Below are 52,185 nucleotides of genomic sequence, written 5' to 3'. Positions count from 1 at the left end.
CGACCCCCCCCCCCCGGTGAGTATGGGAGCGTCCGCCTGGGCGGATGCGACGCCCAGGCCTGCCAGCAGGCTGATCAGGACGGTCGTCATAGCCAACGTGCGACGCAGTTGGGAAACCACATGCATAACTTGTAAACCCCTTCACCAACACCAAGCGGTATCAACACCGCCTGCCTAATAAAGTTCTGCTGCCGGAAAGCCATGCTGCTTGCCACCGCCAACCCTGCATCGGATTGCAGGAACCGTGGCATAAGCCAGTAGTCTTCTCGACGTCCCCCGCTTTTCACCTTACCACCCAGTCCGCAGACAACACACAAGCCAGAACCAATCGCCCGACGACAATGAGCGCGGCAATTGGGGAAAAGCGATTGTTTACGAAATTATGAGGTTGTAGGGAATGAACGGCGACTTGCCTGACTGAGTGCTGTAAGCTTCATATGTCGGCCTGTCTGTGTTTCTTTGTTTCTCTCCTTTTTCTGAATGTGGGTGTGCAGCCTGCCCTGAACTCCAGCAGATAAAAGTGTGTTGGGGGCGCGGGAGGGGGTGTCGGCTCTCTTGAGGTTTAAGCCTTGATGGACACGTTCCTCCCTGTCCTTTCCCCCTGTGTAGGCCCGGGGCGGGGGGATTGATACACCGCCCCCGGCCTCTCTCTTACTCGTGCGAAGCTTGTGACAGTTGGCGTGTTTCCCTCCGATGGCGGCGGGATGCCAGGACCCCGCCCATACCGGTCATGCCGGTGGCCAGGGCGAGCAGGATTCCTTCCCCGCCTGCCTGGGGGAGTGCACCCAGGGGCGTATACGTGTATCTGAGGTAGGTGCTTGGGGATAAGACGCCGAGCTTGCAGATTACTCTGACTGTGACCGTTCCCGGCACGTGTGCAGGCGTGAGCACGGTCACGCTGCCTTTATCGCCGCGCGTCAGGTTCGGCGAGGACCTTGTGTCGAATACGACGTCGGTGATCACCGGTACCAGATTGAACACCACCAACGTAGGAGCCGACCTGAGGTATGTGGTCCCATCGCTGAGCTGACCATAGCTGTTTCTTCCCCAGCCGTAGGCGTTTCCATCGCTGCCCACGGCCAGCGAATGGTCCCATCCGCCGCTGATTTGTACGGCTTTTAGTCCTTTGCTCTCATCGGCGGGGCTGTTTGGATCGTGCACGCGCGCAGGAACAAGGTTCGCGTTAGTGCCGCTGGTGGTGTTGTTGCCGAGCTCGCCATACTCGTTGTACCCCCAGGCGTAGGCGTTCCCGTCGCTGCCCACGGCCAGCGAATGATCGCATCCTTCGCTGATCTGCACGTAGGTGAAATCCGGAGGCGTGTTTGCAGGCTTGCTCACCTTGACCGGCCTGGTCCTTTCAGTGGTCGTCCCGTCGCCCAGCTCGCCATAGCTGTTGAATCCCCAACCGTAGGCGTTTCCGTCGCTGCCCAAGGCCAGCGACTGCTGCCATCCGCCGCTGATCTGCACGAAGGTGAAATCCGGAGGCGTGTTTGCAGGCTTGTCCACCTTGATCGGCGTATGCCGGTCGGTTTCCGTCCCGTCGCCGAGCTCGCCATAGGGGTTGTGTCCCCAGGCGTAGGCGTTTCCGTCGCTGCCCAAGGCCAGCGAATGATATCGTCCGCTGCTGACCTGCACGTAGGTGAAATCCGGAGGCGTGTTTGCAGGCTTGTCCACCTTGATCGGCGTATGCCGGTCGGTTTCCGTCCCGTCGCCGAGCCGGCCATAGGTGTTGTCTCCCCAGGCGTAAGCGTTTCCGTCGCTGCCTACAGCCAGCGAATGATCGCCTCCTGCGCTGAACTGCACGTAGTTGAAATCCGGAGGTGTGTTTGCAGGCTTGCTCACCTTGACCGGTGCAGTCCTTTGAGTGGTTGTCCCGTCGCCGAGCCGGCCATTCTTGTTGCTTCCCCAGGCGTATGCGTTCCCATCGCTGCCCATAGCCAAGGAAAAACCTAGAGGAATAGACTCGGAGTTCTTTGATGCGCTGACCTGGCTGAATCTGAAGCCGCTGGTGCTGTCTGGCGGGGTGATGGTGGTGTATTCTTGGCCCGCCTGACTGCCCTTGTCGGGGCTGATTTTCCACGTGGTGTTCCGGTTTTCCGTCGTCCACTTGGCGGTCAGGGTTAGGTCTGTGGTGACGGGCTTGCTGAAATCGTAGGCGACCTGCCCGATGAACCATCCGTCGAACAGGTAGCCTTTACGCGTGGGGTTGGGGAAGGGCCGCTTCACCCTGTCGTTCGGGGTGGAGAAACTCTGGTCTGCTGGTTCGGGGCTTCCACCGGCCGCATTGAAAGTGATGGTGTGGGTCGTGCCCTGCTGGTCGTCTCTGGTCAGAAGCTGGTCGACCGTGTACTTCAGGCTTCTGGTGAAGGGCTGGCCGTCCTGGCTGCCAGCGATGAGGATGGCGGCTTGCCCGGGCTTGCGGGCGGGCATGTCAGTCTGCCACGAGTCGTTGTTCCTGCTGAGCGTCAATGCCTGGCTGTCCATGCTGGCTGATTCCAGGGTGGGCGCCTGGGTGGTGTCGACTTTGGTTGGCTTGCCTTGATTGCTTTGGGTGTCCGGATTCCACGCGAACAAGCCGCCCTGCCTGTTGATGGCGGTGATCCTGCCGCCGGCAGCGGTGGCCTGCATGTACTGCTGGCTTCCGTCGTCCGCGCGGGTGGGCGTTTCGCCGGGCTTCCAGGCCCATACGTGGCCGTCCTTGTCGATGATCGTGGCCTGGTCGCCGCTGCCGTTGATTCTGCTGATCTGCGTGCCGTCGGGCAGGCCGGCGGCTGTGGGGGTGTTCTCGCCTTCGGCCAGGTACCAGGCCTGCCCGTTCTCATTCAGGAGGAACCCTTGGTTGAGGGCTTGGGCTTGGACGGTGCGCGTGCCCGGCTTCTGCTTGACGCGTGCGGGCTTGATATTGCCGGTGCTGCTCGTGTCCCACGTCCAGGCATGCCCGTCCGCGTCCACGATGAGGATCCGTCTGCCGGAGGCGACGGCGGTCACGGCCTGCGCTTTCCCGGGCAGGCTGGTTGTGGCCTGCTGTATGAGTTTCGGGTTCGGGTCCTGGCTGTCGGCATCCCTGGCCTGATAGGCGCGGATTTGTCCCTGCCGGTCCACTGCCAGGAGCCGATTATCGGTGATGCTGATGCTGGTGAACCCGGCATCCTGGCCGGTGTCGAGGATCGTGGGCGTGGGTTGTTGGCTGTTCCAGGTGTAGATCCGCTGGTCGGATCCGAGGGCCGCCTGCCGGCGGCTGCCGGCTGCGGCCTGCAGGTAGCGGAACCCGTCGGGAGCCTGGGCGGGTGAGGGAACCTGCCTGGGTGTGCCGTCCTGCGTCCATGTGTGGATGCGGCCGTCCCCGGTCAGGCCGAGAGTCTGCTCTCCTGCAGTGTGGATGCTGGCGAATTGAGGTTCCTGCCTGTCGGGCGGGCTGATGGTCAGGACGGTTCCGGTGGCGGGCCCGTGGTCCGGGTTCAGCGTCCAGTCCGTGGTTTTTGTCCATTGCGCTTTCAAGGTCATGTCCTGGAGGACGGGGGTCCGGAAGTCAAAGGGCCGGCCGTCAAGCGTCCATCCGTCGAATCGGAAGCTTTCACGTTGGGGGTTCTGTTGCGGGGGAGTGGCGAGGGTGCCGGTTTTGACGGTCTCCTGTGTTGGCTTGCTGCCGTCGGCCGGGTCGAAGCGCACCGTATGCGAAGCCTGATCCTCTGTCTTGTCGGCCGATTTGGCCGGAGCGGGGTCTGTGCTGTCCGGCGTGCCCGTCGTCGATGGCTGGGCGCCTGGCGTGGGGCTTAGTGGCGTGGTGGCTTGTATGGGTGATGGCGAGGAAAGCGGCGTGTCTGTTGCGTTGCTGGGGCGCGTGGCGGAGGCTCCGTCAGCTACGCGAGGGGTCTGAAGACCCCCTGCCCCGGAGGGGATGGGAGCGTCCGACTGGGCGGATGCGACGCCCAGGCCTGCCAGCAGGCCCAGCAGGATGATCATCATCGCCATGATGCGACGCAGTTGGGAAACCAGGTGCATGACTTGTAAACCCCTTCACCAAACACCAAGCGAAGCCAACAGCTCGCTGATAAATGTCGTCTTTGCCGGAAAGCTGCCCTGTCTTTCAACGCCGAATCTGTACCGGATCGCAGGAACCATGGCGGAAGCCAGCCGTCTTTCCGTTACCCCTGTTTTTCACCATACCACCCATCCAGCAAACAATACACATAAGCTAGTTCAGCAGTCCCGTGACAATAATCATCCTCAGTTGGTGGAATGCTGTTGTTCAAAGCAATTATGCCAAGCCGTGAGGCAAGGATGTGAGCTGAGCTGGTTTGGAGTCATGTGACCTTAGTGAGACTGGCCACGTCAACATCTGTCTCAGGCGGGAACGAGAGCAGCTCGCCCGTATTATCGTCGATAGAAGTGTGGTGGGGGCGCGGGAGGAGTGTCGGCTCCTTGGGGATAGAGCCTTGTATGACACTTTCCTCCATGCGCCCTTGTTGAGGCGGGTGGACGGGGGTTGACCCATCTACCGGCCTTCTTACTCGTGTGAAGTATGTAGGAACCGTTGCGTTTCTCTCCGGTGTCGGCGTGAGGCCAGCACTGCGCCCATGCTGGTCATGCTGGCGGCCAGGGAGAGTATGACGCCTTCCCCACCAGCCCTGGGCAGCACGCCTGTAGGCGTGTACGTGTAACTGAGTGAGGTGACGGGACTTTGAGCCTTGCCACCCAGCGTGTAGTCGACGCTGACTGTGACCGGGCCCGGCTGGTGCGGGGGTGTGAGCACGGTGACGCTGTTGCTGTTGCTTACAGGATTCAGGTTCGTGCCGGGGCTGGTGTCGAATATGGCCCCGGTAATCACAGGCTGTAGGTTGAACGCCACCGGCACGGGGAATAGACTCTGACTTCCTGCGTCAGGATTGCCAAGCTGACCAGTGTTGTTGTTTCCCCATGCTCGGGCGATCCCGTCCGAGTCGATTGCCAGCGAATGGTAAAATGCGGCGTTCACCTGCACGGCGTGCAGCCAGGGTCCGGCCGAATTCGTGGACTTGGCAGAATCGACCACTTGAATGGGGGAATGCCGATCAGTCGTGGTGTTGTCGCCCAGCACACCGGGGCTGTTGAGTCCCCAAGCCCAGGCGTTCCCCTTTGAATCGACCGCCATCGAATGGCCGCCTCCAGCGCTGACCTGCACAGTTTTCAGTCCTGTGCCCGCGCTCTTGGGGTACTGCACCTGCAAGGGAACCGGATTTGCGGTAGTCGACCCTGTGTTGGTGCTGTTGCCGAGCTGTCCTACCTGGTTCAATCCCCATGCCCATACGTTCCCCCTCGAATCGACCGCCAGCGAATGCTCGTCTCCGGCGCTGACCTGTATGGCCTCTACTGCGCCCGCACTGTAGGGATAATCCACTTGCATGGGAGTGGGGTTCGGAGAGGTCTGCCCGCTGTTGGTGCTGTTGCCGAGCTGTCCATACTGATTCCATCCCCATGTCCAGATTCTTCCATTGGTGTCGACCGCCAGCGAGTGCCATGTTCCGGCACTGACTTGCATGATCTGTAGTGTGCCTGCGGCACTGGGGTACTGCACTTGCCGGGGAATGGGATTGGGGGCGTATGTGTTGATGTTGGCGCTTCTGCCGAGCTGGCCGTAGTAGTTGATTCCCCATGACCAGGTTTTGCCGTTCGCGTCGATTGCCAGCGAATGCTCGCCTCCTCCGCTGACCTGCAGGGCTGTCAGCCCCTTTCCGGCATTGTTGGGGTCCATTACGCGCACGGGAATGTTAGAGGAGCCGCCGCTGCTGCCGTTGCCGAGTTCCCCGTGGCTGTTGTTTCCCCAGGCGTATACGTATCCGTCGCTGCCCACTGCCAGTGAATGCGAGTTTCCGGCGTTGACCTGCACGTAGGTGAAACTGGCAGGCACACCTGTAGGCTTTTTCACCTTGACCGGCTTGGTCCGATTGGTGTTTGTCCCATCTCCGAGCTGACCAATCGTGTTGTTTCCCCAAGCGTAGGCGTTCCCGTCGCTGCCTACAGCCAGGGCGAAATCACCAAAGGCGTCCCTTGAGCTGCTGGTTTGGTTGAATCTGATCCCCTGGCTGGTTGGCGGGGTGATGGTGGTGGTTTCGTGGCCGAGTTGGCTGCCTGTGTCAGGGTTGATTCTCCAGGTGTTGTTGGGGTCTTTGTAGGTCCAGTGGGCGGTGAGGGTGAGGTTGTCGGTGATGGGCTTGCTGAAGTCGTAGGCGGCGTTGCCGATGAACCATCCGTCGAACTGGTAGCCGCTGCGGGTCGGATCGGGGTAGGGGCGCTGCACCCTTCCGAATGGATAGGTGACCTGCTGGGGTTGGGGTGCCTGGCTTCCACCTGCTGTGTTGAAGCTGACCTTGTAGGTGGAGCCAGACTGGACGGCCCTGGTCAGGGTCTGGTCGACCGTGTAGTCAAGGCTCCTGGTGAAGGGCTTATCGCCCTGCATGCCGGTGATGGTGATGACGGCCGGTCCGGGATTGCGGGCGGGGACATCTGCCTGCCAGGTGTCGCCGGTTTTGCTGAGCGTCAAGGCTTGGCCGTCCAGGCTGGCTGATTCTAGGGTGGGCGCCGTGGTGGAGTCGATTTTAGTCGGCTTGCTAGGCAGGCCTTGGGCATCGATGCTCCACTGGCATAGGCTGCCCCGCCTGTCTAGGGCGGCGATTTCGTTGCCGATGCGGACTGCTTGCATGTAGTGCTGCTTACCGTTGTCCGCACGTGCGTGGGTCTCGCCTGGCTTCCAGAACCAGAGGTGCCCGTCCTTGTCTGTGATGATGGCTTGGTCATTGCTGGCGCTGATCCGGCTGGCTTTCTTGCTGTCTGGCAGGTTGACGGCTTTGGCGCTGGTCGTGCTGTCGGCCAGGTACCGGGTATGCCCGTCAGCGTCCAGCAGGAGCAGCCCCTGGCTGAGGGCTGCAGTCTGGATGATGCGCACACCCTGATCCTGCATGATGGGTGACGGCTTCGTGTTTCCTGCCTGGCCTGGCTTCCATGACCATGCCTGCCCGTCCGCGTCCACGATGAGTGTCCGGCTGGGGGAGGCGACGGCGAGTATCGCCTGAGCTTGCCCGGACAGGCTGATCGTGGATTGCTCAGTGGGTTTCATGTTCCGGCTGTCGGCCTGGCTGGCCTGGAAATTGTGGACACGCCCCTGTTGGTCCACGGCCAGCAACCGGTCGTCGCTTGTGCTGATGCTGGTGAACCTGATGTTCCCATCAGTATCGAGGATGGTGGGCGTGGGCTGTTGGCTGGTCCAGGTGTAGATGTGTTGGTCGGATCCGAGGGCCGCCTGCCATTGGCTGCCGGCTGCGGCTTGCAGGTAGTAGAACCCTTCGGAAGCTTGGGCAGGGGGAGCAATCTGTTTTGATGTGCCGTCTTGTGCCCAAATGTAGATGTTGCCGTCGCCGGTCAGGCCGATAAACTGGCTGTCTGCCGTGTGGATGCTCGTGTAAGAGGGTTCCTGCTTGTCGGGCGGGCTGATGGTCGGGCGGGCGCCGGAGGAGGGCCCGTGGTTCGGGCTCAGCGTCCAGTCCGTGGCCTTGGTCCAACGGGCGGTCAGCGTCGTGTCTTGCAGGATAGGGGTCTGAAAATCGAATGGCTGGTCATCAAGCGTCCACCCGTCGAACCGGGAGCCCTCACGTTGCGGGTTCTTTTCCGGGGGAGCGGCGAGGGTGCCGGTTTTCACGGTCGCTTGGGTGGGTTTGCTCCCGTCGGCTGGGTCGAAGCGCACCGTGTGTGCGGCCTGATCATCCGTCTGCCGGGATGGCCTGGTTGAAGCGGAGTCTGCACTGCCTGGACTGTCTGTGGACGATGACGGGGTGTCTGGGCTTGGTGTCGTGGGGCTCAGGGGCGAGGCAGTTGTCAGAGGCGAGGGCGAGGGAAGTGGCGTGCCGGTTGTGCTGCTGGGAAGAGTGGCGGGGGTTTGCTTAGCTACGCGAGGGGTCTGACGACCCCCCCCCCCCCCGATAAACATAGATTCAGTACCAGCGTCGGTTTCAGCTTCGGCTTCGACCATGCCCAAGCCTGACAGGAGCAGCAGAAGAATAATCACGAACGTCAGTGAACGCAATCGGGAGCCTATACGCATGACTTACAAACCTCTTCCCCAACAACAGGCTTACCTGCCATCTGTTCTTCCCCAACGGCCGGCCAACACCACTGCTACGTCTTACTTTCAGAAGAGTCTCTCGAACGTTCAAAGCCGATCCGGCGCCAAATGCGCTGATGCAGTCAGAAGACGAAAGACCCCTCAACATCCCCACAAAAATCATACCATTGCAACATGCAGGCATCGGCCAAATCCCGTCCAGGCGGTTGAGGAAGAGCAGTTGCTTATAGTAATTATTTGAGATAGGGAGATAAACAGCGGCCAGGCTGGCTGGTGGCTGTTAAGCCTCTTGGCCGGCTTGGCTGTGTTTCCTCCTCTCCCGGGCGGGGACGGGGGCGTGCATGCCTGCCCTCGGCTTCCGCCTGCAGAAGTGTGGTGGGGGCGCGGGAGGGAAGTGTCGGCTCTCTTGGGGTGTGAGCCTTGATTGGCACATTTCCTCCCTGCTCCCCTAAATGGGCCGGGGGCGGGGGGATTGATACGCCGCCCGGCCGCTCTTACTCGAGCGAAGCGTGTGACAGTTGGTGTTGTTCCCTTCGGTGGCGGCGTGAGGCGAGGACCCCGCCCATGCCGGTCATGCCGGTGGCCAGGGCCAGCAGGATGCCTTCCCCTCCGGCCTGGGGGAGCACGCCTGCGGGCAGGTACGTGTACCTGAGGGAGGTGTCCGGCGTTTGGGGTGCACCGCCCAGCGTATAGTCCACGCTGACCGTGACCATGCCCGGCTGGTGTGCAGGCGTGAACACGGTCACGCTGCTACCATCGCCGCGCGTCAGGCCTGATACGGAGGTCTGGTCGAATCTGACGCCGGTGATCACCAGCTGCAGGTTGAACGACACCGGCACAGGAACAGGACTCTGGGAATTGCTGTTGTATTGCCCTGTGGGGATGCTGTCGTTGCCGAGCTGGCCATAGCTGTTCCATCCCCATGCGTAGGCGTTCCCGTTGCTGCCCACGGCCAGGGAATGATCGTATCCGCCGCTGACCTGTGTGGCTTGCAGTCCTTTGCTCGTGTCTGTGGGGTTGGCAGGGTTGCGCACGCGCACAGGAACAAACGAATAGCCGCTGCTGGTGTTGTTGCCGAGCTGGCCATAGTAGTTCCATCCCCAGGCGTAGGCGTATCCGTCGCTGCCAACGGCCAGGGAATGATCGTATCCGGCGCTGACCTGCATGTAGGTGAAGTCCTTGGGCAGGTCCGGGTATGTGTTGCGGTCGGGCGTCTTCACCCTGACCGGCGTAGTCTGGCTGGCGCTGGTCGTCCCGTCGCCGAGCTGGCCATTGTTGTTGTTTCCCCAGGCGTAGGCGTTACCGTCGCTGCCCAAGGCCAGCGAATAATCGTCTCCGGCGCTGACCTGCACGTAGGTGAAGTCCTTGGGCAGGTCCGGATAGGTCTTGCGGTCGGGCGTCTTCACCCTGACTGGCGTAGCCTGGCTGTAGCTGCTCGTCCCGTTGCCGAGCTGGCCATAGTAGTTGTATCCCCAGGCATAGGCGTTCCCGTCGCTGCCCATGGCCAGCGAATACCACTCTCCGGCGCTGACCTGCACGTAGGTGAAGTCCTTGGGCAGGTCCGGATAGGTCTTGCGGTCGGGCGTCTTCACCCTGACCGGCGCATGCCGGTCGGTGGTGCTCGTCCCGTCGCCGAGCTGGCCATAGTAGTTGTATCCCCAGGCATAGGCGTTCCCGTCGCTGCCCACGGCCAGCGAATGATTGGTTCCGGCGCTGACCTGCAGGTAGGTGAAATCCTTGGGCAGGTCCGGGTACGTGTTGCGGTCAGGCATCTTCACCATGACCGGCGTAGACCGATAGCCGCCGGTCGTCCCGTCGCCTAGCTGGCCATTGCTGTTGGCTCCCCATGCGTAGGCGTTGCCGTCGCTGCCCACCGCCAAGGAAAAAGAACCTCCAGAACCTCCTTCTTGTGATCCGCTGATCTGGCTGAACCTGATGCCCCGGCTGGCGCTGTCAGGCGGGGTGATGGTGGTGGATTCCCTGCCCAGCTGGCTGCCCTTATCAGGGCTGATGCTCCACGTGCTGTTCCGGCCTGCGGGCGACCAGTGGGCGGACAGGGTCAGGTCCTTGCTGACGGGCCTGCTGAAATCGTAGGCGACTTCGCCGGTGAACCACCCGTCGAACAGGAAACCGTCACGCGCCGGGTCGGGGGAGGGGCGCTTCACCCTCCCATACGGAGTAGTGAATTGCTGGTCTGCTGGTTCAGGTTTTCCTCCGCCCGTGTCGAAGCGGACCGTGAGCGTGGATCTTGGTTCGGCTCCTCGTGTCAGCGGCTGGTCGACCATGTACTTCAGGCTCCTGGTGAAGGGCTGCCCGTCTTGCCTGCCGGTGATGGTGATGACGGCTGATCCCGGTTTGCGGGCGGGAGTCTCAGTCTGCCATGAGCTGTTCTTTCTGCTGAGTTTGAGCGGCTGGCCGTCCAGATTGGCTGTTTCCAGGATGGGCGCTGTAGCGGTCTCGAGTTTTGTTGGCTTGCTGGGCTGGCCCTGCCCGTCCAGGCTCCAGGTGAACATGCTGCCCTGCCTGTTGATGGTGGTGATCCTGCTGCCGGTTTTGGTGGCCTGCATGTACTGCTGGCTTCCGTTGTCCGCCCGGGTGGTCTTGCTGCCTGGCTGCCAGGCCCAGATGCGGCCTTCCTCGCCGACGATCGTGGCCTGGTTCTTGTTGACGGTGATCCTGCTGGCTTTCATGCCTTCCGGCAGGCTGACGGCTGCAGAATCGGCTGTGCTGTCGGCCTGGTACCAGGCTTGTCCGTCCGCGTCCAGGAGGAGGGCTCCTTGGTTGAGGGCTTGGGCTTGGATGATGCGCGTGTGCGGATTCTGCGTAAGGCGTTCGGGTTTTGCGTTTCCGGTGTTGCTTGCGTCCCGGGTCCAGGCTTGCCCGTCGGAGTCCAGGGCGAGGATCCGGCCGCCGGAGGAGACGGCTGTGACGGCCTGCGCCTTCCCGGGCAGGCTGGTTGTGGCCTGCTCCGCGAGTTTCGGGTCTTGGCTGGCCTGGTAGTGGTGGATCTGTCCCTGCCGGTCCACGGCCAGGAGCCGATCATCGTTCATGCTGATGCTGGTGAATTGGGTGCTCCGGCCGGGGTCAAGAATTGTGGGTGTCGCTTGCCCCCAGGCCCAGGTGTAGATCTGCTGGTCGGATCCGAGGGCCGCCTGCCGGTGGCTGCCGGCTGCAACCTGCAGGTAGTGGAATCCGTCGGCAGCCTGGGCGGGGGAAAGGTCTTGCTTGGGTGCGGTGTCTTGTGTCCATGTGTAGATGCGCCCGTCGCCGGTCAGGCCCACAATCTGGTTTCCTGCGCTTTGGATGCTGGTGTAGTAGGGTTCCTGTCGGTCGGGTGGGCTGATGGTCAGGTGGGTGCCGGAGGCGGGCCCGTGGTTCGGGCTCAGCGTCCAGTCCGTGACCTTCGTCCACTGGGCTTTCAGGGTGGTGTCCTGGAGGATGGGGGTCTGGAAGTCAAAAGACTGGCCATCGTATGTCCACCCGTCGAATAGGAAGCCATCACGCACAGGGTTCTGTTGCGGGGTAGTGGCGAGGGTGCCGGTTTTCACGGTTGACTGTGTTGGCTTGCTGCCGTCGGCGGGGTCGAATCGCACTGTGTGTGAAGTTTGATTGTCTGCTTGTTCGGCTGATTGAGCCGGAGCGGAGTCTGCACTGTTAGGTGTTCCCGTCGGCGATGACGGGGTGCCCGGCTTAGATGATGCGGGGTTTAACGGTGTGGTGGCTTGTATCGGTGAGGGTGATGGTAGTGGTGTGCTGGTTGCGTTGCCGGAGGAAATGCCGGAGGTTCCGTCAGCAACGCGAGGGGTCTGACGACCCCCCCCCCCCGGTGAGTATGGGAGCGTCCGCCTGGGCGGATGCGACGCCCAGCCCTGCCAGCAGGCTGATCAGGACGACCATCATCACCATGATGCGACGCAGACGGGAAACCAGATGCATGAAACCAAAACCCCTTCACCAAACACCAAGCGGAATCAACACCGCCTGCCTAATAAAGTTCTTCCTGTCGGAAAGCCACTCATTGCTCAATGTCAGTCCGTGCAACAGATTGCACGAGCCGGGACAAAAGCCAGTCGTCTTCTCGACATCCCCCGCTTTTCACCCTACCACCCAGCCCGCCAACAACACACGAGCCAGGTCCAACCGCCCGGAGACAATGAACCCGACTGATCTCAAAGAAAGGAGCCAGCGCATGACCAACCAGGGATACTATCTGCCGGGACTCTACGTTCGGGAGGGGTCCATCCCCGTTCCCTTGGACTGGGCGGGCAGTGAACCTGGCGTCTGGCGAGCCGAAGATCACTCGGACCAGGCGGTCATCCGCTGCTTCTACCGCGTGGTCTGCGCCCCCGAGCACATCCACGACGACCTGCCGCTGCTGGTCTACCTGCAGGGCGGACCCGGCTCGGGCGCCCCACGGCCGTTGAACGCCACTGCCGACGGGTGGATGGCCGAGGCCCTGCGTCACTTCCGCATTGTCCTGCCCGACCAGCGGGGTACGGGTCGGTCCAGTGCCATCGACGGCTCCACCATGGTCTCCCTGGGCGAGCCCCGGGCCCAGGCCGACTATCTGAAGCATTTTCTGGCGGACTCCATCATCCGGGACTTCGAGCACCTGCGGCGCACGATCTTCGCTGGCCGTCCCTGGGTGACTCTTGGGCAGAGTTTCGGCGGCTTCCTGACCATGGCCTACCTGTCGAACTTCCCCCAGGGGCTGGCTGCGGCTTTCACTACCGGTGGTGTGCCGCATATCCCTGCTGATGCCTATGAGCTCTATTCCCATACCTTCACCAAGATGGCCCAGCGGTCCCAGACCTTCTATCAGCGCTATCCAGGGGACCAAGACCGTGTGGCGGCCATTGCCGACCGGCTGGCCCAGGGCGATGTGGTTCTGCCCGGAGGCGACCCCCTGAGCGTGGAGCGGCTGCAGACCCTGGGCGCCGACCTGGGCAAGAGCGGTGGGTTCGAGCGTCTCCACTGGCTGTTGGACACGGCCTTCCTGGACGGCGACGGCAGCCTGCCTGCTACCGGCGCTAGCAGCTCCCGGGCCACCCTCTCGCAGGCCTTCCTGGAGGGGGTGCGGGCGGCCACTACCGTTACACCGCTCTACTGGCCCCTGCAGGAGTTCATCTACGCCGATGGGGACTGCGAACCCCTGCGCTGGGCTGGGCAGCGGGTGCGCGATGCCCGTCCTGAATTCGACACTGCTGCCCGCCCGCTCATGTTCACCGGGGAGGCGATCTTCCCCTGGATGTTTGAGCAGGAGTCGGCCCTGCGCCCCTTCGGCCCGGCGGTCAGCCTGCTCATGGAGGAGGGCTCCTGGGGCCACCTGTACGACCCCGATCGTCTGGCCGACAATCAGGTTCCCCTGCAGGCCGCGGTCTATGCCGACGACCTCTACGTGCCCTCGGAGCTCCAGCTGGACACCCTCTCGCGCGTGGGTCACGCCCATGCCTGGGTGACCAACGAGTTCGAGCACGACGGCCTGCACGGGGATAGGGTCTTCGCCCACCTCTACCGGCTGGCCCTGGAGCGCGGCGATCTGGAGGGGCTCTTCCCGACGCGCGGCTAGACTTGAGGGCATGAACACGGACTCATTGACTCTCGGATTCATCGGATACGGCAACATGGCCCAGGCCATGGCCCAGGGGCTGGTCGACGCGGGGGTGCTGCCCGGCGGCCGGATTGTCGCCTGCGCAGCCCATTATGACCGGCTGGTGGAGCGGACGGCCCAGCTTGGGGTGCGGCCCATGCACTCGGGCACCGAGGTGGCTGCGGCCGCCGACCTGGTGATTCTGGCCGTCAAACCGGAGCAGGTGGCCCAGGTCTGCGAGCCCATCCGTCATGAGCTGGCTGACCCGGACCGCATGGTCCTCTCGGTGGTGGGCGGCATGACCCTTGAGGACTATGCCGACCTCCTGGAGGAGGGCACCCACCTGATCTGCGCCATCCCCAACACCCCCATTTCTGTAGGGCAGGGGGTTCTGGTCACCCAGGAGGACGATACCCTGACCGATCAGCAGCGGGAGCTCTTCACCCAGGTCTTCGACCCGGTGGCCATGATCGAGCGGCTGCCCCGGGAGCTGGTCTCGGTGGGCACGACCATCGCCGGATGCGCGCCCGCCTACACGGCCATGTACATGGAGGCCCTGGCCGACGCCGGGGTGGAGCATGGGCTGCCCAGGCAGGCGGCCTACCGGCTGGCGGCGCGAATGGTGGAGGGGACCGGAGCCCTCTACCTGGCCACCGGCACCAACCCCGGGGCCATGAAGGACGCGGTCTGCTCGCCGGGCGGAACCACCATCAAGGGGGTCGCCTCCCTGGAGAAGCACGGCTTCCGTGGAGCGGTCATCGAGGCCATCGATGCGGTGGAGCGCGGCGACTAGGGGGAGCCACGCCGGGGCAGTCCGGGCAATAGACTGGTGCATATGTCGTTAACCATAGGAATCGTCGGGCTGCCCAACGTTGGCAAGTCCACACTCTTCAACGCCCTCACCCGCAACAACGTTCTGGCGGAGAACTATCCCTTCGCCACCATCGAGCCCAACACCGGCATCGTGCCCCTGCCCGACGACCGGCTGCCCGTACTGGCCAAGCTGGTCCACACGGACAAGATCGTGCCCGCCACGGTCACCTTCGTGGACATCGCCGGCATCGTCAAGGGGGCCTCGGAGGGGGAGGGGCTGGGCAACCAATTCCTGGCCAACATCCGCGAGGCCGACGCCATCTGCGAGGTGGTTCGCGCCTTCAATGACGACGACATTGTTCACGTCAACGGCAAGGTGGATCCGGCCGACGACATCGACACCATCAATACCGAGCTGATCCTGGCCGACATGCAGACCATCGACAAGGCCCTGCCCAAGCTGGAGAAGGACCAGCGCGGCGGCAAGATTAAGCCCGCCTACCTGGACAACGTCCGTAAGGCCAAGGAGATTCTTGGCCAGGGCCAGACCATAGACCAGGCGGCCCAGGCCGGGGACATCGACAAGGACGAGCTCTACGACCTGCATCTGATGACCGCCAAGCCCTTCATCTACGTCTTCAACGTGGACGACGACGAGCTGCAGAACGAGGACATGAAGAAGCATCTGGCTGATTCCGTGGCTCCCGCGCCCGCCATTTTCTTGAATGCCCAGTTCGAGTCCGAACTGACCGAGTTGGACGAGGCCGACGCCCGCGAGATGCTGACCGATGCCGGGCTCAAGGAGTCCGGCCTGGACCAGCTGGCCCGGGTGGGCTTCGACATCCTCGGCCTGCAGACCTTCCTGACCGCCGGGGTCAAGGAGGTGCGCGCCTGGCAGATTCACAAGGGCTGGACCGCCCCCCAGGCCGCCGGCGTTATCCACACCGACTTCGAGAAGGGCTTCATCAAGGCCGAGGTGGTCTCCTACGACGACTTCGTGGCCGCCGACGGGTCCTACGCCAAGGTGCGCGAGGAGGGCAAGATGCGCCTTGAGGGCAAGGACTACGTCATGCAGGACGGCGACATCGTGGAGTTCAAGACCGGCATTCCCTCCGGTTCCAAGAAGTGAGCGCCAAGCCAGGGTTCGCCATTCGCCGTGGCCATGGGCTGCCGCTGATTTTCGTGCATGGGTCCGGCGTGGACCACCACATCTTCGACGACCTGGACCCTGTCTTCGAGCGGGTGGGCGGCTTCGAACGGATCTATCTGGACCAGCCCGGCTTCGGCCGCACGCCGCCCGACCCGTCCATCCTCGACCTGGACGGTCTGGCCCGGTGGCTGGATGACCAGGTGGACATTTTCAGCGGCGGCGGCCCCTTCGCCCTGGTGGGCAACTCCCTGGGTGGGCTGCTCAGCCGCCATGCCGCCGCCGGTCGACTGGACCGCTGCCGGGGGATGGCTCTGCTCTCCTCGGTGGTCGACCCGGTGACCGCCCACAGGCGCCTGCCCACGCGTCAGGTGCTGGTCCGGGACGATCAAGGCCTGGCCGACGTGGACGAGTTCACCAGACATGCCTACCGGCAGATGGCCGTGGTGGAGTCCCGGGAGCACCTGGAGGCCTACCAACGCACCATCATGCCCGGCATTCGTTCGGCCGATGCCGATACGGTGGCGCGAATGGAGGGGCACTACCAGCTGGATATGGACTTCGACCAGGTCTGGTCCGGGTTCATAGCCCCTGTGCTCTTCGTCTGCGGCCGCCAGGACGACCGTGTGGGCTACCTGGACCAGTTCGACCTGGCCTGCCGCTTCCCCCGGGCTTCCTACTCGGTGCTTGACCGGGCCGGCCACAATGTGCAGATCGAGCAGACCGCCCTGATTTGCGACCTGCTGGAGGATTGGGCCAGGCAGGTGCTGAAAGGCTGAGTCTCTCCCGCTTTCGTCTGCCATTACAATGAACTGTGCATACAGGTTCGTTCAATGGCGACGAAGGGGAAGGACATGGCTGTCTGGGGATTGGATAGCAGACGCCTTAAGCGGCGTGCGCTTGCCATGCTCCGTTGGCTGCTGGACCCTGTCCGCCGCACGCCTGTGGTAGTGACAAGCGCCCTGCTGACGCTGTTGCTGACAGTCCTGATCGTCAACCTGTTCCAGCCGGTGGATGCAGCCCATGCAGAACGAACCACAGCTGCGGGCGCTTCGAGCACATCCACCGTTTCGGTCAGACGATTCCCCAAGGCACATCATCCCAGTAAATCTGCCTCCTCCTCATCGGCCACAAAGAATCAGACAAAGCAGCAGAAGCCAGACCCTATTGCTACTTCCGCTCATCCTGTTGATTGGCTCAAGCCTTCCCAGCAGGTCGATTACCCGGATCCTGCGGCCCACCCTGGCCTCTCCCTGGAGGTCAGCCTTCAAGACCAGCGGGTCTATGTGCGCGACGGGTCTGAACTGCTCTACACCATGTACGCCTCGACGGGCATGGATGACTCCACGCCCAGGGGCAGCTTCCGCATCCAGAACGAGCGCGGCGACCACTTCTACAATCCCGGCGAGGGGATGGGCGCCCGCTACTACACCAGCTTTCTGAACCACGGGGTCTTCCTCTTCCATTCGGTCCCCACCGATTCCAAGGGCGGCTACATCAAGGAGGAGGCCGACATGCTGGGCATCCGCCCTGGCTCCCACGGCTGCATCCGACTGACGGTGCCCGACGCTCGATGGATCATGCAGTCCGTACCCGCCGGCACGCCCGTTCTTATTAAATAATGTACACATTTCGGCGCATTGATTAGCTGTACTAGCTTGGTGCATACTCAATGGAAGCTTATGTAAAGATCTTCTGTCTGCTTGTGTCGATTTCCTCAGATTTCGGGTGATTATCTATTGTTTTTAGGCAAGCTATTGGAATTGTTAATTATCATTCAACTATTATTCCGGTCCCTTCGCTTCTTTTTTGGTAATCTACCTTTATGATACTTATCATGAGTATTGAAGATCCCCCCGCCCAACTTAAACAAGATTCATTCTGTCGGGTAAGTGAATTCTACAAATAATAAGTTTCTAATTGATCTGTATCCGAATTGGTTTTCATTTGTTTTTTCCATTCTTTTAAGACTAAATCAACTTTCTTTGCAGAGACCGAGTTTGCTGGCGTGTCGCTTTTAAGTAAAATTCCATATGCAGCTATTGAGCCAATGTCGATTATGCTGATATCATTCCTCAAGGAAACATCGTAAATTAGCTTGGTAATAGCTACTTGGTATGCATCTGCACTGACTAATTGCTGTAAAAGCGGGAAATTCATAATATAATCACCATCAATTTTATGTACAAGTGCGTCAAGTGTGAACATAACAAAATGTGCTTTATCAACCACGTGCGAGAAAACAATAAAAGCCTTATACAGCTCATCATATTTACTGAATAAAGCTGGAATGCTGTTGGCGTAAATACTCACGACTTTGCCCGATAGTGGCTTTACTGAGGACTTAAACTTCCATATTTTAAGGCGATCTCTGAATTTACTGCAAAGTATGTTGAGATTATTTTTTGACTCCTTAGCTCTAACAGGAAAAGCTGGCGTAGAAATGTACTGTAATTTTGATGACAAATATTCAATTTGTTTATCAGTTTTCTTGTCGCTATTTTCTGTCCAAAGCTCAATACGAATTATACTTGCAAGGTATGCGCATAATAGCAATGACAGCGGCGATTCCGAATTTAAGATTTGCTGAGTAACAGTATCGAATAGAGCCTCGTAATCCGGATATTTATCACCCGCATTCAGAATCTTGAGAACCACTTTCAAAGTCATGTATCCTTGGTCTACATTGTTGTATTTTTCTTCGAGATCAAAGCAAAATTCAATCAATTTTGCAGCTCGATCATTATGACTATTACCAAGGTATTTGCCTGCTTTACCTGCAAATAAGGTATTGTGGAAGATGTTCCAGTGGTGGTTATCCAGATCCGCAGGGCTTAGTGCATCATATAGCAGGAATTGTTTGTATTCACTTTCATGGAGACTGTATTGTTCGATCGATAAGCGAAAATAGGCATCAAAATGTTCCGGTCTAAAGATATGACGATCTGCTCCATTCGGGTCGAGATACGATAAAGAAATATTGTTCTGACTACCGAAGCCCAATGTTGACGCTTTAGCAAAGGGGAATAGAGCTTTGACGGCTTCCATATCTTGTTTGCCTGCTTCTTGGTTGTCCGAAGCCATGTTATCCAATAGTTCTTTAAGTCTATCTGATAGATGTTCAATAGCGGTTTCTGTGGGAAGGCGGGGTGTTAATGTTGATGGTTCGTAATGACTGCATAAAAGGTTTTTGTGCTCGATGATCCATCTGTAAAGGCTGGGTCGAAAGATCTCAAGACTTGTAATTCCTAGCAGATCTCCTGGCTCGACATCGTCTTTCAAAACCTGATAGCGTATTTTGAATTCATTTGTTAGGCGGATTGCGTCGCGTAAATTATTAACATACGGAGCTATGCAGGTTTGGTTGATATCTATAAATGAGATTGAACTTGAATCCAAACTTTTCAGGGCCGTAGTCTCCCGTCTGTCTGATTGCATGATTCTGTGTATCTCCGACGTGAGCATTCTTTCTACGACCTCTTTGGGCGGTTCTGGTAAGCCAATAGGGACCTGAATTATCTTTTCCAGGTACTCATCACCCTTGTTATGGCATGTTTTGTCTAAAGATTTGGCGACAACATATCTATCGTATAGGAGTACATAGGTCACATAAGGAAGATCACCCACAGCCTTAACAGCCCGGAGCATAGCGGCTATTTCACTGTCTGTTAAACGATCTAGGTCATCAATAAATACAATAATTCTAGTTTTAGTTGCATTAAGTTTCCTCTTGAGTTTTCTGCGTTGTTCAGCAAGCACTTTTAGATCCTTGCTGTCGGGGGCCAAATAATTACCGATATTATTAAAGAATGACGCAATTAAATTAATGGAATAAGAATAGGCTGGTGAAAACGCTTTAAATAGTGTAGATATTAAGGGATTCCAAAAATCAGATATCGTTGCCAATCGTAAAACTGCTCGATATAAGAAATTGGTTTTCCCTGACAAGGTTTGTGCTATTTGCTTGAATAGAAGAGAAACTACCTGACCGCTGCCAGAGTACATCCAAGGTTCGAATTTAATAATATGGCATCCGTTTACGTTTTCAGATGCTTTTAGAGCGTTGATAAGCAAATTTTTCAACGACGTTTTTCCTGATCCCCATGGCCCATGAATACCAATAATGAGTCCATGTGAGTCCGTGTTATTAAGGAGGGCATCTGCGAGGTTTTGTGTATATTCTGCTCGTTGATATTCATCCTCGGACTTGTCTGTAATCGGTTCATCGAAAAGCCACGAAGAATACTGCACTGAATTCTCTCTCATGCTACAATGATACAATTCAAAAACGGTTACTCAATAAAGTTTTTAAATCGAGTAATGTTATTGTGGTATTGTTTCAATCTATGTTGATTTAAATATGAAAACTAATTTGCCTACGTGAATTCCTCATGGATCGATTTATCTGTGTTCGGACTGGTGTGCGAGTCTAGGCTTAACCGTTAATGTTTTCTTCGCTTCGAGTTTTGCTGTGCATATTTCAAATATTGAAAAGTCGCGAACAGTATTGACAATATTGACATTTGGCATCCGGAATAGTTAGGTCCAAAATGTGGCCATTCACCTGCGTATCGGCCTTGGGTTTCCTAACTTTGCTCTACCACAGAGAGAACTATCGAGAGGAAGTGGTCAGGAATCATGCAAAAGGTGCAGCGGTTCAGTGACTGGTTGACTAAGTGGTTCATTCTGGTGGTCCTAGCATGGGCCGCCATCAACTTCTTTGTCCCGCAGATTAGCATTTGGGCCCGTAGCTACACCAACTACTTCCTGAGTATTATTCTCTTCGGCATGGGGCTGACCCTGAGCCTGGACGACTTCAAGCGAATCCTCAAGATGCCGCTCATGGTCATCGTCGGCACCATAGCCCATTACCTGATCATGCCCCTGCTGGCCGTGCTGCTCTGCCGCATCTTCCGCCTGGACGGCATGATCGCCGTGGGAGTCATCCTGGTGGGCTGCTGCCCCTCGGGGACCTCCTCCAACGTCATGTCCTACCTGTCGCGAGGAGACGTGGCTCTGGATGTGTCCATAGGCCTGCTTTCCACGCTGTGCGCGCCCTTCATGATCCCCATGCTGATGAACCTGCTAGCCAGCCAGTATGTGGCCATCCCCACCAAGCAGCTCTTCCTGACCGCCCTTGAGGTGGTGCTGATCCCCATCGCCCTGGGCCTGGCCGTCCACGCCATATTCAAGGAGAAGGTTCAGAAGGTGACCGTGGCCCTGCCGGCAGTCTCGCAGATCGCCATACTGATCATCATCGGCGTGGTCGTCTCCGTCAACCATGCCAAGCTCTTCACCGCAGCCACCGCTCTGGTCCTGCCGGTGGTCATGCTTCACAACCTGTGCGGGTACGGGCTGGGCTTCCTCTTCAGCCGGCTCATGTACCGCCTCTACCCGAAGGGGTTCCGCTACGCCCAGCAGAAGGCCATCACCTTCGAGGTGGGCATGCAGGATTCCGGACTGGGGGCGACCCTGGCCCTGCAGGCCTTCGCCGCCGACCCGATTGTGGCCATCCCCTCCACCTTCTTCAGTGTCTGGCACAATATCTCCGGCTCGGTGCTGTCCGCCTGGTGGCGTCGGCATGACGACCGGCTGGGGATTGCCGCAGACTCTGCCCAGGGTCGTCCTGAACCGGCTCGCGCCTGATTCTGGAATGCCTTGATTGCTGGCTGGACCCGCTACATGCCCGGTCCAGCCAGCATGAAACCTAGGGCCGTCAGCAGTGGTGGCAGAAAGATCGAAGCTGCTAGATAGCTCAGGGCTGCCAGATGCCTTCTCTGCCGGGCCAGGGCCAGCACCTCGTTGACCGCCGTCGAGAAGGTGGAGAAGCCGCCCAGCAGTCCTGTGGCCAGCAGCAGGCGTCCCCAGTTAGGCAGTCCGTGAAAGGCGGCCAGAGCGGCCACCAGTCCTGCAGCCAATCCGGCCAGCAGGTTGATGATCATGGTCGACAGGGGGAGGTCCACCTGCCAGCGGGCCTTGACCAGGGTGTCCAGCAGATAGCGCAGTCCGGCCCCCAGGCCGCCGCACAGGCAGATCAGCAGTGTAAATGTAATGGTCATCGCGCACCTGCTTGGATGTGTGCGGACAGACGTGCTCCCAGCGCTGCCATGGCCCAGGAGACCAGTAGGCCTCCGACGAAGGAAATGAGCAGGTAGGCAAGGGTTACCTGGACTTGACCGCCCGACAGGCCTTGGACCAGTTCCAGCGAGAGGGTGGACATGGTTGACAGTCCTCCGCACAGGCCCATGCCCAGACCCTTGTTGGTCAGTTGCCTTCGGCGCGCATGCGTGCTTTTGGGCAGCCCGGCCAGGAAGGCGGTCAGCAGGGCGTAACCTGCGCAGGCGATCAGGTTGGCCAGGAGGGTTCCTGGATGCAGGGGGCCGCTCTGGCCCGGTAGCAGGCTCAGGGCGTACCGGCAGCCGGTGCCCAGTGCTCCGCCCAGTATCACCACCAGGGCTGTGGCTATATCAGGTCCGGTAGGGGGTTTGGTCATTGAAAGGCTCGGTTCCCGACGGATCAGCGTCCGCAGGGTCGGGCTGAATGGCATGCGCCTGCACCCGGCCCACAGACGGGTCGTCGAATCGTGGTGCAGGAACTATCAGCAGTTTGCGGTTCGGGGCTCAAGCCCCGGGCGGGTTCCATCGCCCGAGGCTCATTCTAGGAGCCCAAGGGGACCGCAGCCGTCGCAGCTGCGAGACTGTTCACTCGGTATGGTTCTCCGGGTCCAGGGTCAGCCGGTCGTCGTCGGCATCGTAGTCGAAGAGCTCGCCGTAGCGGCCCCAGGTGATGGCGGTGTCGAACTGCTGGACGGCCTCCTTGTCCGAGTGGTGGGCCCGCAGCAGGTCCAGGATCAGGGAGCCGTGCAGGCTCTTGTCGTCGCTGTTCTTCAGGGCCCGGTCGATGATGCGGATCAGCGGAACGTGATCCATCAGCATCCGTGAGAACATCTCCTTGCTCTCCAGAATGTCCGCGTCGTGCCAGGCCCGGCCCTGGTCGGTCAGCCTGACGTGCCCGTTGTCCGCCTGGAAGATGCCCAGCATGAGTCCGGCGTCGATCAGGGGGAAGAGGTCATCCACCTCGAAGGAGAGCTTGGCGGCCAGGTCGGCCAGGTCCATGCCGTTGGGCTGGTTGACCATGACGTCGGCCAGACCGGCCAGACCACCGGGGGTGGCATCGGGCAGGTTGCGCTCGGCGGTGTCCTCGTCCCGGACCGAGTCCCGCACAGCCTGACGGTTGCGCACCTTGGTCTGCAGACGGCGGCGGATGTCCTCGCTGTCACGCTGGCCGGTCAGGATGGAATAGAGGTAGTCCACGCAGGACTGGAAGAGGTCGGACTGCTTGTCCCGAGGCCTGTCCAGGTTGATGGGCACGTTGGCGATGACCCGGCCCGGATGCGAGTCCAGGACCAGGACCCGGTCGGCCATCTCCACGGCCTCCTCGATGTTGTGGGTGACGATCAGGACCGACTTGACGCTGCCTGCCTCCTCGGACCAGACCTTGAGGACCTCCTGGCGAAGATTCTCGGCGGTCAGCACGTCCAGGGCGGAGAAGGGCTCGTCCATGAAGAGGGCATCCGGCTTGAGGACCAGGGCCCGGGCGATGCCCACGCGCTGGCGCATGCCGCCGGAGAGCTCCTTGGGGTAGGCGCTCTCGAAGCCGTCCAGGCCGATGGCGTCGATGGCGGCCAGGGAGAGTTTCTCCCGCTCCTTCTTGGGTACGCCCCGGGCCTGCAGGCCCAGTTCCACGTTGTCCTTGACGGTCAGCCAGGGCATCAGGGCGAAGCTTTGGAAGACCAGGGCCACGCCGGGGTTGGGCCCGTCCAGCTGCTTGCCCCGGTATTCGACGCTGCCCTTGCTGGCCGGTACCAAGCCGGCCAGGATGCGCAGCAGGGTGGATTTGCCGGCGCCTGAGCGGCCCAGGATGGCCACAACCTCGCCCTCGTGCAAGGTGAAGTCGATGTTGTCCAGGACGGTCAGCTCCGCGCCCTTGTCGGACTGGTAGGTTTTGGTCACGTGCTCGGCCGTGATGATCCCGTTGGAATTGATCTTGGTCATTGTCGAACCTCTCAGACTTCTCATGTCAGGGAATAGCGCCGTTGTGCCAGTGATTGCAGGGGAGACCAGAAGAATCGGTCGGCCAGGACCACGAAGATGCTCATGACGGCCACTCCCAGGATGATGCGTGGGGTGTCGCCGGTGGCGGTCACCTGGGCGATGTAGGCACCCAGGCCCTTGGCCGTCAGTTCGGTTTTGCCGTAGGAGACCACCTCGGAGACGATGGAGGCGTTCCAGGCCCCGCCGGCCGCTGTGATGCCGCCGGTACACCAGGAGCCGAACAGGGCCGGCAGGATCAGGGTCTTCCATCGCTGCCAGCGGTTCTGGCCCAGGCTGCGCGACATCTCCAGCAGGTCGTCGGGGATGGCCGAGGCTCCGGCGATGACGTTGAAGAGGATGTACCACTGGGTGCCCAGGGCCATGAGCAGGATGCTGCCCCAGTTGATGTCGATCCGCCAGATGATGAAGACCATGGTGACGAAGGGGAAGATGAAGTTGGCCGGGAAGGAGGCCAGGATCTGCACCAGGGGCTGCAGGTAGCGGGAGATGCGCGGATTCATGCCGATCAGGGCGCCGATGGGCACCCAGACGATGGTGCAGACCACCATCAGGATCAGCACCCGCAGGAAGGTCAGCAGGCCCAGCTGGAAGACGTGGCCGACCTCGCCCAGGCCCAGCGGGCGGATGACCAGGCGGTCCAGCTGCCAGAGACCCCACAGACCGATCAGGGCCAGGCAGGCCCACCAGACCAGGTCGCTTGCCCGCCTGCGTCCGCCGCCACGGCTCCAGCGCGCCCCGGTGCGGCCCAGGGGGCGGGTGATCCGGTCCAGCAGGTCGGCCAGGGGATGGCCCACCAGGCCCAGCAGGTCCTTGACCCCGGACAGGCGGATGATCGTGAGCACCAGGCTGCGCCGGGGCTCGGTGGACTGGCTGCTGGTGTAGCGGAACTTCTCGGCCCAGGCGGTCAGCGGCTTCCAGAGCAGGAAGTCAATCAGCAGCACCACCACGATCATGGTCAGGATGGCCAGGCCCACCTTGCCCAGGTCCTGCTCGGCGGTGGCCTCCTCCACGAAGGAGCCGATGCCGGGCAGGGCCAGGGTCCTGTTGTTGACCGAGATCATCTCGGAGGCGGTCAGGAAGAACCAGCCGCCGCCCATGCTCATCATGCAGTTCCAGAGCAGGGGAATCATGGAGTTGGGCACGTCCAGCTTCCAGAAGCGCTGCCAGCGGGTCAGGCGCATCAGCCTCACCGCCTCGTCCAGGTCGGAGGGCTCGCTGGTCAGGGAGTTATAGAAGGAGAAGGCCATGTTCCAGGCCTGGCTGGTGAAGATGGCGAAGATGGAGGCCGCCTCCACGCCCATGATGGACCCGGGGAAGAGGACCAGCCAGATGGAGATGGTGGCCGACAGAAAGCCCAGGACGGGCACCGACTGCAGGATGTCCAGCAGGGGGATGAGCACGGCGCCCAGGCGACGGGAGCGCGCGGCGGCCAGTCCGTAGAGGAAGGCGAAGACCAGGGAGATGATCAGGGCCGTGAACATGCGGAAGAGGGAGCGCAGCGCGTAGTAGGGCAGGTTGGCCGGGTCGGTGGAGACGTGCGAGGGTACGCCGGCGGGGCCGATGGGCGCGCCCAGGGCGGGCAGCAGATAGGCCAGGGCCCCCAGCAGGACCAGGGCGCCTATGGCTACGGCCAGGCCCGTCCATATGCGGGTGGAGCGCGATGCCTGGCTGCGGTCGTCGTTCAGTGGCGAACGGAGCATTCCTGGCAGTGCGACAGTATTCACGATGGCCTCCCTCCAAGGTGCGGAACATCCCTGTCGGCAGCCTCGAAGACGGCGTGGCGATCGGCCATGAGCCGACCATTGTCATCGTTCAAGCTTCGGCTTCGCATGGTATTTGGCCCTGCATTAGTCCCTGCCTTGATCCGACGGGGACTGTTGACCTGCGCGGGGTGTCTCCACCACTTTGCGGCAGCATGCCTTGTCCATGCGGTAGCTTCACCTACCGACCACCCAATAACATAGATGGGCCTCAGAGCAGTGTCAAGCATTTGCCAAACCGGTGTTGCCGTCCTTGCCAGGACTGACAATGACAAGGGTCTGCACGCAGTCGGTGCAGGCGCGAAATGGAATGTAAGGAGCGAATCCCTATGAAGATCGTGGCAGTCACGGCCAACCCCGAACCCAAGAGCCTGACCGATGCGGCGGGCAACGCCCTGCTGGACGGGGCGGCCGAGGGCGGGGCTCGCACCGAGTTGATCGACCTTTGCGCCGAGGGATTCAATCCCGTCTTCGGCATGGAGGACAGGACCCACTACCTGGGCCAGGGACCCATGCCCGAGGATGCCCAGGCCATGCAGGAGCGCATCAAGGATGCGGACGTGCTGGCCCTGGTCTTCCCCGTCTACTGGTACAGCATGCCGGCCATCATGAAGGGCTTCATCGACCGGGTCATCTGCCGGGGCTTCGCTTACCACGCTGATGGCACCCCGGGGGCCCTGGCCGGGCGCCGGGTGGAGCTGGTCATGCTGACCGGCGGAGACAAGGAATGGTACCAGTCCAGCGGCATCAGCGAGGCCCTGGACAACCAGCTGCGCAGGCAGACCTTCCTCAAATACTGCCAGGCCGCGCAGGTGGAGACCATCTATGTGGACAATCTGGACTCGGGCAACGATGACCAGCAGGCGCGGGAGGCCGCCGACCGGCACCTGGTGGCTCTGGCCTTGAAGGGTCGTCAGCTGGCCGCAGGGAACGAGCCCGGAGCTGGCCAGGACGCTCAGTGACGCTCAGCATCGGATTCGTCTTCGATGACACCCTGGACGTCTTTGACGGAGTCCAGCAGCACATGCTGACCCTGGGACGGGAGCTGGGCAGGCGGGGCCACAGGGTCCAGTACCTGGTAGGCCAGACCGCCCATCCGCCGGTTGACGGTGTCCACTCCCTGTCCCGCAACGTCATGGTCTCCTTCAACGGCAACAGGATGCGCATACCGCTGCCAGCGCCCAAGGCGCCCATCCGTCAGGTCTTGGAGGCCGGGCACTTCGACCTGCTGCACGTCCAGGCCCCCTACAGCCCCTTCCTGGCCGGACGGGTCATCCGCGCCGCGAACCCGGCAACGGCCCTGGTGGCCACCTACCACATCGCCCCCACGGGGAACCTGCAGCTGCTGGGCGGACGGCTGCTGGGGATGATCAACCGCAGGACCCACAGGCGCATCGACAGGGTCATCGCAGTCTCGCCTGTGGCGGCCGGCTATGCCCGGCAGACTGCCGGGGTGTCCAGCAGGGTGGTGGCCAACCCCGTGGACGTGGATGCCCTGCGCCGGGCCCGACAGGCCGCTGGCGACCAGGAGGTGGCGCGCCTGCACGGCCAGGGGCCGCATCTGGTCTTCCTGGGGCGGTTCGTGGCCCGCAAGGGGGCGGGGATTTTGCTGTCAGCCCTCCAGGCGGGGGAGCGGGCCGGCGTCCTTCCCGAAGGCCTGCATGTGACCATGGCCGGCAAGGGCCCGCTGCTAAAGGACTGCCGTCGGAAGGCCGCCGCCCTGCGCACCCCGGTGGCCTTCCCCGGCTTTGTGGACGAGAAGGACAAGCCCGCCCTGCTGGCCTCCTCCGACCTGACCGTCTTCCCCTCCACCGGGGGCGAGTCCTTTGGCATCGTCCTGCTGGAGGCCATCGCCTCGGGCACGGCTCCGGTCCTGGCCGGGGACAATCCCGGCTACCGGTCCACCCTGATGGGCGACGAGCGGGCTCTGGTGCCCGTCGACTCGCCCAACACACCCGACCTGCTGGCCCGGCGAATCGCCCAGGCCTTGGGGGACCCCTCCTGGAGGCGGAACGTGCGCCATGACCAGCTGGCGCTCTTGGATCGCTACGACGTGACCACGGTGGCCGATCAGGTGGAGGAGGTCTACAGGCAAGCCATCCAGGACCGCCGTCTCATGTAGGCTAGGTACATGTCATTCTTCGATTTCTTCGGTTCCATGTTCGACCCTGAGGGCGGTCCAGGCGGACCAGGCCGGCGTCGCAACGACGACGACCCGGTCATCCTGCATGTGCAGACCGATGGGGAGGGTCCCGGGGATGGGGGCGGCAGCACGCCCCGTTTCCGTTTCTCAGGACCGGGTGACCCCAGGTTGACTGCGCGCAGGAATGATAGGGAAGGGCCTTCCCGGGGCTTGCGGATTCTGGGCGTGGTCGTGGCCGTCATCCTGGTCGTCCTCCTGCTCTTGTTCGGGCTCAGCCGTTTCATCACCGATGTCATGTGGTTTTCCCAGCTGGGGGCGGCACGGATCGTCTGGACCCAGCTGGGCATCAAGGTGGGCCTGTGGCTGGCCTACGCCCTGTTGCTGGCCGCGGTGACCCTGCTCTCGGCCGTCCTGGCCATCCGCAGCCGTCCCGATTCGCCCGACGGGTCCACCATCAGGGTCAAGGGCGATCTGATCGAGGTCGGCAAGGGGGTCTCCTCACGCAAGGCGCTCAAGGTGGCCGCGGTGGTCTCCCTGATCGTCGGCGTGTTCTTCGGCTTCCAGTTCAACGCTGACTGGAAGCAGGTGCTCCTGCTCTTCAACGCCCAGTCCTTCGGGGTGCGCGATCCCCAGTTTGGCTTGGACAACGGCTTCTACGTCTTCATCCTGCCCGGCCTGCGGCTCCTGGTCTCCTCCCTGCTGATGATGCTGCTGGCGGCCACGGTCTTCAGCCTGGTCACCAACTTCCTCATGGGCGGCATCCGGCTGACCATGCCCGTGCAGGGCCGCGGCATTCTGGAGATGACCCGTTCCGCCCGTCGCCAGGTGGCTGTCTGGCTGGTCCTGTTCATGCTGGTCTGGGCCGGCGATACGGCCTTGGGCGTCTTTGGCAGGCTGACCGAGGAGGGCGATCGGATCACCGGCGCCTCCTACACCTCGGTCAAGGCGGCCATTCCCGTGACCCTGGTCATGGCTGTGGTCATGGCTTTGCTAGGCATCATCCTGGCTGTCTGGATTCTGAGATCGCCCACCCTGGAACCGGGCCGTGTCCATGCAGGATCGCTGGGGTCGGCCGTCAAGCAGTGGCGGGTTCCCGTCCTTGCTGTGGCCGTCACCGTTGTGCTGTCCCTGCTGCTGACCGTTTTCTGGCCGGCGCTGGTCCAGCGCTTCCGGGTCAACCCCAATGCCCAGGAGATGGAGTCCGCCTACATCCAGCGCAACATCACCGCCACCGCCCAGGCCTATGGGCTGGACAGGCTGAAGACCGAGGCCTATGACGCCACTACCGAGGTCCAGTCGGGCGCCCTCTCCCGTGATGCCGAGACCACCGCGCAGATCCGTCTGCTGGATCCCCAGGTGGTTTCGCCAACCTTCCGTCAGCTGCAGCAGTCCAAGCAGTACTACACCTTTGAGGACACCCTGGCCGTCGACAAGTACGACATTGACGGAGTCAGCCAGGACACGGTCATCGGCGCCCGCGAGCTGGACCTGGAGGGCAACGATAACCGCAACTGGGTCAACGACCACACGGTCTTCACCCACGGCTACGGGATCGTGGCCGCCTACGGCAACAAGGTCACCCCGGACGGGCAGCCCGAGTTCTTCGAGCAGGACATCCCCACGAAGGGCAAACTGACCGACAGCCAGCACTACGAGCCGAGGATCTACTTCTCGCCCAACGCGCCCGAGTACTCCATAGTCGGCGCGCCCCAGGGCTCCTCAGGCTGGGAGTTCGACTATCCCACCGGCTCCAAGGGAGCCACCAACACCTTCAAGGGCAACGGCGGCCCCTCGGTGGGCAACTTCCTGGCCCGGGTCCTCTACGCCATCCGCTTTGGATCCGACCAGATCCTCTTCTCGGACCGCGTCACCCCCGACTCGCAGATCCTCTACAACCGCTCGCCCAAGGAGCGCGTGGCCCAGATCGCCCCCTATCTGACCCTGGACGGACGCGTCTATCCGGCTGTGGTGGATGGACGGGTCAAGTGGATCGTCGACGGCTACACCACCTCCGACGCCTACCCCTATTCCCAGAAGGTGGATCTGGGGCCCATCACCCAGGACACGACCACCCTGAGCTCGGAGGCCGTCAAGGGCCTGGGCTCCCAGAAGGCCAACTACATCCGCAATTCCGTCAAGGCTACGGTCGATGCCTATGACGGCTCGGTGGATCTGTATGCCTGGGATGCCAAGGATCCGGTGCTCAAGGCCTGGCAGAAGGTCTTCCCCGGCCAGTTCAAGCCGCTCTCGTCCATCTCTGGCGATCTGATGAGCCATATGCGCTACCCGGAGAGCCTGTTCAAGGTGCAGCGCCAGCTCCTGTCCCAGTACCACGTCAACTCGGCCAGCCAGTTCTTCTCCGGCGAGGACTTCTGGCAGACCCCCGTGGATCCGACCGGGACCAGCAAGGAGCAGAAGGCCGGGGTCAAGCAGCCCCCCTACTATCTGACCCTGCAGACCCCGGGGACCGACAAGCCCGCTTTCTCGCTGACCTCCACCTTCATCCCCGCCGGCACCTCCACCAGGGAGATCCTGACCGGGTTCCTGTCCGTGGATTCCGACGCCGGGTCGACCAAGGGGGTGATAGGCCCCGACTACGGGACCATCCGGCTGATGGAGCTGCCCAAGAATTCCAATGTCCCCGGCCCAGGTCAGGCGCAGAACAACTTCAACTCGGATGCTGCGGTCTCCACCGAGCTCAACCTGCTCCAGTCCGGGTCCACCAAGGTCAAACGCGGCAACCTGCTGACCCTGCCCATAGGCGGCGGGCTGATCTACATCCAGCCGGTCTACGTCCAGTCCAGCGGCGCCACCAGCTTCCCCCTGCTCAAGCGGGTTTTGGTGGCCTTCGGGGACAAGGTGTCGTCGTCCGCCACCCTGGATGCGGCCCTTGACAAGACCTTCCAGGGCAATTCGGGCGCGTCTGCCGGCGATGCCGACAACACCGGACGCACCAATGCCGAGGCTGACCAGAGCAAGCAATCCGGTAAGGCCCCGGATAAGACCACCGGGTCCGGCGGGGCATCGGCCACAGGAGGGCAGGCACTGAAACAGGCCCTGGACAAGGCCAACCAGGCCATGAGCGAGGGCGATGCCGCCCTGAAGAAGGGCGACTTCAGCGCCTACGGCGAAGCGCAGAACCGTCTGCGCGAAGCCCTCAAGGAGGCCTCCGACCAGGAGGGCGGCAACAAGTGAGCGCCACCCCGCGCATCCGGCTCTGCCGCCGCGGGGACCTGGAGGCGGTCACCGCCATCTACAACCAGGCGGTCATGGACGGCGGTTCCACGGCGGATACGGCCCCGGTCAGCCTGGACCAGCGCCTGCAATGGTGGCTGGACCACGATCCGGACCAGGGCCATCCGGTCCTGGTCCTGGAGCAGGAGGGCAAGGTGCTGGCCTTCGGCTCCCTGTCGGCCTACTACGACCGGCCCGGCTACCAGGAGACCTGCGAGCTGGGCTACTACGTGGACCGCGGCAGCCGTGGACGTGGCCTGGGAGCCCTGATGGTCCATTCCCTGCTGGAGCGCGCCCAGCAGGTGGGCATGCGTCTGGCCGTGGCCATCATCTTCGATGACAACTCGGCTTCCAAGGCCCTGCTGCACCGGTTCGGGTTCAGCCGCTTCGGCCTCCTGCCCCAGGCCGCCTGGGACCGGTTCGCCCTGCATGATGTCTCCTACTGGAGCCTGTCCCTTGAGCGAAACGGGGTCGGGGAGCCTGTGTAGAATCTCACCGTCCCGTTTGAGAGCAGGAGGTATCACCTACATGGCATCCGATTTCTGGCTGATGGCCGGACTGGGCAACCCGGGTGACGAGTACAAGGGCACCAGGCACAACATGGGCTTCATGTGCGCCGATCTGCTGGCCGAACGATGGTCGGTCAACCTGCGCGACCACAAGGGCCTGGCCCAGCTGGGCCGTGGCACTCTGGATCTTGACGGACGCCGCATACCCTTCTTCCTGGCCAAGCCGCTGACCTTCATGAACGACTCCGGCGATGCCCTGGCCTCCATCTGCTCTTACTACCACATACCTGTTGGCCGGGTCGTGGTCATCCATGACGATATGGACCTGGAGTTCGGCAGGATCAAGGTCAAGGCCGGCGGGTCCTCGGGCGGGCACAATGGCATTCGTTCCATCGACCGCTCCCTGGGCAGCAACGCCTACGCCCGGGTCCGCATGGGCGTGGGGCATGCCCGAGGAGGTCCTGACGCCCATCGGCGCACTGTGGATTGGGTTCTGGGCACTTTTGCCGGCGAGCAGCGCAAGCGTCTGCCCGAGTTCCTGGCCGATGGCGCGGACGCCGCGGAAACCGTAATCATCAAGGGCCTCAGCCAGGCTCAGGAGCAGTTCAATGGTCGATGAACATACCCAGAAGGCGGAGTCACAGGAATCGCTGAACGGGTCCCTGCGTCCCCTCCTGGACGACCTGCAGGCAGACGCTGCCTTCACCAGATTGGTCCAAGGAGACTCCCAGCCTGCCGCCGACACCGACACCTCCCTCATGGTCCAGGCTCCCCAGGGCATCAGGCCAGCCCTGGCGGCCGCAGCTGCTGGACGTGCCCCAGTCGTCCTGGTGGTCCCCTCCGAGCGTGACGCCCAGGAGATGACCGGCGCCATCCGCTCCTGGTATGAGGGCGACCCGGGTGATGTGGCCCTGCTGCGCTCCTGGGAGACCCTGCCTCACGAACGGCTCTCGCCCCGGGCAGACACCGTGGCCTCCCGGATGGCCGTCTTCAGGCGGCTGGCCCATCCGGTCCAGGGCGACCCTGACTTCGGACCCATCCGCATCCTGGTCATGCCCGTGCGATCCCTGCTGCAGCCGGTGGTCAAGGGTCTGCAGGATGTGGAGCCCCTGGTCTTTCTGCGCGGCCAGGACCTGCCCCTGGATCAGGCCGTCGAAGCTCTGGTCCGCAACGCCTACACCCGGGTGGACCTGGTCATGGAGCGCGGCCAGTTCGCCGTCCGAGGCGGTATCCTGGATGTTTTCGTCCCCACCATGGCCCACCCGGTGCGCATCGAGTTCTTCGGCGACGAGGTGGACACCATCCGCAGCTTTCACGCCTCCGACCAGCGCACCTACGGCCCTGACCTGGACCGGATCTGGGCGCCGCCCTGCCGCGAGCTGCAGCTGACCGACCAGGTCCGCGCCCGCGCCCGCTCCCTGATCGGGAGCATCCCCAACGCCGACGACATGCTGGAGTCCATCGCCCAGGCCATTCCGGTGGAGGGGATGGAGTCCCTCCTGCCTGCCCTGGTCGACGATCTGGTGCCGGTAGGGTCCATGCTGCCCGAGGGCGCTCTGATTCTGCTGTCGGAGCCGCAGCTGCTGGCCCGCTCCGCCCAGGACCTGGTCAAGACGGCCAACGAGTTCCTGGCCGCCAGCTGGCATGTGGCAGCCTCCGGGCAGGGCTCGGGCGCGCCCATCAGCTTCGACAGGGCCAGCTTCCTGGACTACGACGAGGTCATCTCATCCCTGGAGTACCGCAAGGGGGAGGTCTGGAAGCTGACCGACCTTTCGGTGGACCCGGACCGGGAGGGGGCCGAGCGTCTGGATGCCCTGGCGCCGGACCAGTACCGTGGCGACGAGGATCGGGCCGCCTCGGGCATTGCCTCCCTGCTTGAGCGCGGCGACCAGGTTGTGGTGACCGCTCCGGCCCAGGGGACGCTCAGCCGTCTGCGTCGGGCCGTGCAGACCACCGGTGTTGTCGGGGTGGAATATCACCGCTCCCTGGCCGTGGACGGCTTCGTGGACCAGTCCGCCCACCTGGCCCTGCTGACCGAGCGGGACCTGACCGGGCGCACCAGCGTGGCCGCAGGCAGCAAGACCTCCAACCGCCGGCGCAAGGCCATCGACCTGGACGAACTCAAGCCCGGCGACTACGTGGTCCACGACCAGCACGGCATCGGCCGCTTTCTGGGCATGCGCCAGCGCAGCGTGGGCGTGGGCCCCAGCAAGGGCAGCAGGGAGTACCTGGTCCTGGAGTACGCCCCCTCCAAACGCAACGCCCCGCCAGACAAGCTCTTCGTGCCGGCCGACCAGCTGGACCAGGTCAGCCGTTACATCGGCGCCGAGATCCCCAGGCTCAACAAGCTGGGCGGATCCGACTGGTCGGCCACCAAGGCCAAGGCCCGCAAGCACGTCCACAAGATCGCCCAGGGCCTGGTCAAGCTCTATTCGGCCCGGCAGCGCACCAAGGGCTTCGCCTTCAGCCCCGACACCCCCTGGCAGAAGGAGCTGGAGGATGCCTTCCCCTACCAGGAGACCCCCGACCAGCTGACCGCCATCGACGAGGTCAAGGCCGACATGGAGAAGCCGGTGCCCATGGACCGCCTGATCTGCGGGGATGTAGGCTTCGGCAAGACCGAAATAGCCATTCGCGCCGCTTTCAAGGCCGTCCAGGACGGCAAGCAGGTGGTGGTTCTGGTGCCCACGACCCTGCTGGTCCAGCAGCACTACCAGACCTTCACCGAGCGCTTCGAGGGCTTCCCGGTGGATGTGGCCGCCATGAGCCGTTTCCAGACCGCCAAGGAGAACCAGGCCACCATGGAGGGCCTGGCCAGCGGGGCTGTGGACGTGGTCATCGGCACCCACAAGCTGCTCAACCCCCGCATCCGCTTCAAGGATCTGGGCCTGATGATCGTGGACGAGGAGCAGCGCTTCGGCGTGGAGGCCAAGGAGACCCTCAAGGCCATGCGGACCAACGTGGACGTCCTGTCCCTGTCGGCCACGCCCATTCCGCGCACCCTGGAGATGGCCGTGACCGGCATCCGGGAGATGTCCACTCTGGCCACGCCCCCCGAGGATCGTCTGCCGGTGCTGACCTATGTGGGCGCCTACGAGGATGCCCAGGTGACGGCGGCCATTCGCCGCGAGCTTCTGCGCGGGGGGCAGATCTTCTACATTCACAACCGGGTGGAGGACATCGGCAAGATCTCAGCCAAGGTGCAGACCCTGGTCCCCGAGGCCAAGGTGGGCGTGGCCCACGGCAAGATGGGGGAGAAGCAGCTGGACGGGGTCATCCGCGACTTCTGGCACCGGGACATCGATGTGCTGGTCTGCACCACCATCGTCGAGACCGGCCTGGATATTCCCAACGCCAACACGCTGATTGTGGACCGGGCCGACCGCTTCGGGCTCTCCCAGCTCCACCAGCTGCGCGGCCGGGTGGGGCGAGGCCGGGAGCGCGCCTACGCCTACTTCCTCTACGACCCCAGCAAGCCCATGACCCAGACCGCCCACGACCGGCTGGCCACCATCGCCCAGAACACGGCCCTGGGATCCGGCTACGACGTGGCCATGAAGGACCTGGAGCTGCGCGGCACCGGCAACCTGCTGGGCGACGAGCAGTCCGGCCATATCGAGGGGGTCGGCTTCGACCTCTACGTGCGCATGGTCTCCGAGGCGGTGGAAGAGTACAAGGAGCCCGGACGGACCGAGCCGGTCACCGTCAGCATCGACCTGCCTCTGGAGGCCTCCATTCCGGTGGACTACATCGACTCGGACAAGCTGCGTCTGGAGGCCTACCGCAAGCTGGCCTCGGCCCGCAACGAGCATGATCTGCGCGACCTGCACGAGGAGCTGACCGACCGCTACGGTCGTCCGCCGGCCCAGTTCGATACCCTCTTCGCGGTGGCCAGGCTGCGGGCCAAGGCTCGCTCCCTGGGCATTTCGGAGATCGCCTCCCAGGGCTCCCGGGTGCGGATCAGGCCCGTGACCATGCCCGACTCCCTGCAGGCCAGGATCGCAAGAATATACAAGGGCAGCCAGTACCGCCCGGTGACGCAGACCCTGCTGATCCCGGCGCCCTTCGCGGGCTCCCTGGGTTCAGGACCCATGGATTCGGCGGCCATGACCTCCTGGGTGGACACCCTGCTGGACGACCTGGCCTGGGGGCTGCCCAAGTCCTCCGACGATGGCACGCCAACGGTTCCCGCCCCCGTCCAACAAAACTAGTATCCTGTAAGAGACATCACAACAACTTATTGAAGGAGCAGTTGTGGCAGCAATTGAAAGCGTGTTCGCGCGCGAAATTCTTGATTCCCGTGGCAACCCGACCGTCGAGGTCGTTCTGCAGACCGAGGACGGCGCCGAGGGGCGTGGTCTGGTTCCTTCCGGTGCTTCCACCGGCGAGGCCGAGGCCTGGGAACGTAGGGATGGCGACAAGAAGCGCTATCAGGGCAAGGGTGTGCTGGACGCCGTCAAGGCGGTCAATGAGACCATCGCTCCCAACGTCATCGGCATGGACGCCACCGATCAGCGCGCCCTGGACGAGACCATGATTGATCTGGACGGCACCCCCAACAAGGGCAAGCTGGGCGCCAACGCCATTCTGGGCGTCTCCCTGGCTGCGCTCTATGCGGCTGCCGAGTCCGCCGAGCTGCCTCTCTACCGTTACCTGGGCGGCACCAACGGCCACATCCTGCCTGTGCCCAACATGAACATCATGAACGGCGGCGCCCATGCTGACTTCGCCACCGACATCCAGGAGTACATGATCTCCCCCTACGGATTCGACTCCTACCGGGAGGCCCTGCGCGCCGGCGTCGAGGTCTACCACACCCTCAAGGGCATCCTGAAGAAGGACGGCCACGAGACCGGCCTGGGCGACGAGGGCGGCTTCGCCCCCAAGATGAAGTCCAACGAGGACTCCCTGAAGTACATCGTCGACGCCATTGAAGCTGCCGGCTACGAGCCCGGCAAGCAGATCGGCCTCTGCCTGGACGTGGCCTCCTCGGAGTTCTACAACAAGGACACCGACAAGTACCGCTTCGACGGCGAGGACCGCGACGCCGACTACATGCTGGACTACTACCAGGGCCTGGTCGAGCGCTACCCGCTGGTCTCCATCGAGGATCCCTTCGCTGAGGAGGACTGGGGCGCCTGGCAGAAGATCACCGCCGCCATGGGCGACCGCCTGCAGTTCGTGGGCGACGACCTGCTGGTGACCAACCCCAAGAGGCTGCAGAAGGGCATCGACCTGAAGGCCGCCAACTCCCTGCTGGTCAAGCTCAACCAGATCGGCACCGTGACCGAGACCCTGGACGCCATCGAGCTGGCCACCGCCAACGGGTTCACCTCCATGGTTTCCCACCGTTCCGGCGAGACCTCCGACACCACCATCGCCGACCTGGCCGTGGCCAAGAACACCCGCCAGATCAAGACCGGCGCTCCGGCCCGTGGCGAGCGCATCGCCAAGTACAACCGACTGCTGGAGATCGAGGAGGAGCTGGGCTCCACCGCCGAGTACGCCGGCTACAGCGCCTTCAAGGCCTGCAAGAAGTACACCAAGTAAGGTCTTGCCAGCCGGGCCGGACACCTTGCAGGTTTTGACCCGACTGTGAAGTCTTTCACCCGTGGCGGTCCGCGTCGGCTGCCGCGGGTATTTTTATGGGTATGGCCAAGAACAAACGTGACGGCGCCAACCGGCGGACAGGCAGGCGGTCGTCGGGACCCATCACCTTCTTTGTGGCGGTCATCATCGTAGCCCTTGGGCTGATTCAGCTGGTCTCCACCTTCCACGCCTACGCCATCAATCTTTCCGAGCTCAACGGCCTGCGCAACCAGCAGGCCCAGCTTGTCGAGCACAAGCGTGACCTGGAGAACCAGATCCGGCGCTGGGACGACAAGGCCTATGTGACCGCACAAGCCCGGGATCGGCTGGGATTCGTCTTCCCTGACGAGGAGGCCATCCGGGTCCTGCACCCGGAGGCGGTCACGGGTGGCAAGGACAAGGACCAGGCCGGAAGCAAGGGGGTCCGGGCCCCCAGGAAGAACTCCCTGCCCTGGTATCAGGAGATGGCCTATTCCTTCGCCAAGGCCGACCAGGATCCTGCTGCCGACAGAAGCAAGGGGGAATCCAGTCCGACCGGCTCTGCCAGTCCGTCTGGTTCAAGCAGTCCAGGCGGTGCTGATGGCCCCTCTCCATCCGAGGGCGGGGGAGCGCAGTGAACTCCGACAATGAACTTAGCAGCAGGAAACAATCAGGGAAGATGAGGACAGCGTGATCAAGGCCCAGGAAAGGCCCCAGGCAGCAGTGGAATCTCAAGCCGCAGACAAGATCCGGGTCGAGCCTAAAGCCTCCAGCCTGGTTACCGGCCGGGATCTGGCGGTGGTCAAAGACCGTATCCAGGAGCTTCTGGCGACCCCGGCCACGCCGGAGCAGACAGCCGTCGTGAACCGGCAGCTGGGCCGCTATCCGAGGGGCATGGTGGCCGTGGGCGCCCGCTGCGTCTGCGGCAATCCGCTGGCTGTGGTCACCCGGCCCCAGCTGGAAGACGGCACGCCCTTTCCGACCACCTGCTATCTGACCAGCCCCGAGGCCGTCAAGGCCGTCTCCCGGCTGGAGGCCGACGGCGTCATGGCCGACTGGAATGCCGAGCTTGGTTCGGATCCGGACCTGGCCAGCGCCTACCGCAGGGCCCACGAGCTCTATCTGGCCTTCCGTTCCGCCCTGGCCCAGCGGCTGGGCGACGACGAGGGGCACATCGCCGGAATCTCGGCCGGTGGCATGCCCAAGAGGGTCAAGTGTCTGCACGCTCTGACTGCCCAGTCCCTGGTTATGGGGCCTGGGGTCAATCCCCTGGGCGACCGGGTTCTGAGTCTGGTGCGTCGGGTATTCGACCCGCAGGTCTGCCGGTGCGCGCAGCCTTGGACTGAGGCATCCGGGCAAGCGAGCCAGCAGGAAAACCAATGAAGGGGGCTTCCATGGATCAGGTTACGGTGGCGGGCGTGGACTGCGGCACCAACTCCATACGTCTGCTGATAGCCCAGGTGGACCGACAGGGGCTGCACCCGGTGGCTCCCAGGCTGATGCGGGTCATCCGGCTGGGGGAGGGCGTGGACCGCGACCACCGCTTCTCCGATCGGGCTCTGGAGCGCGCCTTTGAGGCCTGCCGGCTCTTCGCCCAGCAGCTGCGGGAACACCCGGTGGACGGCCTGCGCTTTGTGGCCACCTCGGCCACCAGGGATGCCGACAACCGCGAAAGCTTTGAGGAGGGGGTGCGCTCCATCCTGGGGGTTGCGCCCGAGGTCATCAGCGGCTCCCAGGAGGCCTCGCTGAGTTTTCTGGGCGCGGTCAGCGTGCTGGAGCAGCGCGGCAGCGCCGACATGCCTCCTGCGCCCTACCTGGTGGTCGACCTGGGTGGCGGCTCCACCGAGCTGGTCCTGGGCGGGGACGGGAGCGATCTGCCTGTGGACCAGGTCAGGGCCTCCTACTCCATGAACATCGGCTCCGTGCGGATGACCGAGCGCCATCTGCTGGGCGATCCGCCCACCCAGGAGCAGATCGACCAGGCGCTGGAGGATGTTGACGGCTGGATCGACCGGGCCTTCGAACAGGTTCCCGTAGCCGGGGTAGGCAGCCTGATCGGGGTCTCCGGCACGGTGACCACCATGAGCGCCCTGGCCCTGGGATGCGAGGTCTACGATCGCCATGCCGTCGATGGCCGGTCCATTGCGGTCGATGCGGCCCGCCGGGTTGACGACCGGGTGCTGACCATGAGTCGGCAGGAGCGCAGGGAACTCAAGGCCATCCATCCCGGCCGTGTGGATGTGATCGGCGGCGGCGCCCTGATCTGGAGCCGTCTGCTGGAGCGTCTGGGCCAGGCCAGTCCCAGTGCGCTGGCTTCGGGAACCTATGTGGCCAGCGAGCACGGCCTTCTGGATGGCCTGGTCCTGGACTACGGCCGGACCCTCCTGCGCGAATGATATACTAAGGCGTTATGGGTTACGGCCCCGGTGGCGAAATGGTATACGCATCGGACTTAAAATCCGCCGCCTTCACCGGCTTGTGGGTTCGATTCCCACCCGGGGCACCAAGGCCTCATCGGCTTGGACGGCAGTGTCGCAACTTGTCACCCGGCCGACGAACCGATACTCTGGTACGCAAGAAAACCAAAGGAGTTGTCATGAGTGACCAATCCATGCCCGAGGTGAACGCCGAATTCGGCGCCACGCCGACCATAGCCTTCCATGGTCCGGCGCCCAGCGGGCTGCGCGCCGTGGAGCTGGTCGAGGGGGACGGGCCGGTCGTCCGCAAGGGCGATACCGTCACCGTCAACTATCACGGCCTCGTCTGGGGTTCGGATCAGGTCTTCGACTCCAGCTTCCAGCGCCATCAGCCGGCCAGCTTCCGCATTGGCGTGGGGCAGGTCATTCGCGGCTGGGACCAGACAGTGCCCGGTCACAACGTGGGGTCCAGGTTGGTGGTCTCCATTCCGCCGGAGTATGGATATGGTCGTCAGGGGATGCCCCAGGCGGGCATCGGCGGCGACGATACCCTGGTTTTCGTGATCGACATCATATCGACACGGTAGACAAGGGTCTCCAGGCGCCGGTGAGGGCCGGCGCCTTTTTCATACCCTTGACTTTGCAGTTCAGGTCGGGCCACGAGACAAGCGCATCAAACAAGGAGGAATCACATGGCTGAGGAAAAGACGATTCTGCTGACACAGGCCGCTTACGACAAGCTGAAGGAGGAGCTCGACCACCGTCAGGGCGAGTACCGCGACGAGATCACCGAACGCATCGCGGCGGCTCGTGCCGAGGGCGATCTGAGCGAGAACGGCGGCTACCAGGCTGCCCGCGAGGAGCAGGGCAAGAACGAGGGGCGGATCAACGAGCTGATCGTCAAGCTGCGCAACGCCAAGATCCTCAAGGCCCCCAAGGCGGGCACGGTGGGCAACGGCTCCCTGGTGACCCTGACCATGGCCGGCAACGAAATGGTCTATGTGCTGGGCTCCAGGGATCTGACCGTGGCCACCGACTACGACGTCATCAGCCCCGAGTCGCCCATCGGCGCGGCCCTGATGGGCGCCAAGAAGGGCCAGACCGTGACCTACAAGGCACCCAATGGCAAGGACATCTCGGTCACCGTCAAGGATGCCCAGCCCCTCAAGTAGCGGGACGACCCCTCACCGTCCCAGCCCGGCCTGAATGAAGCCGCTTCCCGCCATAGTCGACGGAGAGCGGCTTCTTCTATGGTTCTTGTCGGATGGTGTGTGATGAACAGACCGCCAGGTTGGTGATGTGTTCAGCGCAGATTGCAGACCACCAGGTAGATGGCTACGATATGGCAGGCGTAGCCGATGACCGTCCCGCAGTGGAAGATCTCATGGAAGCCGAAGACGCGTGGCCAGGGGTCCGGCCGTCGCAGGCCGTAGACAATTGCCCCGAGGATGTAGGCCAGGCCGCCGGCCACGATCAGCCACACCACCGGCGGACCGGCCATGGGGGAGTCCCAGAAGAGCTTCAGAAAGCCCACGCCCGAGACTCCGAAGACCACGTAGACCAAGGTGTAGAGCCAGCGGGGAGCCTCGATCCAGAAGACGTGGACGATCATGGCCACCAGGCTGGCCCCCCACATGCCCAGGATGATGATCCGCCGCCAGAAGGGGTCCAGGGCGAAGGAGATCGGCGTGTAGGTGCCCGCGATGAGCAGGAAGATGTTGACGTGATCCAGACGGCGCAGCACGTCCGTGGTCCCCGGGGTCCAGTCGCCCAGATGATAGAGGGCGGAGTTGCCGAAGAGGGCCAGTGAGGCGACCATGAAGACCGCGCAGGCCAGCTTGAGCCCAGTGCCGTGGGCCAGGCAGATCAGCACGATGCCGGCGGCCAGGGCCAGGGGGGCGGCCACGGCGTGAATCCAGCCGCGCAGCATGGGCTTGGGGCGGCCGTGGACATCCAGACGGACCTTGCGCTCGATCTCCATGTCGGGGATGCCCTCGATTCGCGAGGCCTTGATCTCAGCCTTGGCCATGATCCGCGCAGCCTTGGCCTTGGCCTTGGCACGCACCGCGTCGGCCCTGGCCTGCAGATGGGCCTCGTGGGCCACCTCCGCATCCCGGCGCAGGTAGGTCAGCTCCTGGCGGCGCTGCTGACGGCGGCGTTCGAGATCGGGATCGACCTCCTGATCCTCGGACGGTCTGCCGTCCTCGCTGGTCCTGGTTGCCATGGCCCTCCCTTGGCCCCTTGACTGGTCCGGACCTGTCGGGTTCGGTTGCCGGGGGCGAAACATCCGTGAACCACCCTACCCTAGACCTGTGTATGGGACGCGCATGCCATCATCGCCCTTGGCATGACCCGCCTGCCTGCTTCCGAGGGCCCTTTGTATGATGGAGGGCATGGCTGATTTTTCCGAGATTCTGGCATCCTGCGACGACTGCAATGAGGAGGACCGCGAGTGGCTTCACCACCTGGTGGCCGACTGGCAGGTCATCGCCGATCTGAGCTTTGCAGACCTGCTGCTCCTCCTGCGCACCGGCGAGGGGGAGTTCACCGTGGCCGAGCAGTGCCGGCCCTCCACGGTCATGTCCCTGCGCACCGAAGACGTGGTGGGGGAGCACTTCCCGGCGGATCAGCGCGGGGAACTGGAGGCGGCCATGCAGTCCAAGGGGGTGCTGCGGTCCACCAAGCTGCGCACCATCGGCCGTGCCACGGTCTGCGACGTCTATGCTCCTATCAGGCACCAGGGCAGAACCCTGGGTCTGGTGGTCCGCGAGACCAACATGGCCACCCGCGAGTCCAACGGCCGCTACGAGAGCGAGAGCATCAACGCGGGCAAGGAGCTCTTTGAGATGATCACCCGCGGCGAGTTTCCCTATGCGGATTCAGTGCTCAACCAACGGCACAACGCCAGGGTGGCCGACGGTTTCTTTGTGCTGACGTCAAGCGGCGTGGTGCGGTACGCCTCGCCCAACGCCATCAGCTGTTTCCGCAGGCTGGGCTCAGTGGAGACCATGATCGGCCAGTATTTGAGCGAGATCGGCACCTCCCTGCTCAAGGAGAACGATCCCGTGCCCGATTCCCTGCCACTGGTCCTGACGGGCAAGGCAGCCGTGGACTCGGAGCTGGACGCCAACGGGTCTGCCGTCTCCATGCGCTCCCTGCCCCTGTATGGCAAACAGGGCAGGATTGGCGCCATCGTGCTCTGCCGGGATGTGACCGAGCTGCGCCGCCGGGAGAAGGAGCTGCAGACCAAGGATGCCACCATCTCCGAGATCCACCACCGGGTCAAGAACAACCTCCAGGCCGTGTCGGCCCTGCTGCGGCTGCAGGCAAGGCGCACCAAGTCCGACGAGGTCCGCAAGGAGCTGGAAGAGGCCCAGCGACGCGTCCAGACCATCGCTGTGGTTCATGAAGGCCTCAGCCAGACCGCCGATGAGATTGTGGACTTCGACAAGGTGATCGCCAACCTGCTGAAGATGAGCGTGGATCTGGCCACCACCAGCGACCAGCACATCACCATCTCATACGTGGGCAAGTTCGGGATGATGCCCGCCCAGGATGCCACACCCCTGTCGCTGGTGCTGACCGAACTGGTCAACAACGCGGTCGAGCACGGCTTTGAGGGCCGTGACGAAGGGCATATCACCATATCGGTGGGCCGGGGCGGCAACAACCTCAATGTGGTGGTCGAGGATGACGGCAACGGCTACAGCACGGAGTCGGATCAGGGCCAGGCCCGTTCCACCGGGTCCGGGCTGGGCACGCAGATCATCAACACCTTCGTCACCAACGACTTCGGCGGCACGGTCAAGTGGGAGCCCCGCCGGGATGGCGGCACCCGGGTGGTCATCAACATCAAGCTGCGCGTGGCCCAGGACGTGTGACGCCTGGCTCCTTTTAGGCAAAGCAAGGGGCGACGGCATCAAGCCGTCGCCCCTTGCTGTTTTGCGCCATCGGGAAGGTGTCAGGACTGCATCTGCATGGCCTGGGACCTGCGCGCACGCATGGCCCTGCGCTTGAGAGCCCTGCGTTCGTCCTCGCTCAGTCCGCCCCAGACGCCGTAATCCTGGTTGGTGTCCAGCGCGCACTTCAGACAGGCGTCAATGACCTTGCAGGTCCGGCACACGGCCTTGGCCTCCTCGATCTGCTGATAGGCTGCACCTGTGTTGCCGACGGGGAAGAACAGCTCAGGGTCCTTGTCACGGCAAGCAGCCTTAGCGCGCCAATCAAACGCATTACTCATCTACCTAAGCCTCCAAGAAGTTTTTATCGATACTTTATCACTACCCTATGCAAGATAAGCACGATGGGTGACTTTTTTCAAGGGTTCGTTTGTTTTACGGCTAAAGAGAACACCTGTAGCGGAATGGCGAGACCCGCCTCCAGGACCAGACACCGTCCGGGAATGGCACTGGGCCGGGTGGGGAGGGTGGCCAGCTGATCAGCGGGGATGCCAGCAGCCAGATCGGCCCCCCGTTCGCCGCAGGGGAACACCAGACGGCGGCTGAAACGCTCGGGTCTGCGCAGGGCGCTGGCCGTATCCACAGCCAGGATCACCGTGGCGGCCTCCTGTCCCAGAGCCTCCTGCAGAAGAGGGGCCAGAGGATCCTGACAAAGCGGATCCAGCAGATCCTGGGCGTCGTCAAGAATCCAGATCAATGCACGGCTGCCGTCCTGACGGCCATGAGGCGGTGACGGCACTGTGCCGGGAAATTCCCGACTGCTGTAGCCGTGACCTGTTCGACGCGTGATGCGCAGGTCGAAGCCCGGCTCTGGTCGGGCTCCTGGCTTCATCAGGGTGAGCAGGGAACGAGCCAGCAGGGCCAGCAGGGTGCTCTTGCCCCGTCCTCGAGGCCCGATCAGGGCCGTATGACCCTTGAGCGGCAGGCGATAGAGATGGAGCAGAACCCCGTCGTCCATATGTCCCAGAGGTACCTGGGGCTGTCCCGACTGCCAGAGGACCTGTCCGCAGGCCGGATCATGCTCTGGCAGGGGAGGGGAGAAGAGCGGTGCCGGCGGTCGGCTGCCGCAAAAGCGACTGGCCTTGATGATCTGGCCCACCAGGGCCTGCGGGTCAGCTGCTGGGCAGGTGCGGAAGGCTTGCAAGCCCCGGCCCTGCTCCAGGAAGCCCAGACCTGGACAGGCAGGGTCGATCGCCGTAGCACAGGAGGAGCCCAGCAGCTCCCTGGACTGCAGGGGGTCCCGCACTCGCAGACAGATGCCCAAGTTCATGTTGGCACGCATCTGGGCGCTGACCTGCCCCATGGTCTGCTGGGTGCAGGCCACCAGGTTCATGCCCAGGGATCTGCCCTGAGAGGCCAGCGAGGTCAGCCTATCCAGGTAGTCAGGCAGAAGTTGGCGCAGGGCCTGGAACTCGTCAATCACCACCACCAGGCGCGCTGGTGGATCGGCCATACGTGCAGTGTCCTCAACCCCCGCTCTGGCGACTAGGCGCTGGCGGCGCTCCAACTCCCGCTGAAGGCCGTTCAGCGCGCGTACGGCCCGTTCCAGGTCCAAATTGGTCACGCAGCCCACGGTGTGCGGCAGTCGGGCCAAGAGGCCGAAGCCGGCGCCACCCTTGAAGTCCAGCAGGACCAGATTGAGCCGGTCTGGCGGCTGGCTGGCGGCCAGGGCCAGACACCAGGTCTGCAGGAAGACCGATTTGCCCGAACCGGTGGTGCCTGCCACCAAGGCGTGGGGTCCGTCGCGGGGCAGATCGATGACCAGCGGACCAAGATCTGGCCGGATGCCGATGACTGCCGGTGCCGACGTTCCTGATGCGGCAAGCCATGCGTGGACGATGCCCTGCCAGGGCGGACCTTGCGATCCCGAAGGCCCTGATTCCAAGAGCCGGGACTCGAGCTGAGGGCCGGGGTCAGAGGCCAGTTTAGCCAGGTCCTGCAAGGTCTCGTTCTCTGTAGTTGTCGAGAGGGATGCACGATCCGATACTGTGCCGTATGCCGATTGAGCGCCTGCCGGCGGAGCGGACGATGACCGGCGATGCATTCGCAGCAGGCTCAGAAGCACCATGGCCAGGGTGCCTGTCAGGCTGGGCAGCAGGAGGAGGAGCAAGATCCAGCGGCCCTGGCAGACTACGTACCAGATCATGCCCGCCTGGGCCAGGGCCGGAGCCGTCTGTGCAACCAGGGTGAGCATGACCTGGGCGCTTCCCCTTTTGGCCTTCCCCTCTTTGGTGCCGGCGGCGTGCCGATTGCCGCCTGCAGCATTGCTCGGGACTGTCGGCCCAGCTGCGGACTTGGGGAATACAGGTGCTGATGAATTGGCCTTGATCATGCCTTCAGCATGAGACGCCCGACGCAGGAGCGCTAGAGCGGACCTGCCGTGTGGTCAAATGTGGAAGGGATTGGCGATGGGCGCAAAGCGGGCGCTACATGCCGCCGACCGTTCCAGCGGCATGACTGCCCTGGGCCAGTTGGTTGAACAGGTCGGTGTTGCGGGCTTGATCCAGCAGGACGGTGGAACCGATGCCCCCGCCCGGGTAGTAGTCGGGATCTGTCCAGTAGACGCTTCCGGTGACCCCATTGCTGCTGCTGGCGCTGCGGAAGGCCAGGACCATGTGCATAAGGTCTATGGGGTTGGCCCGCTCATCCACCACCAGGGCATCCAGCCCTGACGAAAGGACCTTGCCGGCCCTGGACGGGTTGAGCATGACAGAGGGCTGCAGGGCCTTGGCGCTGATGGCCGAGATGGCCTGACGCTGGCGTTCGGCACGCCCAAAGTCTCCCTTGGGATCCGAGTAGCGCATGCGGGTGAAGGCCAGGGCCATGCCACCGTCAGCCTGATGGCAGCCGCGGGACCATACCATGCCTGAGTTGGGGTCGTTGACGTCTGCGTCATAGCAAAGCCTGACGCCGCCCAGGGCGTCGACTACCTTGCTGAGGCCTCCGAAACGGATCAGGGCCACATGATCGACCTTATGACCGGTGATGTCCTCGATCTGGCCGGTCAGGGCCCGGTAGCCCGATGTGTAGGCCACGGCGTTGATCTTCATGTACTCCCCATCCTGCTTGACCAGGGAATCCCGGGGGACTGAAATCAAGGAGGCGGCCCCGTGCCGGGGCTTGGTCAGCACCAGGATGGTGTCGGTGCGGAAGCCGGTGATGCTGGTGTCCTGTCCTGCCCCCGGCGATCCGTCGCGCTGGTCCGATCCCAGCAGGAGCCAGGTGGTGGCTTCTGAGCCAGGGGCATCGGTCAGCATTCTGTCGCGGGTGAGCTTGCCATTGATCCAGAACCATCCCCCACCTGCCAGTACAGCCAGTGCCAGCAGCAGGACCAGCAACAGAATGGCCACGAACCTGCGCAAGGGATGTCTGCGGACGAGAGCCGTGCCGTTCCGCATGTCGCGGTTATGGCCCTTGTTCCGGTGGTATTCAACAGGTGCAGCTGCAGCCGCTGGTCTGGGTGTGGTTTTCGAGGAGCCGCTGGTGCGTCGGGCTTTCTGATGTCCGGCCCCGGCAGAGGGGGAGAAGCTGGGAGGCGTCTGGCTGCGGCTGTGTCTAGCCCCGGTACCCGGGGTTTGGGGGTCGGCCGAGGGACGGTGATGCCCGGAAGGCATGAAGCTAGGAGGCTCCTGCCCTTGTCCGCCTTGGTCTGATCCAGTCCGCATACCCTTAACCTCCGTAGCTATGGCCGACTAGGTAAGCAATAGCATGCCTGAACGACCCAGAGGGGCTTAATCGGCTATCTCTGCGCCGGAACCGCACAGACCGTAGCAAACAGGTAGCGGTCCGCCATGCCGATGTACTGTCCGGTATTTGCATCCTTGATGGTTCCGTCGTCCGGATCGACGGTCCCGCCCGTGTTCGGATCGACCAGGGTCTTGTCGGGCATGGTGATAAGTCCAGTGCGTGGATCGGGTTTGGGAGCAGCGGCGGCGGATGCAGATGGGGATTGGGTGCCGTCCCCTGTGTCAGAGCCGTTGCCAGCCGTCTGAGCGGCACTCTGTGAGTTTTGGGCGTTCTGGGCATCCTGACCATTGCCGGCCTGGTTGCCTGATGAGGAAGCTGACTCTGCAGCCTCATTGGCCTGGGTCAAAGGCTTGCCCTCGCGCAGCAGATGCCAGATGGTTTCGGCCTCGTCCGTCCACACCACCCGGTTGCTGTCCTGGGACCATTCTTCGACAGGTATGGTTCGGGCGTAGATATGCGTGGTGTCTATGTGCTTGAGCGAATTGCCCAGGCCCAGCAGGGTCTGGAAGCTGCCCAGCCCCTCGCTCAGCTGCAGGGTGGACATGGAGGTGGTGGCCAGACGGTAGGCCTTGGGCAGATCGGAATAGATGTTGACGGTCTTGGCCTCGTTGACCAAGCTCTTGATCAGGTACTGCTGGCGGGTGGTGCGCATGATATCCGACCCGTCGGCGCCGGTTCCGTGGCGCATGCGAGCGTACTCGGTGGCCTGGGTTCCGTCCAGATGCTGCAGGCCGCGCTTCAGGTTGATGCCGGTGTAGCCGTCCCAGGTGTCCTTGGGGATGCACACGTCGACCCCGCCCAGGGCGTCGATGATGGACTTGAGGCCGTTGAAGTCAGCCACCACAAACTGCTGAATGTCCAGGCCGGTCAGGGAGCGGACCGCCGCCATGGAGCAGCTGGCGGCCGAATTCGCATCGCCGCCCTGGTTGTAGCCCTCGGCGAAGATGGAGTTGAACATGACCTGGCGGCGGGCCGGGATGGTCTCCCCCTTGCTGGTGGTGCAGGCCGGGGCGTTCACGATGGAGTCCCTGGGGATGGAGACCACATTCACATAGGAGCGGTCGGCGGCGATCTGGACCACCATGGCCGTGTCCGACTGGTGGTTCTCTTCCAGGCCGTCACCGCTGCCGCCCACCTCGGCATTGCCCTCGCCGTCCCGGGTGTCCTGGCCCAGCACCAGGACGTTCAGGGTTTTGCCCTTGTAGATGTCTTCCGGGGCCTTGTGGGCTTGAGTCAGGCTGACGGGCTCGAGCACGTGCATGTGACCGTTGATGTCGGTCCAGAAGGCCGCCACTGTCGAGGCCACGAAGCAGAGAACGAAGGTAAGGGCCAGGCAGATGCCCGTGCGCAGACGGTGGCTGCTGCGAAACCCATCACTGTGCTGGGGCTTGCCGTTCCTGCCCGCCTTGATGTTGGGCAGACCCATCTTTCTGGTTGGGGACGTCAATGGTATGCCTTCCTCATCGGCTGTCGCTGTAGGGCTCATTCCGGCGGGAAGAACCGGGATGGCGGTGAAGCGTGCTTGAACCAGTCATAGTATAGTCTGACCCCCATCCGCAGCTCCTCTTCGGGCGATACGGCTCCCTCCATGTGTTGCTCAGTTGCGCTCGCAGATATTTAGGGGTTGACAGAAGACCCCTGCAGCAGCTGTAATAAAAGTGTGTAAACACACTAGGGACTGGGGGGTCGCTATGAGTGGATTTGTTGACACTCGGTATAGCAGTACAACTAAAAACAGGTTGACGCCGCTGATGCAGTGGTTCGAAGTCAACGTCGGACCATCCTGGCGAAGCGAGGCGCTCTGCGCGCAGACCGACCCGGAAGCATTCTTCCCGGGCAAGGGAGGCTCCACCCAGGAGGCCAAGAGGGTCTGCGCCGACTGCACCGTCCGCAAGCAGTGCCTGGACTGGGCCGTCGAGCACGACGAGCGCTTCGGCATCTGGGGTGGCATGAGTGAACGGGAGCGCCGCCGTTACAAGAAGAGGATGCGCGCGCAGCATCAAGTCTGAATCGCCGCAGATGCCCGAGCGAGGCATTCGGTGACCTGGTTTGCGTAGACTGGAACGCATGAGTTTCGTCGCGCCTCAAGCCCAGGATGTCCGGCAGGTCCTCTCTGCAGTCATGAACGAATGTTCGCCCGCCGCCAGTCCTCATGTGGAGGATGCCGTGGCGGCGGTGATCACGGTCGAGCATGATCTGACCTACCTGCAGGACACCCTGCGTGCCCTCTTGCGGCAGAGCCTCTTGCCGCGGGTCCTGGTCATCGCGGACTGTTCGGGGTCTACTGCAGAGCCTCTCTATGCGCAGTTTCCGGTGGATGGGCCCGCGCGGGTGGAAGTGCAGGTGGTTCGCGCGCGCGGTGCCTCCTCCTTCGGCGATGCCTTGGACAAGGCGCTTGGCTATGCCCGCCTGCCTGGTCGGATCCGCGCTCTTTGGCTTCTGCACGACGACTGCCGTCCTCTGGATACTCACTGCCTGGACGAGCTGGTGGACACCTGGCACAGCAATCCCACCGCCTCCCTGCTGGGTGCCAAGCAGTATGACTGGCAGGGCGAGGGGCTGCGTGACGTGGGTCGGTATGCCTACCATCACCGAACGGTGAGCCTGGTGGTGGACAGCGAACCCGACCAGCAGCAGTATGACGCGCGTCAGGATGTCTTCGCGGTGAGCCTGGCCGGCGCCCTGGTGCCCATGCAGACCATGAAGGACTTGGGCGGACCAGGCGCCTGGGCTGGCACTTTCGGTCAGGCCGACGATCTCTGCCGCCGTATCTGCCTGTCAGGGGGACGGGTGGTAATCGTGCCCAGCGCCCGGATGGCCCATGCCTGCGCCCGTATGAGCGGGTTGCGTGATCGGAACGGGCGGGCGGTGCAGCCCGACCACCCTTTGGATGCCTCCATGGGGCCCATACTGGCTCGGGAACGCTACCTGCTGACCGATTTTGCCCTGCCCTGGTGGCTGCTGGTCTGGCTCTGGCGAGTTCTGGCGGCAGTGTGGTTCATGGCGGTTGATCTTATGGGCAAGCGGCCCTACAGGGCCCTCTGCCGTCTGTGCGCGCCCTGGCGGATCCTGGCTCGGCCTGCAGCGCTGCTGACCATGCGCCGCCGTCTGACCTCCGCCTGCCATGGCAGCCCCCGCCGGTTGGACATTCTTCAGGCCAACAGCCAGCAGATCCGGCAGTGGCGGCAGCGCAGGCAGGCCTTTCATGATCAGCGGGAGCATCCCATGCTCAGCCACCTGGCCCTGGCTCATCTGCGTCAGCAGTTTCTGCGTCGCCTGGCCTGGGCTTCAGGGATGACCCTGGCGGTTCTGGCGGCCTTGGTGGTCACCCATTGGCCCCTCTGCCGCGCCGTCTTCTCGGGAGGGGCCATCCACGCGCCCTCCCTGCCCTCCTCAGGAGCCGATTGGTCCCGGCTGCTGACGGCGGCCACCACCTCCTGGTCCATGGCCGGAGGCGTGGGACAGCCCGCAGTTCCTGCCCCCTTCCTCCTGGTGCTCCTGCCCTTCGCGCTGCTGACCGGAGGTCATGTATCCCAAGCCATGGCTCTGATGCTCCTGGCGGAGACGGGGCTGGCCGCTCTGTCTTTCTGGGCTCTGGCCGGCGTGGTCACCAGGTCCAATCCCATCCGCGTCCTGCTGGGGTTGCTCTGGGCTTGTCTGGCATTCGCCTTGGGCATAGTGGATGGCCTGCAGCTGCCCATGCTGACGGTCATGGCCTTCATGCCTGCCGCCTTCGCTTTTGTTTTCAAGGCTGTGGGGCTGTATCAGACCGAGGCTCCCGTGCATCCCAAGGCTTCGGTGCAGCAGGCGGCTCTGGCCTCTATCTGCTTCCTGCCGGTCCTGGCTGCCGAACCTCAGCTCATGCTGGCCATGATTCCGCTCTTCATTATGGCGATCTGCCTGGTGCCCTCCCATCGGGTCATGCTGCTCCTGGTGCCGCTGCCCTCGGCGCTGGCCCTGGCGCCCACCCTGGTCAATTCCTTGCACCATGCTCATCAAGGGCTTTGGAGACAGCTTTTCGCAGATCTTATGATCCCCTCGACGGGCCTGACCGGTCAGCCCGGAACCGGGAGCCTGGGGCAACTGCTGGCCCGCCTGCTGGACCTGGACGTTTCGGCCCAATGGCCCCTCAGGTGGCGACCTGAGCTCTGGCGCCCGACCACCCTGGCCTGCGCTCTGCTGGTGGTGGCCCTGCTGGCCTTTATCGCCTTGGTTGTGCCTCGGGCGCTCAAGACTGCCAGGATTCTTTGGATTACCGTTCTGCTGGGCCTGATTCTGGCGCTGATCTCCCAGGCGGTCTGCACCGGCTTGGACGAGACCGGTCCAGTGGCCGGTTCGGTCCTGCCCGGCGTGATGCTTGCACTCATGGGACTGCTGGCTTGTCTGGGCCTCCTGGCTGGCCGGGCCGTCCGTCCCTTCTCGCCTCTTGCTCCCGGGCACGATCAGGATCCAGACGGCGATGGTGATCGTCCGCCCCTGCCTCCTGCGCAGTCCTCTTCAACCTCTGCAGCTGCGGCTGATGGCGGAGGACGGATTTTCAGGCTCCTGCTGGGTTTGATCCTGACCCTGGTCACGGCAGGCGTGGCAGCGGCTGGTCTGGCGGCGCCAGTCGGAGGACCCCTGTCCGCTGATGACCGGCAGCTTCCGGCAGTGGCGGTGGACTATCTGAACAAGGATCCGTCCCACCGGGTGCTGGTGCTGACCTCGCCCTCACACGGCCGCGTGGCCTACACGGGTCTGCACACCTCACGAGGCGAGCTGATCGATGCCTCGCCTGCCCTGCGCGCCCAGATGGTGAACGGCGGGAAGATGGCCGGTCAGGATGTCCTCTCGCGTTCGGCGGCGGCTCTGATGGCCAATGCCGACTCCAAGGCTGTAGCGGCTGTATCCGGCCTGGGCTTCGGAGGAATCTATGTGCCTGCCGACCATTCTGGTGCAGGCGGCATGGGATCCACGCCCAACGATGACCTGGTATCCAACATCACCGCCAGCGATGGCGCCCAGCAGGTGGCGACCAGTGCCCAGGGAACCTATTTCCGGTTGAGCTCGCAATCCGGCAGGGATGTGGGGGTCAACATGGCCGGGGCCC

At 62.8% G+C, this 52,185-nt stretch carries 33 protein-coding genes, 1 tRNA gene, 1 pseudogene and 2 riboswitches (1 of these 37 cut by a window edge); of the genes and pseudogenes, 22 read left to right on the top strand and 13 right to left on the bottom strand.

All coding sequences use genetic code 11. From position 1 onward, the window contains the following. Positions 1–651: 651 nt before the first annotated feature. The 3 genes and pseudogenes from FPK30_RS05930 to FPK30_RS05920 form a co-directional block, all read right to left on the bottom strand. Positions 652–4,002 (bottom strand): RCC1 domain-containing protein, encoded by a 3,351-nt coding sequence (locus tag FPK30_RS05930; protein ID WP_144085721.1) that lies wholly within the window; start codon positions 4,000–4,002, stop codon positions 652–654. Between the two features lie 505 nt (positions 4,003–4,507). Further along, positions 4,508–8,074, bottom strand: coding sequence for an RCC1 domain-containing protein (locus FPK30_RS05925; protein WP_144085720.1), 3,567 nt, complete (start codon positions 8,072–8,074; stop codon positions 4,508–4,510). 515 nt (positions 8,075–8,589) lie between these two features. Continuing rightward, a pseudogene (locus tag FPK30_RS05920) lies at positions 8,590–12,031 on the bottom strand (RCC1 domain-containing protein). 253 nt (positions 12,032–12,284) lie between these two features. On the opposite strand from FPK30_RS05920, the gene FPK30_RS05915 reads away from it, so the two are divergent. The 5 genes from FPK30_RS05915 to FPK30_RS05895 are packed head-to-tail and all read left to right on the top strand — an operon-like array spanning position 12,285 to position 17,267. Then, positions 12,285–13,664: an alpha/beta fold hydrolase gene (locus FPK30_RS05915; RefSeq protein ID WP_144085718.1), complete on the top strand. Its 1,380-nt coding sequence runs from the start codon at positions 12,285–12,287 to the stop codon at positions 13,662–13,664. 10 nt (positions 13,665–13,674) lie between these two features. After that, a complete protein-coding gene (gene proC / locus FPK30_RS05910) occupies positions 13,675–14,478 on the top strand; it encodes a pyrroline-5-carboxylate reductase (protein ID WP_144085717.1) in 804 nt (267 codons plus the stop codon). Positions 14,479–14,520: 42 nt separating this feature from the next. Further along, positions 14,521–15,627 carry a redox-regulated ATPase YchF gene (gene ychF / locus FPK30_RS05905; protein WP_144085716.1) on the top strand — a complete coding sequence of 369 codons (1,107 nt, stop codon included), beginning with the start codon at positions 14,521–14,523 and terminating at the stop codon, positions 15,625–15,627. Beyond that, entirely contained in the window at positions 15,624–16,424 is an 801-nt protein-coding gene (locus FPK30_RS05900) for an alpha/beta fold hydrolase (RefSeq protein WP_144085715.1), read from the top strand. Before ychF ends, FPK30_RS05900 begins: the two co-directional genes overlap by 4 nt. Before the next feature lie 54 nt (positions 16,425–16,478). Then, on the top strand, positions 16,479–17,267 hold the full coding sequence (locus tag FPK30_RS05895; protein ID WP_198199083.1) for a L,D-transpeptidase: 789 nt from the start codon (positions 16,479–16,481) through the stop codon (positions 17,265–17,267). A 277-nt stretch (positions 17,268–17,544) separates the two neighbouring features. On the opposite strand, the gene FPK30_RS05890 is transcribed toward FPK30_RS05895, so the two are convergent. Continuing rightward, a complete protein-coding gene (locus FPK30_RS05890) occupies positions 17,545–19,911 on the bottom strand; it encodes a KAP family P-loop NTPase fold protein (protein ID WP_144085714.1) in 2,367 nt (788 codons plus the stop codon). A 372-nt stretch (positions 19,912–20,283) separates the two neighbouring features. On the opposite strand from FPK30_RS05890, the gene FPK30_RS05885 reads away from it, so the two are divergent. Next, positions 20,284–21,291 (top strand): bile acid:sodium symporter family protein, encoded by a 1,008-nt coding sequence (locus FPK30_RS05885; protein ID WP_024627315.1) that lies wholly within the window; start codon positions 20,284–20,286, stop codon positions 21,289–21,291. Positions 21,292–21,323: 32 nt separating this feature from the next. On the opposite strand, the gene FPK30_RS05880 is transcribed toward FPK30_RS05885, so the two are convergent. From FPK30_RS05880 to FPK30_RS05865, 4 genes are all read right to left on the bottom strand, one after another. Then, positions 21,324–21,704 (bottom strand): fluoride efflux transporter FluC, encoded by a 381-nt coding sequence (locus FPK30_RS05880; RefSeq protein ID WP_144085713.1) that lies wholly within the window; start codon positions 21,702–21,704, stop codon positions 21,324–21,326. After that, on the bottom strand, positions 21,701–22,138 hold the full coding sequence (locus FPK30_RS05875) for a FluC/FEX family fluoride channel (protein WP_186279409.1): 438 nt from the start codon (positions 22,136–22,138) through the stop codon (positions 21,701–21,703). Before FPK30_RS05875 ends, FPK30_RS05880 begins: the two co-directional genes overlap by 4 nt. An 89-nt stretch (positions 22,139–22,227) precedes the next feature. After that, positions 22,228–22,300: riboswitch (Fluoride riboswitch) on the bottom strand. A 46-nt stretch (positions 22,301–22,346) separates the two neighbouring features. Further along, positions 22,347–23,699, bottom strand: a complete 1,353-nt coding sequence (locus tag FPK30_RS05870; protein ID WP_101432515.1) for an ABC transporter ATP-binding protein — start codon at positions 23,697–23,699, stop codon at positions 22,347–22,349. Between the two features lie 20 nt (positions 23,700–23,719). Beyond that, positions 23,720–25,459 (bottom strand): ABC transporter permease, encoded by a 1,740-nt coding sequence (locus FPK30_RS05865; protein WP_186279413.1) that lies wholly within the window; start codon positions 25,457–25,459, stop codon positions 23,720–23,722. Between the two features lie 97 nt (positions 25,460–25,556). Further along, a riboswitch (M-box (ykoK) riboswitch) is annotated at positions 25,557–25,715 on the bottom strand. Between the two features lie 133 nt (positions 25,716–25,848). On the opposite strand from FPK30_RS05865, the gene FPK30_RS05860 reads away from it, so the two are divergent. From FPK30_RS05860 to FPK30_RS05800, 13 genes are all read left to right on the top strand, one after another. Next, positions 25,849–26,481, top strand: coding sequence for an NAD(P)H-dependent oxidoreductase (locus FPK30_RS05860; protein WP_144085710.1), 633 nt, complete (start codon positions 25,849–25,851; stop codon positions 26,479–26,481). Then, entirely contained in the window at positions 26,478–27,641 is a 1,164-nt protein-coding gene (locus tag FPK30_RS05855) for a glycosyltransferase family 4 protein (RefSeq protein ID WP_144085709.1), read from the top strand. Before FPK30_RS05860 ends, FPK30_RS05855 begins: the two co-directional genes overlap by 4 nt. 9 nt (positions 27,642–27,650) lie before the next feature. Further along, a complete protein-coding gene (locus tag FPK30_RS05850) occupies positions 27,651–30,857 on the top strand; it encodes a UPF0182 family membrane protein (protein WP_144085708.1) in 3,207 nt (1,068 codons plus the stop codon). Continuing rightward, positions 30,854–31,384, top strand: a complete 531-nt coding sequence (locus tag FPK30_RS05845) for a GNAT family N-acetyltransferase (protein WP_144085707.1) — start codon at positions 30,854–30,856, stop codon at positions 31,382–31,384. Before FPK30_RS05850 ends, FPK30_RS05845 begins: the two co-directional genes overlap by 4 nt. Before the next feature lie 40 nt (positions 31,385–31,424). Next, entirely contained in the window at positions 31,425–32,024 is a 600-nt protein-coding gene (pth, locus tag FPK30_RS05840) for an aminoacyl-tRNA hydrolase (RefSeq protein ID WP_144085706.1), read from the top strand. Further along, positions 32,014–35,616, top strand: coding sequence for a transcription-repair coupling factor (gene mfd, locus FPK30_RS05835; RefSeq protein ID WP_144085705.1), 3,603 nt, complete (start codon positions 32,014–32,016; stop codon positions 35,614–35,616). Before pth ends, mfd begins: the two co-directional genes overlap by 11 nt. 43 nt (positions 35,617–35,659) lie before the next feature. Continuing rightward, the gene (gene eno, locus FPK30_RS05830; RefSeq protein WP_144085704.1) at positions 35,660–36,955 is read left to right on the top strand and encodes a phosphopyruvate hydratase; all 1,296 of its coding nucleotides are present in this window, start codon (positions 35,660–35,662) and stop codon (positions 36,953–36,955) included. A gap of 101 nt (positions 36,956–37,056) precedes the next feature. Continuing rightward, positions 37,057–37,611: an FtsB family cell division protein gene (locus FPK30_RS05825; RefSeq protein WP_045924572.1), complete on the top strand. Its 555-nt coding sequence runs from the start codon at positions 37,057–37,059 to the stop codon at positions 37,609–37,611. Positions 37,612–37,765: 154 nt separating this feature from the next. Beyond that, complete coding sequence (locus FPK30_RS05820) at positions 37,766–38,356, top strand: DUF501 domain-containing protein (RefSeq protein WP_232341989.1); 591 nt, start codon at positions 37,766–37,768, stop codon at positions 38,354–38,356. A gap of 11 nt (positions 38,357–38,367) precedes the next feature. After that, positions 38,368–39,369, top strand: a complete 1,002-nt coding sequence (locus tag FPK30_RS05815; RefSeq protein WP_186279408.1) for a Ppx/GppA phosphatase family protein — start codon at positions 38,368–38,370, stop codon at positions 39,367–39,369. A gap of 24 nt (positions 39,370–39,393) precedes the next feature. Then, a tRNA-Leu gene (locus FPK30_RS05810) sits at positions 39,394–39,479 on the top strand. A 90-nt stretch (positions 39,480–39,569) separates the two neighbouring features. Continuing rightward, the gene (locus tag FPK30_RS05805; RefSeq protein ID WP_144085701.1) at positions 39,570–39,977 is read left to right on the top strand and encodes an FKBP-type peptidyl-prolyl cis-trans isomerase; all 408 of its coding nucleotides are present in this window, start codon (positions 39,570–39,572) and stop codon (positions 39,975–39,977) included. A gap of 105 nt (positions 39,978–40,082) precedes the next feature. Further along, positions 40,083–40,562 carry a GreA/GreB family elongation factor gene (locus FPK30_RS05800; RefSeq protein ID WP_024627331.1) on the top strand — a complete coding sequence of 160 codons (480 nt, stop codon included), beginning with the start codon at positions 40,083–40,085 and terminating at the stop codon, positions 40,560–40,562. A 131-nt stretch (positions 40,563–40,693) separates the two neighbouring features. Here FPK30_RS05800 and trhA read toward each other — a convergent pair whose 3' ends face one another. Continuing rightward, complete coding sequence (gene trhA / locus FPK30_RS05795; RefSeq protein WP_144085700.1) at positions 40,694–41,614, bottom strand: PAQR family membrane homeostasis protein TrhA; 921 nt, start codon at positions 41,612–41,614, stop codon at positions 40,694–40,696. 169 nt (positions 41,615–41,783) lie between these two features. Between trhA and FPK30_RS05790 the strand changes: the two genes are divergently transcribed. After that, entirely contained in the window at positions 41,784–43,271 is a 1,488-nt protein-coding gene (locus tag FPK30_RS05790) for a sensor histidine kinase (RefSeq protein ID WP_144085699.1), read from the top strand. An 80-nt stretch (positions 43,272–43,351) separates the two neighbouring features. Here the strand turns inward: FPK30_RS05790 and FPK30_RS05785 are convergent, their stop codons facing one another. The 4 genes from FPK30_RS05785 to FPK30_RS05770 form a co-directional block, all read right to left on the bottom strand. Continuing rightward, positions 43,352–43,630: a WhiB family transcriptional regulator gene (locus tag FPK30_RS05785; protein ID WP_015021978.1), complete on the bottom strand. Its 279-nt coding sequence runs from the start codon at positions 43,628–43,630 to the stop codon at positions 43,352–43,354. A 77-nt stretch (positions 43,631–43,707) separates the two neighbouring features. After that, complete coding sequence (locus FPK30_RS05780) at positions 43,708–45,681, bottom strand: FtsK/SpoIIIE domain-containing protein (RefSeq protein WP_144085698.1); 1,974 nt, start codon at positions 45,679–45,681, stop codon at positions 43,708–43,710. Positions 45,682–45,775: 94 nt separating this feature from the next. Next, entirely contained in the window at positions 45,776–47,014 is a 1,239-nt protein-coding gene (locus tag FPK30_RS05775; RefSeq protein WP_232345817.1) for an LCP family protein, read from the bottom strand. A 74-nt stretch (positions 47,015–47,088) separates the two neighbouring features. Then, positions 47,089–48,522, bottom strand: coding sequence for an LCP family protein (locus tag FPK30_RS05770; RefSeq protein ID WP_260804457.1), 1,434 nt, complete (start codon positions 48,520–48,522; stop codon positions 47,089–47,091). A gap of 325 nt (positions 48,523–48,847) precedes the next feature. Between FPK30_RS05770 and FPK30_RS05765 the strand changes: the two genes are divergently transcribed. Beyond that, positions 48,848–49,105, top strand: a complete 258-nt coding sequence (locus tag FPK30_RS05765) for a WhiB family transcriptional regulator (protein ID WP_144085695.1) — start codon at positions 48,848–48,850, stop codon at positions 49,103–49,105. A 58-nt stretch (positions 49,106–49,163) separates the two neighbouring features. Continuing rightward, a protein-coding gene (locus FPK30_RS05760) for a glycosyltransferase (protein WP_144085694.1) crosses the window boundary here: on the top strand, positions 49,164–52,185 show its 5' portion. The gene runs 119 nt beyond the window's last position; 3,022 of the gene's 3,141 nt are visible here — the first part of the coding sequence; it begins with the start codon at positions 49,164–49,166; its stop codon lies beyond the right edge, outside the window.

It is taken from the genome of Bifidobacterium apousia (genome assembly GCF_007559275.1).
GTDB classification, from domain to species: Bacteria; Actinomycetota; Actinomycetes; order Actinomycetales; family Bifidobacteriaceae; genus Bombiscardovia; species Bombiscardovia apousia.
The sequence above is the reverse complement of the archived record's forward strand: the minus strand, read 5'-3'. Positions and strand labels throughout refer to the sequence as shown.

What these genes read in the sequence shown, in the direction of transcription:
- FPK30_RS05765 (WP_144085695.1), top strand. Translation starts at nt 48,848, where the DNA reads ATGCAGTGGTTCGAAGTCAACGTCGGACCATCCTGGCGAAGCGAGGCG.
- ychF (WP_144085716.1), top strand. Translation starts at nt 14,521, where the DNA reads ATGTCGTTAACCATAGGAATCGTCGGGCTGCCCAACGTTGGCAAGTCC.
- FPK30_RS05915 (WP_144085718.1), top strand. Translation starts at nt 12,285, where the DNA reads ATGACCAACCAGGGATACTATCTGCCGGGACTCTACGTTCGGGAGGGG.
- FPK30_RS05785 (WP_015021978.1), bottom strand. Translation starts at nt 43,630, where the DNA reads ATGAGTAATGCGTTTGATTGGCGCGCTAAGGCTGCTTGCCGTGACAAG.
- FPK30_RS05930 (WP_144085721.1), bottom strand. Translation starts at nt 4,002, where the DNA reads ATGCACCTGGTTTCCCAACTGCGTCGCATCATGGCGATGATGATCATC.
- FPK30_RS05890 (WP_144085714.1), bottom strand. Translation starts at nt 19,911, where the DNA reads ATGAGAGAGAATTCAGTGCAGTATTCTTCGTGGCTTTTCGATGAACCG.
- FPK30_RS05775 (WP_232345817.1), bottom strand. Translation starts at nt 47,014, where the DNA reads ATGCGGACTGGATCAGACCAAGGCGGACAAGGGCAGGAGCCTCCTAGC.
- FPK30_RS05925 (WP_144085720.1), bottom strand. Translation starts at nt 8,074, where the DNA reads ATGCGTATAGGCTCCCGATTGCGTTCACTGACGTTCGTGATTATTCTT.
- mfd (WP_144085705.1), top strand. Translation starts at nt 32,014, where the DNA reads ATGGTCGATGAACATACCCAGAAGGCGGAGTCACAGGAATCGCTGAAC.
- FPK30_RS05885 (WP_024627315.1), top strand. Translation starts at nt 20,284, where the DNA reads ATGCAAAAGGTGCAGCGGTTCAGTGACTGGTTGACTAAGTGGTTCATT.
- FPK30_RS05865 (WP_186279413.1), bottom strand. Translation starts at nt 25,459, where the DNA reads ATGCTCCGTTCGCCACTGAACGACGACCGCAGCCAGGCATCGCGCTCC.
- trhA (WP_144085700.1), bottom strand. Translation starts at nt 41,614, where the DNA reads ATGGCAACCAGGACCAGCGAGGACGGCAGACCGTCCGAGGATCAGGAG.
- FPK30_RS05875 (WP_186279409.1), bottom strand. Translation starts at nt 22,138, where the DNA reads ATGACCAAACCCCCTACCGGACCTGATATAGCCACAGCCCTGGTGGTG.
- FPK30_RS05825 (WP_045924572.1), top strand. Translation starts at nt 37,057, where the DNA reads ATGGCCAAGAACAAACGTGACGGCGCCAACCGGCGGACAGGCAGGCGG.
- FPK30_RS05800 (WP_024627331.1), top strand. Translation starts at nt 40,083, where the DNA reads ATGGCTGAGGAAAAGACGATTCTGCTGACACAGGCCGCTTACGACAAG.
- FPK30_RS05870 (WP_101432515.1), bottom strand. Translation starts at nt 23,699, where the DNA reads ATGACCAAGATCAATTCCAACGGGATCATCACGGCCGAGCACGTGACC.
- pth (WP_144085706.1), top strand. Translation starts at nt 31,425, where the DNA reads ATGGCATCCGATTTCTGGCTGATGGCCGGACTGGGCAACCCGGGTGAC.
- FPK30_RS05880 (WP_144085713.1), bottom strand. Translation starts at nt 21,704, where the DNA reads ATGACCATTACATTTACACTGCTGATCTGCCTGTGCGGCGGCCTGGGG.
- proC (WP_144085717.1), top strand. Translation starts at nt 13,675, where the DNA reads ATGAACACGGACTCATTGACTCTCGGATTCATCGGATACGGCAACATG.
- FPK30_RS05860 (WP_144085710.1), top strand. Translation starts at nt 25,849, where the DNA reads ATGAAGATCGTGGCAGTCACGGCCAACCCCGAACCCAAGAGCCTGACC.
- FPK30_RS05815 (WP_186279408.1), top strand. Translation starts at nt 38,368, where the DNA reads ATGGATCAGGTTACGGTGGCGGGCGTGGACTGCGGCACCAACTCCATA.
- FPK30_RS05850 (WP_144085708.1), top strand. Translation starts at nt 27,651, where the DNA reads ATGTCATTCTTCGATTTCTTCGGTTCCATGTTCGACCCTGAGGGCGGT.
- FPK30_RS05805 (WP_144085701.1), top strand. Translation starts at nt 39,570, where the DNA reads ATGAGTGACCAATCCATGCCCGAGGTGAACGCCGAATTCGGCGCCACG.
- FPK30_RS05780 (WP_144085698.1), bottom strand. Translation starts at nt 45,681, where the DNA reads ATGATCAAGGCCAATTCATCAGCACCTGTATTCCCCAAGTCCGCAGCT.
- FPK30_RS05895 (WP_198199083.1), top strand. Translation starts at nt 16,479, where the DNA reads ATGGCGACGAAGGGGAAGGACATGGCTGTCTGGGGATTGGATAGCAGA.
- FPK30_RS05790 (WP_144085699.1), top strand. Translation starts at nt 41,784, where the DNA reads ATGGCTGATTTTTCCGAGATTCTGGCATCCTGCGACGACTGCAATGAG.
- FPK30_RS05770 (WP_260804457.1), bottom strand. Translation starts at nt 48,522, where the DNA reads ATGGGTCTGCCCAACATCAAGGCGGGCAGGAACGGCAAGCCCCAGCAC.